At 44.7% G+C, this 57,671-nt stretch carries 54 protein-coding genes and 1 pseudogene (2 of these 55 cut by a window edge); 24 read left to right on the plus strand and 31 right to left on the minus strand.

What is annotated here, in order from left to right:
- From pilM to N4A56_RS10440, 8 genes are all read left to right on the plus strand, one after another.
- Positions 1-467, plus strand: partial view of a pilus assembly protein PilM gene (gene pilM, locus N4A56_RS10405; protein ID WP_295547092.1) — the end only. 1,093 nt of this gene lie to the left of the window's left edge; the window shows 467 of its 1,560 coding nt (coding positions 1,094-1,560); its start codon lies off the left edge, out of view; the stop codon is at positions 465-467.
- Between the two features lies 1 nt (position 468).
- The gene (locus N4A56_RS10410) at positions 469-975 is read left to right on the plus strand and encodes a type II secretion system protein GspM (protein ID WP_293670912.1); all 507 of its coding nucleotides are present in this window, start codon (positions 469-471) and stop codon (positions 973-975) included.
- A gap of 6 nt (positions 976-981) precedes the next feature.
- On the plus strand, positions 982-2,988 hold the full coding sequence (locus tag N4A56_RS10415; protein WP_295547095.1) for an AAA family ATPase: 2,007 nt from the start codon (positions 982-984) through the stop codon (positions 2,986-2,988).
- 45 nt (positions 2,989-3,033) lie between these two features.
- Entirely contained in the window at positions 3,034-3,486 is a 453-nt protein-coding gene (gspG, locus tag N4A56_RS10420) for a type II secretion system major pseudopilin GspG (RefSeq protein ID WP_293670915.1), read from the plus strand.
- Positions 3,455-3,961 (plus strand): prepilin-type N-terminal cleavage/methylation domain-containing protein, encoded by a 507-nt coding sequence (locus N4A56_RS10425; RefSeq protein WP_295547099.1) that lies wholly within the window; start codon positions 3,455-3,457, stop codon positions 3,959-3,961. Before gspG ends, N4A56_RS10425 begins: the two co-directional genes overlap by 32 nt.
- Before the next feature lie 10 nt (positions 3,962-3,971).
- Complete coding sequence (locus tag N4A56_RS10430) at positions 3,972-4,925, plus strand: tetratricopeptide repeat protein (RefSeq protein WP_293670919.1); 954 nt, start codon at positions 3,972-3,974, stop codon at positions 4,923-4,925.
- A 323-nt stretch (positions 4,926-5,248) separates the two neighbouring features.
- Complete coding sequence (locus tag N4A56_RS10435; RefSeq protein WP_295547101.1) at positions 5,249-7,447, plus strand: hypothetical protein; 2,199 nt, start codon at positions 5,249-5,251, stop codon at positions 7,445-7,447.
- A gap of 145 nt (positions 7,448-7,592) precedes the next feature.
- Entirely contained in the window at positions 7,593-8,840 is a 1,248-nt protein-coding gene (locus tag N4A56_RS10440; RefSeq protein WP_295547103.1) for a type II secretion system F family protein, read from the plus strand.
- Between the two features lie 208 nt (positions 8,841-9,048).
- Here the strand turns inward: N4A56_RS10440 and gspN are convergent, their stop codons facing one another.
- The 4 genes from gspN to N4A56_RS10460 are packed head-to-tail and all read right to left on the minus strand — an operon-like array spanning position 9,049 to position 14,484.
- A complete protein-coding gene (gspN, locus tag N4A56_RS10445) occupies positions 9,049-9,984 on the minus strand; it encodes a type II secretion system protein GspN (RefSeq protein WP_295547105.1) in 936 nt (311 codons plus the stop codon).
- A gap of 16 nt (positions 9,985-10,000) precedes the next feature.
- Positions 10,001-11,692 carry a type II secretion system ATPase GspE gene (gene gspE, locus N4A56_RS10450; protein ID WP_295547107.1) on the minus strand — a complete coding sequence of 564 codons (1,692 nt, stop codon included), beginning with the start codon at positions 11,690-11,692 and terminating at the stop codon, positions 10,001-10,003.
- Positions 11,693-11,698: 6 nt separating this feature from the next.
- Positions 11,699-13,657, minus strand: coding sequence for a type II secretion system secretin GspD (gspD, locus tag N4A56_RS10455; RefSeq protein ID WP_295547109.1), 1,959 nt, complete (start codon positions 13,655-13,657; stop codon positions 11,699-11,701).
- 2 nt (positions 13,658-13,659) lie between these two features.
- Positions 13,660-14,484: a type II secretion system protein N gene (locus tag N4A56_RS10460; RefSeq protein WP_295547112.1), complete on the minus strand. Its 825-nt coding sequence runs from the start codon at positions 14,482-14,484 to the stop codon at positions 13,660-13,662.
- 547 nt (positions 14,485-15,031) lie between these two features.
- Between N4A56_RS10460 and N4A56_RS10465 the strand changes: the two genes are divergently transcribed.
- From N4A56_RS10465 to N4A56_RS10525, 13 genes are all read left to right on the plus strand, one after another.
- The gene (locus N4A56_RS10465) at positions 15,032-15,943 is read left to right on the plus strand and encodes an alpha/beta hydrolase (protein ID WP_295547114.1); all 912 of its coding nucleotides are present in this window, start codon (positions 15,032-15,034) and stop codon (positions 15,941-15,943) included.
- Positions 15,940-16,323, plus strand: coding sequence for a prepilin-type N-terminal cleavage/methylation domain-containing protein (locus N4A56_RS10470; RefSeq protein WP_293670929.1), 384 nt, complete (start codon positions 15,940-15,942; stop codon positions 16,321-16,323). The genes N4A56_RS10465 and N4A56_RS10470 overlap by 4 nt, the downstream gene beginning before the upstream one ends.
- A 6-nt stretch (positions 16,324-16,329) precedes the next feature.
- Positions 16,330-16,977: a prepilin-type N-terminal cleavage/methylation domain-containing protein gene (locus N4A56_RS10475; protein ID WP_293670930.1), complete on the plus strand. Its 648-nt coding sequence runs from the start codon at positions 16,330-16,332 to the stop codon at positions 16,975-16,977.
- Complete coding sequence (locus N4A56_RS10480; protein ID WP_295547118.1) at positions 16,977-18,014, plus strand: type II secretion system protein GspK; 1,038 nt, start codon at positions 16,977-16,979, stop codon at positions 18,012-18,014. The genes N4A56_RS10475 and N4A56_RS10480 overlap by 1 nt, the downstream gene beginning before the upstream one ends.
- Before the next feature lie 168 nt (positions 18,015-18,182).
- Positions 18,183-20,102, plus strand: a complete 1,920-nt coding sequence (locus tag N4A56_RS10485; protein ID WP_295547121.1) for a cache domain-containing protein — start codon at positions 18,183-18,185, stop codon at positions 20,100-20,102.
- Positions 20,074-21,498, plus strand: a complete 1,425-nt coding sequence (locus tag N4A56_RS10490) for a sigma-54 dependent transcriptional regulator (protein ID WP_295547123.1) — start codon at positions 20,074-20,076, stop codon at positions 21,496-21,498. Before N4A56_RS10485 ends, N4A56_RS10490 begins: the two co-directional genes overlap by 29 nt.
- Positions 21,499-22,763: 1,265 nt before the next feature.
- Positions 22,764-23,417 (plus strand): succinate dehydrogenase/fumarate reductase cytochrome b subunit, encoded by a 654-nt coding sequence (locus tag N4A56_RS10495; RefSeq protein ID WP_293669868.1) that lies wholly within the window; start codon positions 22,764-22,766, stop codon positions 23,415-23,417.
- A gap of 28 nt (positions 23,418-23,445) precedes the next feature.
- Positions 23,446-25,341 carry a fumarate reductase flavoprotein subunit gene (locus N4A56_RS10500; protein ID WP_293669870.1) on the plus strand — a complete coding sequence of 632 codons (1,896 nt, stop codon included), beginning with the start codon at positions 23,446-23,448 and terminating at the stop codon, positions 25,339-25,341.
- Between the two features lie 11 nt (positions 25,342-25,352).
- Positions 25,353-26,141, plus strand: a complete 789-nt coding sequence (locus N4A56_RS10505; RefSeq protein ID WP_295547125.1) for a fumarate reductase iron-sulfur subunit — start codon at positions 25,353-25,355, stop codon at positions 26,139-26,141.
- Positions 26,128-26,964, plus strand: a complete 837-nt coding sequence (locus tag N4A56_RS10510) for a fumarate hydratase (RefSeq protein ID WP_295547127.1) — start codon at positions 26,128-26,130, stop codon at positions 26,962-26,964. Before N4A56_RS10505 ends, N4A56_RS10510 begins: the two co-directional genes overlap by 14 nt.
- Entirely contained in the window at positions 26,964-27,509 is a 546-nt protein-coding gene (locus N4A56_RS10515) for a Fe-S-containing hydro-lyase (RefSeq protein WP_295547128.1), read from the plus strand. The genes N4A56_RS10510 and N4A56_RS10515 overlap by 1 nt, the downstream gene beginning before the upstream one ends.
- 24 nt (positions 27,510-27,533) lie before the next feature.
- Positions 27,534-28,850, plus strand: a complete 1,317-nt coding sequence (locus N4A56_RS10520) for a malic enzyme-like NAD(P)-binding protein (RefSeq protein ID WP_293669878.1) — start codon at positions 27,534-27,536, stop codon at positions 28,848-28,850.
- A gap of 109 nt (positions 28,851-28,959) precedes the next feature.
- Positions 28,960-30,312: an SLC13 family permease gene (locus N4A56_RS10525; protein WP_293669880.1), complete on the plus strand. Its 1,353-nt coding sequence runs from the start codon at positions 28,960-28,962 to the stop codon at positions 30,310-30,312.
- Positions 30,313-30,473: 161 nt separating this feature from the next.
- Here N4A56_RS10525 and N4A56_RS10530 read toward each other — a convergent pair whose 3' ends face one another.
- On the minus strand, positions 30,474-31,151 hold the full coding sequence (locus tag N4A56_RS10530; protein WP_295547132.1) for a hypothetical protein: 678 nt from the start codon (positions 31,149-31,151) through the stop codon (positions 30,474-30,476).
- Between the two features lie 355 nt (positions 31,152-31,506).
- Between N4A56_RS10530 and N4A56_RS10535 the strand changes: the two genes are divergently transcribed.
- The 3 genes from N4A56_RS10535 (at position 31,507) to N4A56_RS10545 (ending at position 34,945) form a co-directional block, all read left to right on the plus strand.
- Complete coding sequence (locus N4A56_RS10535) at positions 31,507-33,561, plus strand: GAF domain-containing sensor histidine kinase (protein ID WP_295547135.1); 2,055 nt, start codon at positions 31,507-31,509, stop codon at positions 33,559-33,561.
- Between the two features lie 10 nt (positions 33,562-33,571).
- The gene (locus tag N4A56_RS10540; RefSeq protein ID WP_295547138.1) at positions 33,572-34,234 is read left to right on the plus strand and encodes a response regulator transcription factor; all 663 of its coding nucleotides are present in this window, start codon (positions 33,572-33,574) and stop codon (positions 34,232-34,234) included.
- 147 nt (positions 34,235-34,381) lie between these two features.
- Complete coding sequence (locus tag N4A56_RS10545; RefSeq protein ID WP_295547140.1) at positions 34,382-34,945, plus strand: flavin reductase family protein; 564 nt, start codon at positions 34,382-34,384, stop codon at positions 34,943-34,945.
- Positions 34,946-35,035: 90 nt separating this feature from the next.
- Here N4A56_RS10545 and N4A56_RS10550 read toward each other — a convergent pair whose 3' ends face one another.
- The 26 genes and pseudogenes from N4A56_RS10550 to N4A56_RS10675 all read right to left on the minus strand — a co-directional run.
- On the minus strand, positions 35,036-35,440 hold the full coding sequence (locus tag N4A56_RS10550) for a putative quinol monooxygenase (RefSeq protein WP_295547142.1): 405 nt from the start codon (positions 35,438-35,440) through the stop codon (positions 35,036-35,038).
- A gap of 260 nt (positions 35,441-35,700) precedes the next feature.
- Positions 35,701-36,933, minus strand: a complete 1,233-nt coding sequence (gene sstT / locus N4A56_RS10555; protein WP_295547144.1) for a serine/threonine transporter SstT — start codon at positions 36,931-36,933, stop codon at positions 35,701-35,703.
- 342 nt (positions 36,934-37,275) lie between these two features.
- A complete protein-coding gene (locus tag N4A56_RS10560) occupies positions 37,276-38,109 on the minus strand; it encodes a MerR family transcriptional regulator (protein WP_295547146.1) in 834 nt (277 codons plus the stop codon).
- A 467-nt stretch (positions 38,110-38,576) separates the two neighbouring features.
- Positions 38,577-38,843 (minus strand): hypothetical protein, encoded by a 267-nt coding sequence (locus tag N4A56_RS10565; protein WP_293669897.1) that lies wholly within the window; start codon positions 38,841-38,843, stop codon positions 38,577-38,579.
- Between the two features lies 1 nt (position 38,844).
- A complete protein-coding gene (locus N4A56_RS10570; protein WP_293669898.1) occupies positions 38,845-39,927 on the minus strand; it encodes a hypothetical protein in 1,083 nt (360 codons plus the stop codon).
- A gap of 342 nt (positions 39,928-40,269) precedes the next feature.
- Positions 40,270-40,557, minus strand: coding sequence for an ethanolamine utilization microcompartment protein EutM (gene eutM, locus N4A56_RS10575; RefSeq protein WP_293669900.1), 288 nt, complete (start codon positions 40,555-40,557; stop codon positions 40,270-40,272).
- A gap of 20 nt (positions 40,558-40,577) precedes the next feature.
- Positions 40,578-41,225 carry a phosphate propanoyltransferase gene (locus N4A56_RS10580; protein WP_293669902.1) on the minus strand — a complete coding sequence of 216 codons (648 nt, stop codon included), beginning with the start codon at positions 41,223-41,225 and terminating at the stop codon, positions 40,578-40,580.
- A complete protein-coding gene (locus tag N4A56_RS10585; RefSeq protein ID WP_293669903.1) occupies positions 41,226-42,752 on the minus strand; it encodes an acetaldehyde dehydrogenase (acetylating) in 1,527 nt (508 codons plus the stop codon). It abuts the gene before it with no gap.
- Between the two features lie 644 nt (positions 42,753-43,396).
- A pseudogene (locus N4A56_RS10590) lies at positions 43,397-43,651 on the minus strand (BMC domain-containing protein); the annotation flags it as partial.
- Positions 43,652-43,654: 3 nt separating this feature from the next.
- Entirely contained in the window at positions 43,655-44,296 is a 642-nt protein-coding gene (locus tag N4A56_RS10595; protein ID WP_295547151.1) for a cupin domain-containing protein, read from the minus strand.
- A 59-nt stretch (positions 44,297-44,355) separates the two neighbouring features.
- Positions 44,356-44,904 (minus strand): BMC domain-containing protein, encoded by a 549-nt coding sequence (locus N4A56_RS10600; protein WP_293669907.1) that lies wholly within the window; start codon positions 44,902-44,904, stop codon positions 44,356-44,358.
- A 1-nt stretch (position 44,905) separates the two neighbouring features.
- Positions 44,906-46,234 carry a 4Fe-4S dicluster domain-containing protein gene (locus N4A56_RS10605; protein ID WP_293669909.1) on the minus strand — a complete coding sequence of 443 codons (1,329 nt, stop codon included), beginning with the start codon at positions 46,232-46,234 and terminating at the stop codon, positions 44,906-44,908.
- The gene (locus tag N4A56_RS10610; protein WP_293669910.1) at positions 46,221-46,511 is read right to left on the minus strand and encodes a EutN/CcmL family microcompartment protein; all 291 of its coding nucleotides are present in this window, start codon (positions 46,509-46,511) and stop codon (positions 46,221-46,223) included. Before N4A56_RS10610 ends, N4A56_RS10605 begins: the two co-directional genes overlap by 14 nt.
- Positions 46,505-46,810 carry a BMC domain-containing protein gene (locus N4A56_RS10615; RefSeq protein ID WP_293669911.1) on the minus strand — a complete coding sequence of 102 codons (306 nt, stop codon included), beginning with the start codon at positions 46,808-46,810 and terminating at the stop codon, positions 46,505-46,507. The genes N4A56_RS10610 and N4A56_RS10615 overlap by 7 nt, the downstream gene beginning before the upstream one ends.
- A gap of 15 nt (positions 46,811-46,825) precedes the next feature.
- Positions 46,826-47,665, minus strand: a complete 840-nt coding sequence (eutJ, locus tag N4A56_RS10620; protein WP_293669912.1) for an ethanolamine utilization protein EutJ — start codon at positions 47,663-47,665, stop codon at positions 46,826-46,828.
- The gene (locus tag N4A56_RS10625) at positions 47,647-48,336 is read right to left on the minus strand and encodes a hypothetical protein (protein ID WP_293669914.1); all 690 of its coding nucleotides are present in this window, start codon (positions 48,334-48,336) and stop codon (positions 47,647-47,649) included. The genes eutJ and N4A56_RS10625 overlap by 19 nt, the downstream gene beginning before the upstream one ends.
- A gap of 12 nt (positions 48,337-48,348) precedes the next feature.
- Positions 48,349-48,813, minus strand: a complete 465-nt coding sequence (locus N4A56_RS10630; RefSeq protein WP_295547154.1) for a EutP/PduV family microcompartment system protein — start codon at positions 48,811-48,813, stop codon at positions 48,349-48,351.
- Positions 48,814-48,822: 9 nt separating this feature from the next.
- On the minus strand, positions 48,823-49,176 hold the full coding sequence (locus tag N4A56_RS10635) for a BMC domain-containing protein (RefSeq protein WP_293669916.1): 354 nt from the start codon (positions 49,174-49,176) through the stop codon (positions 48,823-48,825).
- Between the two features lie 159 nt (positions 49,177-49,335).
- Positions 49,336-50,286 (minus strand): choline TMA-lyase-activating enzyme, encoded by a 951-nt coding sequence (gene cutD / locus N4A56_RS10640; RefSeq protein WP_295547155.1) that lies wholly within the window; start codon positions 50,284-50,286, stop codon positions 49,336-49,338.
- 21 nt (positions 50,287-50,307) lie between these two features.
- Complete coding sequence (gene cutC / locus N4A56_RS10645) at positions 50,308-52,860, minus strand: choline trimethylamine-lyase (RefSeq protein ID WP_295547156.1); 2,553 nt, start codon at positions 52,858-52,860, stop codon at positions 50,308-50,310.
- Positions 52,861-52,906: 46 nt separating this feature from the next.
- On the minus strand, positions 52,907-54,400 hold the full coding sequence (locus N4A56_RS10650) for an aldehyde dehydrogenase family protein (RefSeq protein WP_295547158.1): 1,494 nt from the start codon (positions 54,398-54,400) through the stop codon (positions 52,907-52,909).
- A 51-nt stretch (positions 54,401-54,451) separates the two neighbouring features.
- Entirely contained in the window at positions 54,452-54,757 is a 306-nt protein-coding gene (locus N4A56_RS10655) for a BMC domain-containing protein (RefSeq protein ID WP_293669921.1), read from the minus strand.
- A 5-nt stretch (positions 54,758-54,762) separates the two neighbouring features.
- Positions 54,763-55,062 (minus strand): BMC domain-containing protein, encoded by a 300-nt coding sequence (locus N4A56_RS10660; RefSeq protein ID WP_293669923.1) that lies wholly within the window; start codon positions 55,060-55,062, stop codon positions 54,763-54,765.
- A gap of 184 nt (positions 55,063-55,246) precedes the next feature.
- Positions 55,247-55,534, minus strand: a complete 288-nt coding sequence (eutM, locus tag N4A56_RS10665; protein ID WP_293669924.1) for an ethanolamine utilization microcompartment protein EutM — start codon at positions 55,532-55,534, stop codon at positions 55,247-55,249.
- A gap of 873 nt (positions 55,535-56,407) precedes the next feature.
- The gene (locus tag N4A56_RS10670) at positions 56,408-57,094 is read right to left on the minus strand and encodes a hypothetical protein (protein ID WP_295547162.1); all 687 of its coding nucleotides are present in this window, start codon (positions 57,092-57,094) and stop codon (positions 56,408-56,410) included.
- A gap of 479 nt (positions 57,095-57,573) precedes the next feature.
- Positions 57,574-57,671, minus strand: the 3' end of a protein-coding gene (locus N4A56_RS10675; protein WP_295547165.1) for a hypothetical protein. 370 nt of this gene lie beyond the right edge of the window; 98 of the gene's 468 nt are visible here — the last part of the coding sequence; its start codon lies off the right edge, out of view; the stop codon is at positions 57,574-57,576.

Here is a 57,671-nt window from a genome sequence, read left to right on the forward strand (position 1 = left end):
CAATAATCATCATGCTTGCATGGACAGGCTCACTGTATGCCGAGGGGCAGCAGAAAGAAAAAGAAGTCAAAATGCTTTCTTCTAACATTAAGAAGGCATTCCGTACCGCTTTGCCGGATGTCCGCGGTAATTTCGGTACTATTCAGTTCACCAGCATCTTGCAGAGCAGATTGCAGCAACTGAAAGGTGAAGCTTCTTCCAGCGACCAGAAACAAGCTGGTGTTATTGAGCTTATCCATGCACTGAGTAAGCATACGCCGGAAGGGCTGGACATATCCCTTGAAGATATCTCCATTGACGAAAAGCGCATCGGACTTCGCGGCAATACTGACAGTTTGAATACACTAGAAAAATTCCGTGCCGGACTTTCTCAAAGTCCTTTGCTGAAAGACATTGAAATTCGTGGTGCTAACAGCCAGAAAAAACAGCGGGTACGTTTTGAACTCAGCATCATGAGGGCTGGTTAATATGGGACAAAATCGACGCACTATAACTCTTGCCATCTGCGGCGCTCTTTTGCTTGGCACACTTCAATTTATTGCTTTGCCAGCAATGGATTTCAAAAACGACATGGCTGTGCAAGTAAAGCGCAACTACAAAGCGTTGGGCAAATTGCAGGTTCTCACCCAAGAATACTCGCAATTACAGGCGAAGCGCAAAGCGCTTACATCCGGAGCCAACGCCAATAAAGGAACGCTCTTTGCGATTGTTGAAAAAGTTACTCGCGAACAACAGATTAACGAATTAATCGAATCTGTCAGACCGCAGCGTCAAGAGCTGGAAAACAACCTTGTAGAAGAAAAAGTACAAGTACGTTTTGATAACCTGTACCAGCAGGATCTTATGCGCTTTCTTTACACCGTTGAAAAAAGCCTTCAGGGCATCACTGTTCAGAATATTGAAATTAGACGCACAAAAGATGAACTTCTTAGAGCGGATATTTCTCTTATTATGACAACCTCAAAGCAGATGTAGGACTCTATGGAAACTCCGACCCAAAGGACAGTACCTGCGAACCCGTTCGGTGAGCAATTTCGCACATTCCATTTTTACCCGTCAGAAAGCCATAAGCAAGTTGTCCACCGCATCACACGCGGACTGGAAGGAAACTGCGGTCTTATTCTGCTCACGGGTGAAATAGGCATTGGGAAAACGTCTGTTTGCCGTCACCTTATGCAATCCTTCGGGGAATCCTATGTCTTTGCAGAAAGCGGTAACCCGTTTTTAAAACCAGCGGAGCAGTTGTATCATTTCTGCAAGCAATTCGGTGTTGATACAACTGGGCGCAACTCCATACATGACCTGACAGAAGCGCTGCACGTATTCTTCATTGAACAGGCAGAAGCAGGAACTAAACCTGTTATCATTATGGATGAAAGCCACCTTCTGGCTACAGAACATTTTTCTTTGTTGCTTGTGCTGTACAACATGCGCCAAGGCTCCATGCCACTGGTGCAGATCATACTTATTGGTCAAGTTGAGATCATGGACAGACTTCGCGAACCGGGCTTTGAAGCGCTTAACCAGCGAATCGGTGTCCGCTGTGAACTTTCCCCTCTCAATGTACAAGAAACAATGAACTACATCCGGTTCAAACTGGAACACGCGGAATTTCCAAACCAGAATGTTTTTGAGCAAAAAACGCTCAAGAAAATCTGGCAGGTAACTGGTGGTCTACCACGCCTGATTAACCACGCATGTTCACATGCTCTTGACCAAATTTCTTTTACAGGTGCACAGACTGTTTCTGAAAAGCTCATCGATGAAGTTTCTTCAGACCCGATGTATCAAGACCTGTTTACAATCCGTACCAAAAAAGACACGCAAAAATACCGCGTTGCTGCTGGTGTTGTAACAGTTCTTTTCCTTGGTGTTCTTGCTGCAAGCCAACTTTCACTCTTCTCTGATACGAAGAATATGCTTACGGAAAACACCGACGCTATAGTGGCAACACATCAGGAGACACCACCTGCCATTGTTCAACAACAAGTCCAGCAGCAAGCAGCAAAGCCTCAACCAGCTATCGCTCAAGTTGCACCTGTTAATACACCTAGTTCAACTCCGCCCACTTCCAATCTATCTGGGGCAGGCGCACCAGCGCAATCTACACCGATTCAGCAGGTAGCTCAGGTGGAACAACAAGACAATGTACAGCTTAAATCAGTTCGTGTAACGCGCCCTGCTGTGAAGAAAACCGCACAGAAAGCGCAAGTAACACCGATTAATGTTACACCTGTCCAAAACAAACCTGTTCAGGTTGAACCTGTAAAAACAGCCCCTGTTCAAGTTGCCACTGCGCCACAACCTCAGCAGCAACGCCAGCAAGCAGCTGCTCAGCCTAAACCGCAAGTAGCACAGCCTGCAAGCACTCCTGTGCAAAGTGAATCAATTCAGCAAACACAACAGGTCGCTCCACAAAATTCACCTGTCCAGCAACCTGTACACCATGTTGTGGCATCAACTGAACCAACAAAGCCAGTTGCGCCAACTGTTAGCCAAGCACCTGAACCTCCTGTTACCCAAGTACCGGTACAGCCAGTTCAGCAAGCTGTAGCAGCTGCACCTACGACTTCGCTTCAAAGCAATCAAGCAGTAGCACAGCAACCGCAGGCTACCGAGCCAGCATACACATCTCAAAACAATTTGCCGATTGTGAATGAAGCTCCTGTAGTTTCGTTACCGCCATTGAGCACGGAGGAACAAACTCCTGCACCGGCATACTCTATTGCAAAACGTGAACCTGTATCGAAACCAGTTATCCATGAACCGGAAACAGTTATTCTCGATGAAGATACACACCCTGCAATCAAAGACTTACAAGTTTCAGCGGTAGCGTGGTCAGCAAATCCTGAGGCACGCATGGCTGTTGTGAACGATAGAATTTTCCACGAGGGTGACAAGGTTGGCGCTCTCACCCTTGAACAAATCAATAAAAGCTATCTCATATTCTCTCTTGACGGCATTCGTTATAGAAAGAATGCGTCATAACTATGCGATAGACTTTTGTTTTACAGAACCAATAAGGAGAGAATAATGGATATACAATCTACAAAACCAAAACACTCTAAAGAGTCTGGCTTCACACTGATGGAGCTTATGGTTGTTATTGTAATTTTGGGCATTTTAGCATCGATTGTTGTGCCACGTTTTCTTGATGAACCACACAAGGCGCGTGTTATTAAAGTAAAAATGCAAATTCAGGGTTTATCCACAGCGGCTAAAAAATACTACCTTGATAACGGCTTCTACCCAAGCACCGAGCAAGGTCTGCAAGCTCTTGTTGAAAAACCTACCGTAGGTCGTATTCCTAAACATTACCCGACTGGTGGCTACATTGCTAAAATCCCTAATGATCCATGGGAAAACGAATATGTCTACCTCTCTCCGGGTGAGCATGAAGCTTTTGACATAATATCCTTTGGTGCTGATGGCGAAGAAGGCGGAGAAAACGACGGTGAAGATATCCAAAGCTGGAACCTTGAATAACAAGCATTCCGCAGGGTTCACCCTATTTGAACTACTGATTGTAATGGCGATTATGGGCATGATGTTCGGAATGCTCGTTCTCAACATTAATATCGGTTCTCCTTCCGGTGATATGAAAACTGCAATCCGAAGAATTTCGGGAGCAGTATCAGAAGCACGGTCACGCGCCTTATTAAAGCGAACTCCCTTGGAGTTGCACTTTAAGCGCGAAGGCTTGGAACTGTTTCAAACAATAGACAGTAAGAAGCTTAAAATTGGCAGTGCCCCGTTACCGGCTGATGTGTTCATTGAAGATGTTGAAATTGATGGAGAACACGGAAAACGTGTGCTCATATTTCAATCAAAAGGCATCACTCAGCCAGCAACCATCAGTTTATCGACAGACGATGAGTGGCAGATTGTTTTAATCCGTCCCATTCAAGGTATTGAACTTCGCGATGGAAAACGTCCTCGCAAAAACAGATTGACCGAGTGAGACTATACTTATGATGCGTCACATCTTTTATTCATTGCTGGTTGCCAGTGTTCTGCTTAGCGGTTGTGCGGCTAAGAACGCTAAGAACACCCAAACCTCAGCGCCAGTAGCAGGAAGTGAGGCGGCTATTGCTGCCAGCCTTCATAAAGAAGGTAACTTATCAGAAGCATTAGAGCACTATGCAAAAGCAATTGAAGAAAAAGAAACTCCGCAATTGCGTAACGGCGCAGGTGCTGCTTTGCTGGAAGGCGGAAATCCTCAGGATGCCCTTCAAGAATTTAACAGGGCACTGGTATTCTACCCTGCTTCTCCAGAGTTACTTACCAACAAAGGTACTGCTGAAATTTTACTCGGTAATGACGATTCTGCCGAAGAGTCATTCGATAAAGCATTAAGCTACGCCCCGAACAACCCTGCTGCGTTGAACGGCAAGGCTCTTATTCTGCTCCGCAAAAAAGAGTATGAATCAGCGCTTATTCTTCTCATTAAAGCAGCAAAAGAAGCGCCAGAAGACAAAGCGATCATTTTTAACAAAGCACTTTCCTTCGAAGCAACTGGCTTGCTTGAAGATGCAGATAAAACTCTGACAAAAGTTCTGGAAAATGATCCTGAGGATGCAGAGGCACGCAACGCACGCGGTATTGTTCGCATGAAACGCAAAAAATACGAACTTGCTCGCGATGACTTTACGTTTGCCATTGCTCTTTCTCCAACCACTGGCATTTTCTACTACAACAAAGCGATTCTGGAACAACGTTTGATGGAATACGAAAAAGCTGTAACAAACTACACTCGCTCCATTGCATACGATCCAGATAACCCAGCAGCATACGTAAACCGAGGAGAAAGCTACTTCCTTCTCGGCAAAAAAGAAAAAGGCTGCAAAGATTTAGAAAAAGCCTGTGATGCAGGACTTTGCGAAAAGTTAGAAAGCTACCATACTGCTCGTCTCTGCATGGATTAATAGTACACCGTTGTTTTTAGAATTGCGTTACGCGCGTTCCGAAACAAATTGGGTACAAAAAAATCCTATTCATAACTAAGTTGTAATAAACCAAAAAAGCCTCCTGTATTGTCACACAGGAGGCTTTCTTGGTTTATTCCTTCCATACTGCTGTCCGCGCAATCGAAAAATACGCATATTATATGCCTATACGTTTTATAAAACATTTTATAAATATTAAATAGACAATCCTATTCAAATATCAATTGCATATTTCCTCTACTACATCATAAGACAACCTACGTTTAATTATTTTTTATTTTTCAGAATTAGTCGGGGGTCTTATGAAAACTTTAACATACAAACTTAGCTTAGTACTGCTCTTATTCTCCATTTTAACGGGGTGCGGGGGTACTAAAGAAATATCTCAAGAAACCACTACAAGTATCAAACAACCTACTACAATATCAGGGGCTGTTGTTGCAGCGCCAATTAACAACGCAACAGTCGAAGCCTACTGTAATGACACATGGATACCTGTCGGTGTAACAGAGAATGGATACATTTCTTTCACTAAGTTAGATAAAATAACCACGTTCCCTGTATTACTCCGCGCCAATGCAAACGGGCAGGGCGTAAATGCCAGAACAGGCTCTACCTTCAAAGCAGAACTGCGCGGGATAATGATGTCCCGCGAGGAAAAAGTATATTTAACACCAGTAACAACCCTTGGGGCGTTTTTCTTTGAAGCAGGCGGGAGCACGACCAAAGCCGCTGAAAGTGCCAAAGCTAAAATCAAAAATTTAGTGCAGTACACACTCGGTTTTGCCGATGTTGATCCATATGCAAACCCTCTTGGTGATGCGTTATTTAAACATGAAGTTGTGCAGCAAGCTTTTATGGTGACATTGGGCATTAAAGAAGAAACCGACCATACCTCTATGGAGCAATTTACCACTGTCATTGCTAATGTCGCTGAAAACATGAAGCATGATACATTTCTCGGAGCTGCAAAAAAAGTAAATACCAAACTTGGTTCAACTGTCCGAGAATATATAAAACAGCAACAAGGAACTATCGTTCGACGCGCAGCAGCATTACTCTACGACCATACTCGCGATCCAATTGACCAAGAAAAAGAGCAAGAAGAACTCGCTGACAGTATGAGTGCTATCATTGAAACGTTGCTGCTTGATGAGGAATCTTCCGAATCATTTATTTGCGAGAAAATTACTGACAAAAGCGATATTGGCATACCTCTACAGCCAGCAATGTATTCTCCTAAAAAAGCAAACCCTACTCCACTACGATTCCGAGTAGTTCTGTTAAGCAACAAAAACTCTGTTACAGAACTGACTAATAATGGAACCAAGAAACTGGTGTCACCCTTCAATGGCGGCTTTACCATAACGGAAGTCCCCGCAGTAGGCATTCTTAATGCAGGACAACCCCTTGCTGTTTTGGAGGAACAAAAGATATCAGCAGATAGCACTGAATATACGAATGATTCAGAGTTCAGTTTTTTCTTTGATTTCGCTTCTGCACCAATTGACTCCCAACATCATATAACGTTTGCAGCTGTAGACAACCCAACCATCACGTATACAATAACCTTCATTGTGAAAGGAGAAGGCGAGGTCATCATTGAGTCTGTCTCCAGCACTGGCTCTTCGAAGCTATTTGCATTTGATGAAGGTGATACGAAAACTATTCCGCAAGGGGCAGTTGCATCACTAACTGATGGACAAATTGCCGCACGCCTGACTCCAGCCTTCGGTTCACTCACACCTGAAAAAGTTTTTGATGCAGTCATGGTGCAATTCACCGCTCCAGAAGGCTTCATTTTCCGTGGCGAAGAGCATCCTTCCAAAGATATTTTCATGTCAATTTTACCTTCTGCTGCAAACAACACATTCACTTTTGCCCTGCCAAGCCTGATCGATATTGTTGCGACACATTCAACAGCCGTTGGCAAAAAAAATATTGAAATCAAAGTGCTCGATAAAAAATCGCGAGAAGTGCTGGCGCAAACCAAAAGCGAAGTGTTCTTTGTTCCCCAAAGCAAGCTAGGGTGCATCGTAGAAGCAACCATCAGCAATCAATCAAAAGACACTTTCTATTTCGCTAAGTCCAATGCCAATGACGACAATACCCTTGATAGTTTTACGTTCAACTGCGAGCTTAAAACATGGTACGACCTCGCAGAGATTCCAAAAGAAAAACAGCCTGAAGATGCGCTCAGCGCCTTCCCAAACACTTGGAAATTACGCTTCGATAATGCCCCTACAGGGCAGAGCGGTTTCAAAGAAAATGACGGTAGTTATTCAGCAGAGGTAAATTTGCAGCCATATCTAACTTCAGGCGTGAATAACCCTGCCAAATTCGAAATTATGGACTACCGAGAGCAAGGTGGGCGTGACCATCGACTGACCATTAAGCCCTACACATTTTCCAACACAATCCGACTTTATTATAAAATGGATGCAGAGTCCTCCGAAGAGCATATGGTGGATGGTACTTTTATTGTAAAACAAGAACCATAACCTGATTTAAGTGCTCTATAGCTTGCTTCACCTTTTTACTTATTGCTAAAAACGTACTATATACTCGCTACACTACACACAGGTGCAGCTTGCCTTTACTAGGCGGCACTGCATATTCCGCTTACACGTTAAGGGTTTTATATATATGTCATCATACAGGTACAAAGCAGTCGATAAAGCCGGTAAGAATACTAAGGGCGTCATTGACGCGGACAATGCCACTCAAGCAGCAAAACTGCTGCGGGATAAGGGTATGTACCCGCTCAACGTCGAAGCCCTTGGCTCTAGCCCTACATCAAAAAGCAAAGAAAAAAAGTCCAAGTTCTCAATTGATTTTTCTTCGCTATTCCAGCAGCGCATTCCTAAGAGTACTGTTGCCAGCACCATTCGGCAGCTTTCAACGTTATTGAATGCGGGGCTTGAACTTGATGAATCGTTGAGCACAATGATCGATCAGGGAGGCAAATCCCCGATGCGAAGCGTGCTGTCACAAATTCGTGACCGCATCCGCGAAGGCTCTGACCTTGCTGCTGCTTTTGCTGAATACCCACATGTATTCAACCCGACATTCATCACGATGATTAAAGCTGCTGAATCATCCGGTACACTTGGCATTGTTATGGAGCGCCTTGCAGAGCACGCAGAACAACAGCTTGCACTTACACGTAAGGTTCAGGGAACGCTTGCATACCCTATTCTTATGTTTATTGTGGGCATTGCAGTTGTAGTATTCCTCCTTGCGTTTGTTATCCCGAAAGTTACTCAGATCTTTATTGATCTGGATAGAGCTTTGCCAACTCCAACCCAGCTGCTACTGAATGTTAGTGCCGCATTACGATACAACTGGATGTACATTGTCGGTGGAATCACCATCTTTATGATTTCCATCAAGCAATTCATTAAGACACCACGCGGTAAAATAATGCATCATACACATATCCTGCGTGTGCCTATTCTCGGCTCGTTGCTGCAAATGCTGGTTATTGCACGAGTATGCCGTACACTGGGCATGCTGCTTAAGAACGGGGTATCATTAGTAAAAGCGCTCGATATTGTAAAAAACGTTGCGGGTAATGTTGTACTGGAAAAAAACATTTCTGACATGAACAAAGGCGTGCAGGAAGGGAAAAGCTTGGCAGAGTTCATGCGCAACTCACCAATCTTTCCAACTTCTGCGGTGCAGATGGTTGCAGCAGGTGAAAAAAGTGGGCAGCTCTCCCGTATGCTACTTGTAGTTGCTGACGACTGCGACAACCAAGTAAACGCCAAGTTACAAATTATTACCTCCTTAATGGAACCTGTCATGATTCTGTTACTGGGTGGCATGGTTGGCTTTGTAGTTATGGCAATCATTCTCCCTATCTTCGAAATGAGTAGCCTCGTAGGCGGCTAATTCTTTTTCCTTTGTCCCGTCCTTAAACAAGTAAAGGGTGGAACCGTATGGTTCCACCCTTTTTTTATCTAACTGTAATCTAGCGTTACCACAAAAGAACATACATAAAAAAAGCAGGACATCCGTAGATGTCCTGCTGCTTATTCTTTTACGTTGTTGTCGTAAACCTTGCTTACTGACTACTGAAAGCTACCTAACTTTCTACAACTTATTTCATGATAATTGTAGGTGCTGCAATACGTCCATTAATAGACACTGTAATGTCTTCGCCAGCTTCGAGCCGTTTTACAGCATTAGGATCAAGCAACTCAACAACTAAATCTTTCGGTGGAATAAATAGATTACTTTTAAATGAAACCTTTGAATCCACAATGTTGTTCATATTTACTTTCATAGAGCCTTTGACGTTTCCACGCAGAGTTTTATCCCGCACGCTAAAATCGTCTACAGTAAGGGACGAACCATCAAAGGAAGCAGAAGCAGTGACTACCATATTTTCAAAATTTTCTTTCTGAATAACTGGCACAGGGTTTCTAAAATGAAGTCCGCTTCCAGCTAGAGTAAGCTTACCTTCACCTTTAGTAATGTCCTGAGTAGAACCTGAGTATGCAAGGTGCACCGTTCCAGTACCCTTCATATCCGGGTCCATGGCCTTCAAATATGGAATTTGCCCAAACGACTGATTTTTAATTTCTAACACGGCGCTGACAGTGGAAATATCAAAAAATGAACCTGTCATTCCGTGAGCTTTAATCTTTCCGCCATATCCAGTTGCAGAAAAATTAGCGCCAAGCTTTCCGCTCAGAAGACTCCCATAATCAAGCGTGATGATTACGTCTTTCAACTCAGCCAAAGCATTACGAGATCTCTTCTTAGCAAAGTAAACCGAATCGATTTCAAGACGCGGTGGGAAAAATGAAAGATCAATCTTTCCTGGCTGAATATTAACGGCAGGTACAGAGGTAATTGCTTTGCGCAGCATAGGAGCAGCATCCTGCTCTGCCATACGCAACCCAAGGAACGCGCTGAACATTATGCCGCCGAAAAGCAAGTATACAAAAACTTTCACTGCAAGCCCTTTGGAAAAACCAAAGGAAATTGAAGGTAAAGAAACTTTATTTCTAAATGAAGCAAGCAAAGACATAGTACCTTTTTTGCCGTTATAAATTAGATACGCGCATAATTTCAGTTACTGAAGTAAGCCCCTGAAGAACTTTGGCGCAACCGTCTGCCCGCAGTGTTCGCATACCATCTGACACAGCCTGACGGCGAATTTCACCCGAATCAGAGTTAGCCATGACCTGCCGTTTAACGGGATCAGTAACCTGCATAATTTCGTAAACAGCCTGTCGCCCTTTGTAGCCGGTGTCCATACATTCAGGACAACCAACAGCCTGCCAAATCGGCTTACCGACCATGACATCTGCCATTGAACCACATTCAGCCACAATTTCCGGCGTTGCAGTAATCTCCCGCTTACAGTGAGGACACAAAACACGTACAAGACGCTGGGCAACCACCACGCGCAAAACAGACGAGAGGAGAAACGGCTCAACGCCCATATCGATAAGACGCGTCACAGCACTCGGGGCATCGTTTGTATGCAATGTAGAAAGAACCAAGTGACCAGTAAGCGCCGACTGAATCGCAATTTCAGCGGTTTCTTTATCACGAATCTCACCGATAAGAATTACATCAGGGTCCTGTCGAACAATAGAACGCAGCCCTTCTGCAAAGGTAAGCCCAGTTTTTGGGTTTACCTGAATCTGACCAATTCCTTCCAGCTGGTATTCAACTGGATCTTCAATGGTCATAATATTTTTATCAGGGGAGTTGATATCACTCAGAGCAGCATACAAGGTAGTAGTTTTACCACTACCAGTAGGACCAGTAACCAGAATGATGCCATGAGGAATGCGAGTCATACGACTGAGCATATCCAAGTCATCACCCTGCAATCCAAGCTCTTTCATACTGAGAATACGTGAACTTTTTTCCAAAAGACGCATTACAACACGTTCACCGTAGGACGTTGGCAAGGTAGATACACGCAAATCAACCTGACGACCACCAAGGGTGAGCGCAATACGCCCATCCTGCGGTAAACGTTTTTCTGCAATGTTCAGCTTTGCCATAACCTTAATACGAGAAACGATGGCAGCATGGAATTTCTTTGTGAATGTGTGCTTGTTATACAGCACACCATCAAGGCGGAATCGCACGCGTAGCGTATCTTTGAACGGCTCAATATGCACATCACTTGCACCGGCACGGACAGCCTGTGTCAGAACCATATTTACAAGCTTGATAAATGGCGCATCGCTTGAGTCGTCAAGCAAGTCGTTAATCTTGTCGTCATCTAGGCTTTCAAAATTAAAGTCTTCTACACCTTCAAGAACATCTGTAACGTCTGCATCTTCCTGAGAATCACCAAATGCTCTGTCGATAAGCAGGGTAACAGTTTGCTCAGTCAAAAGAATCGCCTGAGTGACAGGAACATCAAAGAAAATAGAAAAGTCGTTCATCACAGCGTGTGACGACGGTGATGTCATGCCGACAAAGACTTCACCGTCTTCGTCTTTCAACGGTACAGCCAAATGCTTTTTCAAATATGAAATAGAGAACTGACAAATAAGTTCTGTATCAACATATTCTTCTGGCACTTCCTCAAGAAAGTCCATGCCGTAAAATGCTGCCTGAACCTGCCGGAAACTCAATTCATCGAGCATGTCCCCGCTAAGCAACACTTCTTCTATGGTTTGCCCATGTTCAGCAGCACTTGCTTTGGCTTGCTCCATGCTTTCAACAGAGAGCAACCCGTTGTTCACTAACGTTTGTTCAAGAGTTAACATGACGTCCTACTGAATAATAATGGGTTCCATTAAGCGTGGCTGACTCATTACAGGCACACCCTGACCGGACTCACCAGTACGCTGTGAGAAATACTTTCTTCTTTTTTCACGAGTCAAACGTTCGTTTTCTTCAACGGTATTAATGATACGTGCAGAAATGAAAATGTATAAGTTTGTTTTAGCGCTGGTTTTTTTCTTCTGTTTAAAGAGCCATCCCAGAATAGGAACATCACCAAGCAGAGGAGTTTGGGAAACGCTGTTAGTGTCATCACTACTGAGCAAGCCAGCAATAACAGCAGTTTTACCATCAACCATGCGGATTGTAGTTGTAACCTGACGCTTACGAGTTGTTGGTGCAACAAGCTGCTGCCCCTTACCAACGTTCAACAGGGAGTTAACAACGCGGCTTACTTCCTGATTAACATTAAGAAGCAAGGTTTTGTTCGGTCCGATTCTTGGAGTAATTTTCAGTTTCACACCAACGTCTTTGTAATCAACGCTCTGTGTGCTGATGTCATAATCGTTCTTAACAACGGACTGTTTTACAAACGGGATGTTATCAACAATATCAACGTTTGCTTCTTCGTTGTTCAATGTAAGCAGCTGCGGTGTTGAAAGAATGGTAAATTCGTTGTTACCCTTAACCGCATTCAAAATTGACTGAATACTGAAAGACGTACCACCAATGCTGAACGCATCAGTAATAACAGCACCAATGGATGAACCGGAAGGGAAGCCTACAAAGCCGGAACCACTTTGAATTGGCAATGAGAGGCTACTGCCTCCATGGTTAGTACCACCAATTAAGCGAGTGTCACCGCCGCCAAGTGCGCCACCCCAGTTTACACCGAAGTTAAAGTTGGAATCGCTTGAAGCTTCCATTATAGCAGCTTCGATAAACACCTGACTACGAGGTTTATCGAGCTTTTTAATAACGCCTACAAGAATATCAAAATCGTCTGGACGAGCGGTAATTACGAGACTGTTTGTTGCTTTGTCAGCAACAATTTTTACTTCGCGGGAAAGGATTTTTTGATCCTTACTTTTCCCCTGACGCTCAACCAGTGTGTTTACAACTTTAGCTACGTCTTCTGCTTTGGCGTTTTCAAGAGCCAACGTATGGATATCACCCTTTCCTTTCGGAGTTTGAATATCCATGGTTTTAACCAGCTTTTCAATAATGAGCATTGTTTCAGCATCAGCAAGAGCAAGTACCGCGTTTGTACGCTCATCTGCCTGGACAATAGCTATAGATTTTTTCCCAAGCTTGATTTGCTCTTTAACCTGCGCTGCCAAAATTTTTGTCAGGCTGGCTGTTACGCTTTTTGAATCGCCATATTGCAAACCAAAGTTTCGCATTTGCGGTTCAAATTGTGCTTTATCAACAGTTTGAACAACTTTAAGAGCCTGTTGAATGGCATGGTACGGTGCTGTAACAATAAGAGAATTGCTTGGTGCGTACACCATAACAACACCGTTGGAGCCCATCATTTTGGGCAAAATTTTTGAAAGCTCAATGGCACTGGAATGCTTGAGCGGAATAATCTGTGTGACTAACTCGTCACCCTCAGGTCTTTCAAAACCTAACGCATTAGGGGAAGTAAGAGTTTTGAGAGCTTCTGTTTTGCCAAGTGCCATAGGCAAAATTTTGTATGCACGCCCGCTTGGCACAATCGCAAAATTGTTTACCTTAAGAACTGATTCAAACACTCGGTAGGCTTCATTAACACTCACCTTGGTAGGAGAATAGATGGTAACTCTGCCACCGACACGGTTGTCGACAATAAAGTTTTTGCCCGTAAGTTCACTAATGAACTTAATCAACACATGAATGTCTACTTTTTTGAAATCCATACTAATGTATCGACCTTCAGCAGCAACACTCACACCCATATTTCCGAAGGAAAGCAGGCAGGCAACCAGGACTACACTAAGACAACGTACTATTTTTTTTGCTATCATCATTCTTAATTCACTAGCCTATACGTCAAAGTTTGGCGTTTTCCTTTACGGATAATATCCAAGGAGATCATTTTTTCATCTAGCATTGAGAGTAAGGACGTTGCGTCAGTAATCGACGCAAACGTTTTTCCATTCGCTTCAACAAGCAAGTCATTCTTGCGCAAGCCCATGTTATAGAAGAAACTGTTCATACGTAAAAAACGCACCTGCAAACCATTTGTTCCATCAACGCTACGAGGAGCAAGTTGAATGCTTCGTGCAACTTTTGCCAAGTTTCCTAACTCTTTTTTAACAGCGCTTCGTGCAAGAACATGTTTCACTCCGCCTGCACCTGCTGCATCTTTCACATCAGGGTCAATAAGTAAACGCTCTTTTACACCGTTCTGTTCCAAAAGAACTTCTCTACGCATCACGGTCAGAATCTTCCAACCTTCTACAGCCTGTCCGACCTTATATAATGTTTGCTGATTATTAAGTAAAATAATAGCGAAACTGTGCGCCGGATTAACACCAAGGATAGTACCAAGCAGACTGAAGCCACGCTGACTGATGTTCGGCTTGGTTGAGGTTGAACCATCAAGAGCTATCAGCGGCTTAGGAGCCTCATTTTTTACTTTCAGCAAGTTTCGCTGTGCAATTACATCAAATGAGGTAAACGCCATTTTCTGTTGTGTTGTCGCAGAGTTGGCTGACAACATTACGTTTTTCGGAGCAACTACCTGTTCCGAAAAGAAAAAAGCATAGCAAGCACTTGCAAGAAAGTATGACACTACTGTTATTGCAAGTAACTCTATGAAAATTTTTACTTTACCTGTCAAAATGCCTGTCATTGAACTCTCATTACTAGAAAACTTAGGCTACAGCCGACAACTGTAAAACTACAAACATCATTGCGGCTAAAAACGTGGAAATATCCATTGAGAACTAGTGGGATTTACAAGATATAAACGAGAGACCATGAGTACAACCTTTTTAAACATAATTCAATAAGCTCCTTGTGCTTCCCAAAAAAATCTCTTTCTATATTCTCTGCAAAAATAAGGGGTAAGCTTTACAGGCTAAATCCCCCCAAAGCCACGAGTAGCAAGGGTTTCGTAAATCTATTGCAAAATAAATTGCAACCATTTACATTCGCCCGCAACATACCTCTTTTTTTGTCAATTGCTTTTAATATAAATGCAGTTGGGATAAAGAAAAATGGTGTTGTATAATTTTTTACTCAATTCCTACAATATATTAGAAAAACAATCGAACTATAAAATTACACTTGTAAAGTGCTAATTGACGCTTTTTGCATAAAAAAATTCAATTTATTACAAATTAAAATAAAAATATGCGCGTTTCATTCCGTGTAGTAACGATAATAGCAGGTATTTTATGCGTCGAACCATACTCTTTGCCTTTATTTCCATATTGTTAGTCTCTACTATCGCTGTTTTTGCTGTAGGACCGGAGAACGCGCTCCACAAAATACTGAAAGCGTACCTCTCCTCTCAAGGAATTGAACGACGTTTTACAAGCACCCCCAGATACAACATTGCGTATTTTGAAGGTGGAGAAAACAACAAAGAAACCGTTATCTTACTGCATGGTGCTGGAGGAAACGCCATTACAAGCTGGTTCCGTCTTCTTCCTACACTTGTTAAAAAATATCACGTAATTGCACCAGACCTTATTTTTGCCAACCTTGCAGATTATTTAAAAAATAATACGTATTCGATCTCACTCGATACGTTTCTTGTAGATGATCTGGTGCGAGCAAAGCGTATTTCCCAATATCACATTGCAGGGCTTTCGGTGGGTGGTCTTATTGCCATGCATGTGGCACAAAACAATCCAGATGCAGTGCAGAGTGTTATGCTCATTACTCCCGCAGGGCACAATCTGGAACAGCTTACAGCTGTGCTCACCAGCAAAGGTGACAAGGCTGGCGAATGGTTCTACAAGAACTTATTTCAACACCCTTTTCCCGTACCGGATTTCATTCTTGCCGGACAATTCAAGCGTATCAATGCCATTGTTCAGAGCATTCCGAACATGTTGAAATCAAGCGGACATGAGTTGACACCGCGCTATGCTGACATACGGCAGCCGACGCTGATTCTTTGGGGGGAAGATGACAAAATTCTTCCAATCAGCTTTGCAACACCGCTTGTTCAGGCTCTTCCACAGGCAAGCCTACAGACGCTTACCGATTGTGGGCATGGTGTTGTGTGGGATCAACCAGCGCTTTTAGAACAGGCTTTACTTACTTTTCTTAACGATCAAACAACGACAACCGCACAATGAAACATATAGATTCTCATTCAGGCTCTTCCAACCAACAAGGCTTCACTATTATTGAAGTGCTTGTTGCTCTGGTGCTCTTAAGCATAGCCGTGCTGATGACTATAGAGCTTACCACTCAGAATCAGGAAGCACTGTCAAAAACGCATATGCAAGACACTGCTACATTGCTTGCGAGAGAAAAGCTTTTTGAGCTGGAGCAGGACGGACTTTCTGCATCAACAGGAAAATCCGGAAACTTCGGCGCTGACAACCGTAATTTTAAATGGGAAGCCAGAGCGCACTCAACAAACAGACTCTCCAGTTACCGGCTGGAAGTGACCGTTACATGGGGAAAAGAGAAAAAACGCCATGTGACTATTGAGAAAATTTTTACAGAATAATATCTCATGCAGCATATAAAACATAACGCACAGGCAGGATTTACCCTGCTTGAAATTCTTATTGCTATGATGCTTATGGCAACGATCATCACAGCACTTTTCGGTTTATTTACAAACGTCATTGATGCCTCGCAGCATGCACGTAATCGAATGGATATCGATAAAATCGGCAGAGCTGTTTTATCTGTTGTTGAAGAAGATTTCCGCTACATGTCTGCCGACGCAGCAAACAGTGCTCTCAAATTCGACACAACCATTGATGCGGACGAAACATACGCACCGGAAGAAGAAGCTGTTATGGGGTTTCCCACAACCTCTTCACTCAAGCTAAAAAAAGTCGAGAATGAATTTTCATTACAGTATGTGACGTACACCCTTTTAAAGGATGATGACGACCGCTACACGCTGTACAGAATTGAAAAGCCGTATCCGACTATTTCTGATGACTTTACTGAACTCAAATATGAAATTGTAAGCGACATGCTAAACTGTAAATTCTTCTATTATGATAAAGAATATAATGAATTCAAAGAAGAATGGGGTGTTGAACGCACCAGCCCCCCTGCTGCGATCAAATTTGAATTTTCTCTTGGTGAAAAAGATAACCCACATGAATACTCACTAGTTATTCCACTGCCGGAGGATACAATTTAATGAAAGCCTCCTCATCACAGTCTGTAAAATCTGCTTCTAATGAGCGCGGTGCTATCATTATTATCATCCTGCTTGTTCTGGCGGTATTATCGTTCCTTGCAATGGAGTTATCCAAAGAGACGCTGGTAGATCATGCTAGTTCTACGGTTTTAAAATCAACACTTTCCGGTAACGCACTGTGTGATTCCGGTAACGTATTAGCAAAGAAAATTCTTCTGGCTGATTACGAATATAGTAAAGCTGACCACAAATTCGAAGACTGGGGTAAATTCAACGAGCCACTCGAAGATATCTCGGAAGAACTTGTAAGCGGCAGCATCACAGGAACTATTACGGATGAAAACGGGCTGTTCCCGATAAACAAACTCACATCTACCGCTGCCGCAGATGCAAACAAAACTACTGCGTATCGCGGTATCATGCTGCGTTTACTGACCCAGTTGTGCGACGATCTGGACATTGAAGACGCCAAACCTGAAGACTTTCTTACTGCAATCCGCATATGGCAGGGTGAAAATCTACCTGATACATTTAAGCATGATATCTGGTATCAGAGCAGGCAGGAGCCATACAAAAGTCCGAAAAAAGCTATGGTCTCCCCAGAAGAACTTCTACTGTTATATTGGCCGAACGCACTTCCAGGAGATGTCGAACGCCTTTATTACGGCACAAAAGACGTCAAAGGCTTGCGTGATCTTGTTTCCATATGGGCAACCGGTCCAATCAACATGAATACAGCGCCTAAAGAGATTCTCTGGGCACTGCCGACAGATAAAACAAAACGGTATGAATTTCTCGATGTTGTTAATGAATACCGCAGCAACGAAGCCAACAGCTTTGAAGATACATGGTACATAACGGTTGCCGGATATGTTGGCATTCCGCAAAGCAACTTGCCGACACTCACGTTAGGGGTAACCAGCAATATCTTTAGAATAAATATAACAGCTACCGTCGGCGGTGGTGAAAAACGAGAAAGCACCGTGGTTAAACGTAACAGCGAGGACCTTAACGTGCTTCAAAGATTTGCAAACTAGCAAATAACCACCTGTAAATTCAACAAATACAAGGCTGCATTTTTCTTTTTGAAAAATGCAGCCTTTACTGTTTGTGTTAAAATATAAACTAGCCCCTTCTGCTTTCCCTTTTTTCAAGGTTGTCCTACAGTCGCTCTAAGTTCTTTCCTTCAGTATGGAGTAAGTACAGTGTCAGACCAACCGACAATCACAAATAAGATTACGTTATTGCTGGTCTTTATGTTCTTTTTTTCTGCGACTATCGGCATTACGTATATCTATTATATGAATAAGGTAAAAGAAGATGCCGTAAACGAATCGCAAACAGCCATGCTTACAGGATACAAACGGAGCCTTGCCTATTCTATCCGCACCATTGCAGACTTATTAGGAAATCAACTTAAAGATGTTCCTCAAAAAGAAAAACAGGCACACGTGCAGCGAGCTATTCAAGAATTACGCTACGACACCGATGGCTATTATTTTGTGTATAATACAAAAGGCGTAAACATAGCTCACCCACTCCACCCTGAATTTATTAATACCAACCGCCTTACGCATAAAGATCAGAACGGGCATAGATATATTGCAGATCTCGCAAACGCTGCACAAAACGGTGGCGGCTACACCACGTACTGGTTCTCAAAACCCGATAAAAAAATTCCTCTTCCAAAACTCGCCTACGCTCAAATGATTCCTGATACGGATTTTTGGATTGCTACAGGAATTTACATCGACACGATTGATGCCGAGCAACAAGCACTCGTCAAAAAACTGGAAACTCACGTACAAAAATCGATTATCATCGTATCAGTCGGAACAACTTTTGTTCTGTTCTTCCTTGTAGTTCCGGCAAGTTTTTACATGATTAACACCATTATCCAACCGTGGAAACAAATGGAGAGAGAACTCCGCCACGCGCAAAAAATGGAAGCAATCGGAATCTTTGCTGGAGGAATTGCACATGATTTCAACAATATTCTTGGTGCGATAATATCGTGCAGTGAACTTGCGCTGATTGATTTAAAGAAACACATGTCAGCGCATGAAGATTTACGACGAATACTACAAGCCGCTAACCGTGGTAAGGCACTCGTGCGTAAAATCAAAGCATTCAGCACCCGTAACAGCACGCATGTTCAACTCATGCGTCCAGCCACTGTTCTACAAGAATGTATGCGTCTGCTTGAGTCATTCATACCTGCAACAATTGACGTCTCGGTGCGCAACAGATGCGATGCGGCGCTTATTTATGCAGACCCCGATCAGTATCTGCAAATTCTTATGAATCTGTGTACAAACGCAGTTCAGGCAATGGATGGAACAAAGGGCAGCCTACATATAGAACTGTATGTGCGGGAAGTCAGCCTTTCTGAAGCAAAAGAAATGAAGATTTCACCTTACCATTATGTTGCGCTGACTGTTCGAGATACCGGAACCGGAATTCCACAGCATTTGATAGATCAGATTTTTGATCCATTTTACACAACGCGCAAAAAAGTAGGCGGAACCGGCTTAGGGCTTTCCGTCATATCTTCTATCATCAAGCAAAACAAAGGACACATCAGTGTCCAAAGCACTACAGGTGTGGGAACATCCTTTACTGTTCTTCTGCCGTATGCTGGAAAATCTACGGAAGAAGCTCCGCAACAACTGAACGCGGTACAGGTTCAAGGGGGAACAGAATCGATTCTTTTTGTCGATGATGATAAAGACCTCGCCTACCCCGTAGAAAAATTATTTTCGCACTATGGGTACAACGTGTCACTGTTCACAAACAGTCAGGAAGCACTCGACGCCTTCAAAGAAAATCCGCAGAGTTATGACCTGTTGTTAACTGACCAGATGATGCCGCATTTAACTGGAACAGAGCTCATTAAAGAAATCCATTCTGTTAAGCCTGATATGCCAACAATTTTATATAGTGGCTTAGAAGGAAGCGACTTATGCGCTGAAACCCCGTCGGAATGGGAAGACCTTGGAGTAACGAGATTTTTCTCTAAGCCGTTTGAGCCTGCGATGCTCTGCGAAGCAGTTCGCCAATTGCTCAATGAATCCTGCTCAACAGATAAGGAGCCTCATGAATACACCAGCAATACTCATAATTGATGATGATCCTGACGTAACATATGCGCTCAGTCGCGCTGCACGCCATCTTGGTTATGCTGCGGACTCTGCTGCTACGATTCATGATGCTCTACAAAAAACGACGGCTAAAGAATTTGATGCCGTATTCCTTGATGTTCAACTTCCTGATGGCAGCGGCATGGATATTATCAGTGATATTATGAATCAACCGGCGCATCCGGAGCTTATTATCATCACCGGAAACGGAGATCCGGAAGCCGCTGAGCTGGCAATTTCCAGCGGAGCATGGGACTACGTTGAAAAAGGCGATTCTATTCATGTCATAATGGATACTCTTTCCAATGCACTGGAATACCGTTCAGATAAGCTCTCATCCCGTAAGGTTCGCCAAATACAAGCGCTACGAAGAGAAAATATTATTGGCGAAAGCAACTCTATCACTCGATGCCTTGAGCAAGTCGGCAAGCTAGCAGAAAGTGATATGAACGTGTTGCTCACAGGCGAAACAGGCACAGGCAAAGAACTCTTTGCTCGTGCTTTGCACAACAACAGCCCAAGACACAAAGGTCCTTTTATTGTTGTGGACTGTGCCGCATTGCCGGAAAATCTTGTGGAAACCCTGCTCTTCGGGCACGAAAAAGGAACGTTTACCGGAGCATTACACGATAAAGAAGGGCTTATCCTCCAAGCGAATAACGGAACCTTATTCCTTGATGAAGTGGGCGAACTTCCTCTTTCTACGCAAAAAGCATTTTTACGAGTTTTGCAAGAACGCACCGTGCGCCCGCTCGGTAGTAAAAAAGAAATACCGTGCAACTTCCGCCTTGTCTCCGCGACCAACAGAGACCTTGATGCCATGCAACAAGAGCACACTTTCAGGACAGATTTAGCATTCAGGCTCTGTTCTGCAAAGATTACACTTCCGCCCCTACGAGAACGACGCGAAGACATAGCGTTGCTTATCGACCACTACATGACGCTTTTTTTCAAAAAAAACGCACTGGCTTCAAAGGCGTTCAACCCAAGTGTTCTCACCACACTGGAAGATTACGACTGGCCGGGAAACGTGCGGGAACTGGTCAACGCTGTAGAATTTATTGTGTCGACGTCTCGCAACGAATCCAGAATCTTCATCAAGCATCTTCCCCCAGCGCTCCGTGCACGCCTTGCTAAAAACAGAATTACTCCAAGCAGTTCCTCAGACAGCAAATTGTCTTCTAATTTTTCGTACGAAGTAAGCAACGAAGAATTGCCCACCATGCAAGAACACAGAAATGCTGTTATCGAAAAAGCAGAGCACAGCTATCTAACGCAGCTGCTCAATTCTACCAAAGGCTCAATCAAACAGGCTGTCGAGCTTTCCGGACTATCACAGTCACGTCTGTATGCATTGCTCAAAAAGCATCGTATTAAATAGCCGCTGGATCGAGTAGAAATCAGCGGGCTGTGTCCATTTTTTATGTGACACTTCAGTCTCCGACAGCGCTGCCGCGAGCTTTAAGAACCTTTCTCGAAGAAAGGTTCTTAAAAATCTCCAAAGACTTTTACCCGCGAGATCAGCACGTTTTTTACAACACCTCGCGGCTTACGCACCACTACCTTGCTCAATAAAAAACAAATAACTGGCGTAATACACTCCCAAAAAAAATTCCCCTAATAGGGGTCAAGGGGACGTGTCCCCTTGCGGGGGTGCAGGGGGCAGCGCCCGCCTGTTCGCCGAAGGCAACAAAAATATATTATCGAATCTCTTCCGGCTATTCCTACTGACGCCTCCGGCGGCTGGGCTGAAAACTTTGAAAAGTTTTCCCCCAGACCCCCTTTCAAACTTTTTACTTGCGAGTTCTTTCGTTTTTTAATTTCTTGCATGACTTGAACGTACGTAGCGGCATCACAAAGGGTGGAGTTAACTAACTCCACCCTTTCTTTATTGCCCAAAAGCATTCCCCCTAAATGGGGTTAAGGGGACGTGTCCCCTTGCGGGGGTGCAGGGGGCAGCGCCCACCTGCCCGTCGGAGACTTGCCGAAGGCATCACGGCAAATATCAAAACACATCTACCTATAATACTTGAAAAAGTCTTCGACGACGCTGCCGCGGGCTTTAAGAACCTTTCTCGAAGAAAGGTTCTTAAAAATCTCCAAAGACTTTTACCCGCGAGATCAGCACGTTTCTTACAACAACTCGCGGCTTACGCACCACTACCTACTCAATAAAAAACAAATCACTGGCGTAATACGCTCCCCAAAAAACATTCCCCTAAATGGGGTCAAGGGGACGTGTCCCCTTGCGGGGGTGCAGGGGGCAGCGCCCGCCTGCCCGTCGGAGACTCGCCGAAGGCATCACTACATTGCTTTAAACATAACACTACGAGATATTACACTTTATTCTTTGATAAGAATTATTCTTTGGTTCTTGTTGTTTTCCTGTCTCGCAAGAAAATTTTACTATTCTGTAAGAAAAACCCTGCTTCAATTCATCGCTCAAACAGCATTAACATACTGTTTTTAAATCATATTTCATTATTTTTATTTTGGCATACTCCATGCTTTTACCAGTACACAACGACCCATCTTAACGGGTTATCGTTCAACACTAACGGTACAGAAATAAGCAGAGCAAATTGAACACATTGAGAAAAACTTCTGTTGCACTTCTGCACCACAAGTAACTGCTAAGGAGAGACCATGGATGCTAGTACACTTACGCTACACGTAAGAAAAAACGGAGCCGGAGTCGGGCGTTTAGACGTCATGCAAATGTTATCAGGGGTGCTTCTCATTCTTTTCCTCTGGGCACATTTAATGCTTGTATCGAGTGTTCTTATCAGCCCTAAGCTGATGGATGCCATCGCATGGTTCTTCGAAACCACGTACATGGCTCAGGTCGGTGGACCACTAATCGGGCTGCTTATTTTTGCTCATTTCCTTCTTGCAGCCCGTAAAATGCCTTGGCGCTCACAGGAAGCAAACGCTTTCGTCAAGCACAGCGTCATGATGCACCACAAAGATACTTGGCTTTGGCTTGCACAAGTTGGAACTGCTCTTCTTATCCTTATTATGGCTGCCACACACATGTGGGTAGTCCTTACAGATCTCCCTATCACCGCAGCCAAAAGTGCTGCCCGCGTCCAAAGCGGTATCTGGCTTCCATTCTACCTTGTTCTACTCCCACTTGCCGAAATTCACGTTGGCATCGGGTTCTATCGTATTGGCGTCAAATACGGATACATCACTAAGGCAAACCGTAAATGGTATCAGCGGCTTGAAAATTACATGATGGGCGGCTTTATCACCATCGGTCTGCTTACACTTATCCGCTTTTTATTCCTTACGGTTTAACTGCCAACCAGATTAACAGGATTATATCATGCAAATTATTTATAGTGATTTACTCTGTATAGGCGCAGGGCTTGCCGGGGAACGCGTTGCTGTAGAAGCTGCTAAAGCCGGTTTTGATGTCACATGTCTTTCTATTGTTCCACCGCGTCGCTCTCATTCATCGGCTGCTCAGGGGGGAATGCAGGCGGCACTGGGTAACGCGATTATGGGTGACGGCGACAACCCTGATATTCACTTTGCAGATACAGTAAAAGGTTCTGACTGGGGATGCGATCAGGAAGTAGCACGCATTTTTGCGGATACCGCTCCAATTGTTATGCGAGAAGTTGCCCATTGGGGTGTTCCATGGAACCGCGTAGAAGCTGGCGTGCATACCTACTATAAAGGGGGTAAGCCGTTTGAAGCTGAAGAAAAGCGCGAAAAACATGGTCTGATTCACGCCAGAGCATTTGGCGGTACTGCTAAATGGCGTACGTGCTACACAGCAGATGGAACCGGACGCTCTGTTCTTAACACTCTTGATTCGATGTGTTTACGATATGAAGTCGGCATTCACGACCGCACTCAGGCAGAAGCTCTTATTCATGACGGCGAAAACTGCCTCGGCGCAATTGTACGCTGCCTAAAAACAGGTGAACTCAAAGCGTATCTTGCCACAGCAACACTTATCGCAACTGGCGGATATGGTCGAATCTACCGAGCAACAACTAACGCTGTTATCTGTGATGGCGGCGGTCAGATTGCTGCCCTTGATACAGGTCTTGTTCCGCTGGGTAACATGGAAGCTATCCAGTTCCATCCAACCGGAACCGTTCCTACCGATATTCTTGTAACAGAAGGTTGTCGCGGTGATGGCGGTACACTTCTTGATGTTAACGAATACCGCTTCATGCCGGATTACGAACCGGAGAAAGCTGAACTGGCTTCCCGCGATGTTGTATCCCGTCGCATGCAGGAACACATCCGTAAAGGACTCGGCGTAAAGTCTCCATATGGCGACCACCTCTGGCTTGATATTCGTCATCTGGGTGAAAAACACATCACTACAAAACTCCGCGAAGTATACGATATTTGTACGAACTTCCTCGGTGTTAACCCTATTCACGATCTTATTCCTGTTCGCCCTACGCAGCATTACTCCATGGGTGGCATCCGCACCAACAAAGACGGTGCAGCGTACGGCTTGAAAGGTCTGTTCTCAGCAGGCGAGTCTGCATGTTGGGACATGCACGGCTTCAACCGTCTAGGCGGAAACTCTCTTGCCGAAACTGTTGTAGCAGGTCGCTACGTGGGTAAAAAAATCGTCGAATTCTTGAAAGGTCACACTGTTGATTTCAAACAGTCTGCCATTAACGACGCTCACACTCAGGTCGCTGCACGTATCATGGAAATGACCAAGAGCAGCAGCAAGCAAGAAAGTGCTATTCAGCTGCGTGATGAAATGCACAGCACCATGATGGATAACGTAGGTATTTTCCGTAACGGTAAAGATCTGCAAAAAGCTGTGGATACACTTGATGAGCTTATTGAGCGCTCCAAAAACATCAAACTGCAAGGCACAGCAATCGGGTTCAACCCTGAAATCTCCCTTGCCCTCAGAATGCCGGGCATGCTCAAGCTTGCACAGTGCACAGCGTACGGCGCACTTCAGCGTACAGAATCCCGCGGCGCACATACTCGCGAAGATTTCCCAGAACGTAACGATAAAGAATGGCTTAACCGCACTCTTGCGTACTGGAAAGAAGGCGAAACACGTCCTGAACTTACATATGAAGATGCTTCTCCATACTTTGAAATACCTCCAGGCGAGCGCGGATATGGCGGCGGTAAAATTATTACTGCTGACATTCCTGAAGAAAAGCTTCGTCTGCCGAAAAACGGTGCAGACGAAAAAAAAGCAAAACAGACAAAAAAAGCTAGCTAAGGAGAGTACGTATGAGCCGTCGTCTACATATCGAAGTATTCAGATACAACCCGCTTGATCCAAATTCCGAACCACATATGCAGTCATTTTATGTAAATGAATATGACTCCATGACTCTGTTCATCGCACTTAACATTATCCGCGACGAACAAGACCCCACCTTGCAATTCGACTTCTGCTGTCGTGCAGGAATCTGCGGTTCCTGCGGCATGGTAATTAACGGCAGACCGGGTCTTGCGTGCCATACGCAAACCCGCGATCTGCCCGATCACATTGTCCTGCATCCACTGCCTGTATTTAAACTCATCGGTGACCTTTCTGTTGATACAGGAACGTGGTTCCGCGATGCAGGTGCTCGTATTGAAGCGTGGGTTCACAACGACCACGACAAGTTTGATGCAGAAGCAGAAGAAGTACGCATGGAAAACGATTTAGCAAACGAAATTTTCGAGCTTGATCGTTGCATAGAATGTGGCTGTTGCGTTTCTGCCTGCGGTACTGCCCGCATGCGTGAAGACTTCCTCGGTGCTACTTCCATCGCCCGCGTTGCCCGCTTCTACCTTGATCCGCGTGATGAACGAAACGAAGAAAATTACTATCAAGTCATCGGCAACGATCAGGGCGTATTCGGCTGCATGGGATTGCTGGGCTGTGAGGATGTTTGTCCTAAGCATATCCCGCTCCAAGATCAGCTTGGCATCATGCGCCGTATGCTTGCCATCCATTCTGTAAAGGGAATCCTTCCAAAACGTGTTCTTGAAAAACTTCAACACAAAGGATGCTGCCATGAAAGTCATTAAGGCTGAACAGATTCATAATGCTGTTGTCGATTTGGTTTTACAGGCTGCACGCTATCTGCCGGAAGACGTAAAAACTGCCATCCGTGTTGCGCGCAACAATGAGACTTCCGAATCTGCAAAGGAAATTCTCGGTCAACTGCTGGAAAATGCTGATCTTGCAAAAGAATCCGGTCTCCCCCTTTGTCAGGACACAGGCTTAGGTGTCTTCTATGTAGAAATCGGCAGCGACGTTCAGATAGAGGGCAATATTACAGACATCATTAATGATGCGATGATCGAAGGATACAACAAAGGTTTGCTCCGTAAATCATCTTGCCATCCGCTCACCCGTAAAAACACCATGGACAACAGCCCTGCCGTTATCCACTACACACATGTTGCAGGCGACAAGCTGAATATCAAACACATGGCAAAAGGTGGCGGTTCTGAAAACATGTCCCGCTGCACCATGCTTACTCCGGCTCAAGGCTGGGAAGGCATTAAAGAATTTGTTGTGCGCCGTATGGCTGAAGCCGGTCCTAACCCTTGCCCGCCGACAATTGTCGGAGTCGGCATCGGCGGAACCTTTGACTTAGCGCCTGCACTTGCAAAAGAAGCGCTCTTCCGTCCTCTTTCTGCTGAAAACCCTGATCCTGAACTGGCAGCTATGGAAAAAGAATTGCTCGCTGAGATTAACCAGCTTGGCATCGGCCCTATGGGACTTGGCGGAAAAACAACTTGCCTTGGCGTAAAAATAGCCATGCACCCTTGCCACATCGCAAGCCTGCCGCTGGCAGTCAACGTTCAGTGTCATTCTTCCAGAATTAAGGAGGTTACACTCTAATGGCTACCTACAATATGACAGCCCCGCTGAAAGATGAAGATGTCGCCAAACTGCATGCAGGTGATGTGGTTAAACTCTCAGGTACTATCTACACAGCGCGCGATGCAGCCCATAAACGCCTTTGCGACATGCTGGATAACAATGAAGAGCTGCCTTTTGAACTACAGGGCGCAGTAATCTACTACGTAGGTCCTAGCCCTGCCCCTGAAGGCAGACCTATCGGCTCGGCTGGTCCTACCACCAGCTACCGTATGGACACCTATGCTCCGCGGCTACATAGCCTTGGCGTTAAAGCAAGCGTTGGCAAAGGGAAACGCAGTCCGGAAGTGCGCAAAGCGTTGCAAGAACATACAGGTGTTTATTTTGGCGCAACAGGCGGTGCCGGGGCGCTCCTCTCCCAGTGCATTACCAGCGCCAAAATAATCGCATTTGAAGATTTAGGTCCCGAGGCAATTCGAGAACTGACTGTCGATAACTTCCCGCTGCTTGTGGTGAACGACAGCTATGGTGAAGAGCAATACGCAAAACCGAACTTCGAATTTTAACTCAACAAAAAAAGGAAAAAGATAATGGCATTGTTCACTAAAGAAGAAGCCCTTGAGTATCATAAGCTTCCACGTAGAGGTAAAGTTGAAGTTATCCCTGTAAAGCCTTGCGGATCACAAAAAGACCTCTCCATGGCGTACTCACCGGGTGTTGCAGAAGCATGTAAAGCTATTCACTCTGACCCTGCTGCTGCTGCACTATATACAGGTAAATCCAACCTTGTTGCAGTTGTTTCCAACGGCACAGCGGTTCTTGGTCTCGGCAATATCGGTCCTCTTGCAGGTAAGCCGGTTATGGAAGGAAAAGGTGTTCTCTTCAAAACATTTGCAGATATCGACGTGTTTGACATCAACCTTGATGTCACCGACGCCGACGAACTCATCCGCATTGTAAAAGCTATGGAACCGACCTTCGGCGGCATCAACCTTGAAGACATCAAGGCTCCTGAATGCTTCTACATTGAAGATGAACTTAAAAAAATGATGAATATTCCTGTGTTCCATGATGACCAGCACGGAACAGCCGTTATCTCCGGTGCGGGTCTCATCAACGCATGTGAGATAACAAACCGTAAAATTGAAGATTTGAAAGTTGTTGTCGTAGGCGCAGGTGCTGCGGGTATCGCGTGTACAAAGTTCTACGTACAAATGGGTATCGACCCTCAAAACATCTTCATGTTTGATTCACGCGGCTTGATTCATAAGGGTCGTAATGATCTCAATCCATTCAAAGCTGAATTTGCTCAGGAAAAAGATTTAGGTTCTCTTGAGGAAGTTATTAAAGGAGCAGACTGCTTCCTTGGTCTTTCCACTAAAGGACTTCTTTCTAAAGATATGGTTCGTTCCATGGCAAAAGACCCTGTTATCTTTGCAATGGCAAATCCTGACCCTGAAATCACCTATGACGACGCCAAAGAAGCCAGTCCTAACTGCATTATGGGCACGGGTCGCTCTGACTATCCTAATCAGGTGAACAATGTCTCCGGCTTCCCGTATATCTTCCGCGGTGCTCTTGATGTAGGCGCAACCATCATTAACGAAGAAATGAAAGTTGCCGCCGCACAATCACTTGCAGACTTAGCTAAGGAACCGGTTCCTAGCGAAATCTGCGATGCATACGGTGTAAAATCCCTTTCCTTCGGCATTGATTACATTATTCCTAAGCCTCTCGACCCACGCGTTCTTGAATGGGAAGTTCCTGCCGTTGCCCAGGCAGCAATGGACACTGGCGTTGCAACAATGCCTATCCAAGACATGGAAGCGTATAAGCAAAGTCTCAAGCAACGTATATCCGCTTCTCACGAACGAATCGCCCCATTCGTAGCTAGTTACTACGACTAATCAGTGCCACAGAAAACCGCCTGCAGCGGCAACTGCAGGCGGTTCCTGAAAGCGCGATGTCTGTTAAACAAACCGCGCAATATCGTTCCCCCGTAACAGAGGATACGACATGAAAAAAATTATCACTATTCTAGCACTTATTGGAATCATCATCATTGCAGGCAGCTCATTTGCATTAGCTGCTGCTCCACCGGAAGCAGGACTGCTTGATGCCTATCTAACCCTCGGCATTCTGGTTATTGCCGCAATTCTGTTTTTCTCTGATATTATTCCGCTTCCTGTAACAGCAATGCTTGTTCCTGTTTCGCTGAGCATGCTGAACATTATTCCTGCAAAAGCTGCTTTTGCAAACTTCGGTAACAAATGGGTAGTTATTTTTATGGCAATGTTTATTGTCGGTGAATCTACCTTTATCACCGGATTTGCAGATAAAATTGGTAAAGCTACGGTAAAGCTCTCCAAGGGCAGCGAAATTAGACTGCTCGTACTTGCCATGTGCTCCGTAGGCGTACTCTCCGCATTTCTGTCTAACACAGGGACAACTGTTGTAGCTATTCCAATGATTATGGGCATGTGTGTTTCAGCAAACATACGCCCGAGTAAAATTCTTATGCCAGTTGCATTTGCAGCCTCTCTTGGCGGTACAATGACATTGGTCGGCACACCACCAAACGGTCTTGTTAACTCCGTTCTCGAAAAAATGGGACCTGCGGGTATCCAGCCGTTCGGCTTCTTTGAGTTCGCAAAGATCGGCAGTATCCTCTTTGTTGTCGGCATCTTATACTATACTTTCATCGGACACAAATTCCTTCCAGACAACACTGCCGAATGTGAACAGACAGAGATTGCAAAGCCTTCCCGTCCTGAAAAAATGTGGTGGTCGCTGCTTATATTCTTCTTTGTCGTCGTTGCCATGGCAACTAAAATTATGCCGCTGGTTACCGCTGCCATGCTTGGTGCATGTCTGGTAATTATCACTGGCTGTATTACAATGGAAGAGGCATACAAATCTGTAGACTGGACAACTATTTTCCTATTCGCAGGTATGCTCTCCATGTCCTCAGCAATGAAATCATCCGGCGCTGCACAGCTTATTGCCGACACAGTAGTTCATTATGTAACAAGTCCATATGCCCTGCTTGCCGTTGTCTGTGCAGTTACCGCGCTGGTTACAAACTTTATGTCTAACACTGCAACTGCGGCTCTTATGGCTCCGCTTGCTATTCCTATTGCAGTAAACAGCGGACTTTCCCCACTGCCATTGGTTATGGGTATTGCAATGTCAGCCTCAGCTTGTTTCCTTACTCCGGTGGCAACCCCACCGAACACGATTGTACTCGGTCCGGGTAAATACACATTCAGCCAGTACGTTAAAGCTGGTTGGCCACTTCAGGTCATCAGTTTTGTAATAATTGTTGCCGTTGTTCCTCTGATCTGGCCATTCTATCCAGCAGGACAATAATGTTTAGAATGACCAGTGCAACGCAGCACCATCCTACAACCATAAAGAGTCTGAAGCCTCCGTAACACTTCAAACAAAAAAAGCTCATCTTGCAGCAAGGGTGAGCTTTTTATTTTTTCCAAACAGGAAATTGCACCGTAGAATCAGGTTTGCGACTTATATTACAACTCGAATATGCGCTTTTTAACAGGCACGGAAGCTACAGCAACAGAGACTGAAGCTGGCATAGGGGTAACTTTTACGGAGTCAGTAGCTGGAATCGAGACAGAAATATCTGCTGGTACTTCTACAGGAATACTTTCGCCATTAGCTTGAGCTTCAGCAACACGGCGTTCATAGGCTGCCTGCCGGTCTGCATTATGAACCATTTTGCTTTCATTCTGGCGCATGATTTCGCTGATATCACGAACACCTGCTTTATCTGCCATTGCTTTCACCGCTGCTGCACGCTCTTCACGGCTGGCTTTAACACTATCCTGACTCACATTTGCAGCTAACAAGCTTGCCATTCCTGCAAGCTTACTTGCCTGGATACTTTTATTTGCTTTGTGCTTCGCCAGCATAGCCTTTGCGCCTCTGGATAACACAACGTCTTCCTTGGCAAACAAGTTAGAAATAGAGCCAGCATTTTTTTCCTCCATTTCAGCACGTCTGGCAGAAACGGATCGTGAAGAAGCCGGAGATACATTGTGATCCAGCATGGCAACCGAACCATGTAATAGATCTTGCTGGTTCTCCAATAACGCTTTTTGAGACTTCTCAGCAAGCTGTTCCATCTGTTCTTTAAGTACTTCTGAAAAGACTTTTGCGTTACTTTCTAGCATTCCGATCAGCTGCATAATACCCTCACATAGATAGTCATTCTTCTATCTATATATCGGACAACGCTACAAACACTTTAAGTAACTATCTAATTTTTATAAAAAAACACTTTGAACTTTAAACAAAACACAATTCATCACAGTACGACTTGGTTAGGTAAATCAGCTGCGCTCCGCTAACAATGGCAGCTTGCAGGGAAAGTATCAGCAGCAGAAGCACCTTCAAACAGCAACGAGCCTATTCATACATTTTCTCATCAGACAAACTCAACATTTTGTCTGATGCCGTTCTGGACCAAAAGGCATAGAGACATCCTATACGGTGGCATGCAATCGCTATTGCATATGCCCAAGCACTAAACCGGACAACACAATGAATAACAAACAACTGTTACAAAAAGCAGCAGCAGCGATTCGGGCTGAGCATGATGTGTGTGTTGAAGAGCTGGCAAGCTTGCTCAGAAAACACCAGCCACAGCATTATGCTGATGAGAAGCCTTTTGAAACTGCGCAACATCTTTCAAGTTTCTTTACGCACCTTACAAAATCCATGGATGAACATTCACTGGAACCGCTGAGTATTTTTTTTGCATCCACTGCACAAAAAAAAATTTCACGCGGCATTCAGCTTTCAGATATGCTTGAAGGAATTATGCTGGGGAAATATTGTATCTCACAGGCTATTTTACGACACACCCCAAGCTCTGAAGAACGTAACAATATATTAGCTGCCATTGACCTGCTGTACGTAGATCTCAATAAAATCACAGGTGAAAAATATGCCAATTTGCTCACCGCAGAACGCAATGCAGAACATGAACGTATAAAGCTGCTTCTTGAAGCAACAAAAGCTATCACCAGCTTTACAAATCCTCAAAAAACGTTGGAGCACCTAGCGCAAGTTCTCAGTGAAACCCTCGATCAAGGTTTTTGCATAATTTTTTTGCAAAACAGCGAAACACAAGGGCTAGCTCCTCATGCAAGCTGGGGGCACTCTTCTCCTGAATATAAACGATGCTTCGAAGGAGTGCGACTGTGTACCTCCGGTGATTCTATTACAGCTATCGGCGGCGAAAGTTTTGGAATCTGCGCCCTTAATTCTGAAAGCAGTGTGATTGCAGAACACATTCCAGATAAAATCCGGTCTGAGCACATGGCATTGTTCCCTATCAAAAGCAGCGCAGCCAGTTTACACGGTATCGCTATGATAGGCTCCAATACACCGCATTACACAATCCAACCTGAACAAAAAGAGCTTATTGAAGGCATCTTGCATACTGTTTCTGCCGCAGTAGAGCTTGCAGCAAGCATTAAAGATAAAGAACGCCAGCTTAAAGAAAGCGAAAGCCTACGCCGTGTGGCTAATTTGCTTCTCCAACACCCTGAGGCAAAGACAGAATACGTCCTGACGGTTATTTGCGATGAGGCACGCAATATTGTTCAAAGTACCGGCAGCCAGATTCTTTTAAAAGACGGTAACGATCTCAAGCTGTGCTGCGGGTCGGGAACACCTCAGCTACCTGTTTCAATATTTCCTATTGCCACCACAAAGTATGGAGAAATTCTTCAAAAAGGCGAAGCTGCGATTATTACTGACGCGCAAAAAGAAATTCCAGAAGCAGAACGCAGTGTTGCCGCGAATACTATGCTCATAGTTCCCCTTATCCAGTGCGGCACAGCCATTGGATTGCTTCTTCTTTCTAATAAAGAAACCGGATTTGATCTGATTGATAAAAATATTATCGAATTATTTGCCGGACAAGCTTCCATGGCGTTACGCAACGCCACTCTTTCGGAGCAAAGTGACAAACTGGTTGTGGCAGAAGAACGCCAAAGATTAGGGCGCGAACTCCATGATTCCGTAACGCAGGCATTATATGCTGTTACGCTCTGTGCAGATGCTGCAAACCGCTCCATGTCACGAGGTATGCAGGAAACTGCTGCTGAACAGCTCCATGCACTGCGTGAAATGGCACAGCAAGCCATGCGCGACATGCGCTCACTTATCTTTGATTTACACCCGCCCGAACTGGAAAATGAAGGTCTGGGTGGCGCTATACAGTCACGCATGAACTCGGTAGAAATCCGCTCCGGTTTAAACGCAAAGCTTTATGTACAGGGCGAAGAACGCCGTCTTACCCATTCGACCGAAGACGAACTCTTTCGCATTGCTCTGGAAGCACTGAGTAACACAACAAAACATTCCCGTGCGCAGGATGTTTCAGTCACCCTTACATACGCCCCTGAGTCTGTTACCATGGTAATAACTGACAACGGAAACGGATTTGAAATTGACCAGCTCCCTACTGGCGGTATGGGGTTACGAAATATCCGCGAGCGGGCTCAAAAAATACACGCGGAACTCACTATAAACAGTACAAAAGGTGTCGGAACTACAATTACACTTATAGTACCGGCAACTCGCTAGGAGCACGGTTATGGCAGCACCTATTCGTGTTTTACTTGTTGATGACCATGACATTGTCCGCATGGGGTTACGAGGCTTTCTTTCTGGATATGATGATATTGAAATAGCAGGCGAAGCAGCAAATGGACAACAGGCGGTTAAACTGGCAGCAGAACTTGCTCCGGACATTATCCTTATGGATATGGTCATGCCCGTTATGGACGGGATTCAGGCTATTCAAGCAATCCGCGATCGCAAATTACGCGGAAATATTATCGTTCTCACCAGTTTTGCGACAGATGATAAAGTGTTTCCAGCCATTAAATCCGGTGCAATGGGATATTTATTAAAAGATTCTGCACCAGAAGATCTGCTTAAAGCAATCCGTAAAGTGCACAAGGGAGAGCCTTCACTCGCACCGGATATTGCCCGCAAACTTTTGGCTGAAATATCACTGCCGGATAAACCGGAAACCCCAACGCCTGAACCGCTTACTCCTCGCGAAGTTGATATTCTGCGCCTTGTAGCTCAAGGAAAAAGCAATAAGATCATTGCGGAAGAAGTTTTTGTCAGTGAAGCTACAGTACGCACCCATATGACAAACATTCTTTCCAAGCTTCACCTTGCCAACCGCGTACAAGCTACGCTGTACGCCCTGCGGGAAGGTCTGGCATCATTATCCTTAGAAAAATAGTTAGTTAAACAAGACTGCGACTTTTATCGTAGTGACCATTCCGACAATTAACACAGATGATTGCTGTTATGTTCCGCCTTCCCTCTGATGCATTCAATGCTTGTGCACAGTATTCTGCATACGAAATACATCACAAGGAGCGTTTAGATGGAAAAAGTCAATATAGGCCCACAAGGATTCACTCTTCCTATGCCTCAAGCCATTTTAGGGACACACATAGAAGGGCGTCCAAACTACATGGCTTTAGGCTGGGTTACCCGCGTGAACTACTCACCGCCCCTTATTGGTATCGGTGTACATAAAGGACACGCAACGCATCAGGCTATCACAGAAACCGGTCAGTTCAGCATCAATTTTCCATCTACAGAAATGGTGAACATTACAGATTATGTTGGACTTGTTTCCAATAAACGCGTCGATAAATCAGAGCTTTTTGATCGATTTTACGGAGAGCTGAAAGATGCACCGCTTATCAAGGAATGTCCCCTTTCTTTAGAGTGCAAGCTATACGAAACAGTCTCTCTGCCAACGAATACTCTGTTCATTGGTGAAATTGTGGGCACATGGTGCGAAGAAAGATATATGACCGACGGCGTGCCGGACATTTCTAAAATTAAACCGTTTGTGCTGACCATGCCGGACAACCGTTACTGGGAAGTTGGTCGGTGTGTGGGGCATGCATGGAAAGCTGGTAAAGCGCTTAAAAAATAACTGGCTATCCTTTCCTTTCAACACAAAAAAGCTCTCGCAACTAGTTGCGAGAGCTTTTTCTTTACCGCTTGCACAGAAATTTCTAGAAAATCACTCGCCAAAACAGCCCATCTGTTTCGACATAGACCACGTTTGAATTTCCGGTTTGCCGTTGAGAAATTCACTCAACTCACTTTGAACATTTTTAAACGCGTCGCTGTTAAGATGCTCCTGAAACGCCTTTTCTGAAGCAAAATGCTCATACACAAAAAACACTGTCGGGTTTAGTTGATCCTGATGCATAGTATGCAGCAAAAGCCCTTCATGATGCCTGCAATTTTCTGCAAGCTGCTGAGTATACTGTCGCAAATCCATTACCTTGTCTTGCTTAGCCCGCAGCAAAACAGTCACAATAAACCTGTCTTCCACTTTCATGCTCACCCCATTTGAAAGATAATTCTTCACACAGGTTCGAACTAAGTGCCAGCCGTTGGCAACGATTTGCATCTTCGCCATCAAACAGCAACACCCGCCCGTTATTCCCGACCTACTCCAACACACACGATCCAGCAGAAATACAACAGAGATAACAACATAAAAATAACGATATGCAATGCAACTTTTTCACTATTGTCAAATACGACTTTTTTCGTAGAAATTGCATGCAAGGCACAAAAAAGACCGCACAATACTGTGCGGCCTTACAAACAAAATAGCTATTCTTACGTATTCAAATTACCACAAAATAGACTGCGGGGTCATTTGAACACTCAGAATTACGATACTGTTGCGGTAGCTTTCACTGCTTTTTCAGGAGAAGCTGCAATATCAGCAGCAGCGGTAAACAGAACATCTGTAGAGCTGTTAAGAGCGGTTTCTGCGGAGTCCTGAATTACGCCGATAATAAAGCCAGCAGCTACAACCTGCATGGAGATATCATTCGGTACACCAAAGAGGCTACATGCCAGAGGAATAAGGAGCAAAGAGCCACCAGCTACACCGGAAGCACCACATGCAGAAATGGAAGCGATAAGGCTCAGCAACAATGCTGTCGCAATATCAACCTGAATACCGAGGGTATGAACAGCTGCAAGTGTCATTACGGTAATCGTAATCGCAGCACCGCCCATGTTTACTGTCGCGCCAAGCGGGATAGACACAGAGTATGTATCTTCGTGAAGATTCAGACGCTTACAGAGTTCCATGTTTACAGGAATGTTAGCAGCGGAACTACGGGTGAAGAATGCGGTGATACCACTGCCTTTCAGGCAAGTGAACACAAGCGGGTACGGGTTCTGCTTTGTTTTGAACCAAACAATTGCAGGGTTTACAACAAGAGCAATAATACCCATGGATGTAAGCAGAACTAAAATCAAATGGCTGTATCCGGCAAGAGCTTCAAAACCGGTAGTTGCTACGGTATTAGCAACAAGACCGAAAATACCGAGTGGTGCAAAACGGATAACAAGCTTAACGATCATGGAAACGCCGTCAGCAACATCGCTCAGTACGGACTTGGTGCTTTCGCCCGCATGCTGGAAGAAGAAGCCCAGAGCGATAGCCCATGCGAGGATGCCAATAAAGTTACCACTGGCAAGAGCATCAATTGGGTTATCAACAATTTTGAAGAGCAGAGTATTGATAACTTCGCCAATGCCGCTTGGAGGAGTTGCACCAGTATCTGTTGCAACAAGGGTGAGAGTGGTTGGAGCGACAAAGCTCATTACAACAGCAACTAATGCTGCCATAAAGGTACCCACAAGGTACAGAGTAACAATAGCACGCATGTTTGTGTGCGCACCTTTTTTCTGGTTTGCAATAGACGATGCAACAATGACAAACACAAGAATTGGTGCCACCGCCTTAAGTGCTTTAACAAACAAGTTACCCAGTACGCTTACTGATTTAGCGGCATCCGGAGCAATCATTGCTACGATAACGCCGAAACAAATGCCCATCACAATCTGTAGTACTAAACTACCAGATGCGATTCTTTTTACGATATCCATCAGTTCTCAATCCTTCCAAAAAATTATAAAACGCTATACACCTAAAGTATGGCTCTTAGAAGATATATCACAATTCTGTCAATATATTATTCATATAATAAGATGCAGCTACGTCATAGACACAAAAAAAGCTCTTACTTTTCTTGTAAAAGCTTTTCTTATCTAACGGTATTCCCAACTCATTACCATAGTATTACTTTCAATAATCGCTGACATACTATCATCTATTCGCCATGCCTTTTCCCACAATAGACATTTTTTGCAAAACTACAGTCAGCTACTACCCTAGTAACATCATCGGCACATAATACTACTGGGTACACATTCAGGTCGAAGTCACTTCTACTTTTTCGGTTCAGAAATATTCATAAGAATTTCAGTTACAAATTTTTCACGTTCCTGAATACTCCAATAGTCCACAACATACCGTTCATAGACTTCAGGACCTAAGGTATGATTATGCTCTTCAGCCCATTGAGCAATCCTTTCATAGGTCTGATTAATGTTCTCATGGTCGCCTATGTGGTACGCAGAGACCATCATTCTCCCACCAAAGTGCGCCTCTTTTTCAGGGTCACACTTTTTGAGAGTTTTCTGAAGCACAGTTGCGTGTTGGCAATTTCCCTTCATTTTTTCTTCATAATCAGGGAATCGGATAATGACAGGCCCGGTAATCTCGTTGTCGATGGATTCAATATAATTGGTGAACTCTATATTAATGATGGAGGCACGGTAATCATACTCAAAGTCCTGATCGTAAAAACAATACGATCCATCCTCAACAAACTTCACTGAAACATTCTGTACTTTGTAAAGCAAAACAGATTCTGCTTCCAACACCAGATCGTACCAGTCTTTCACTGAGGTGTAGTTTCGAAAAACAGCCTCTTCTACTTCACGCAACTCTTTAAGCTTAGATTTGAAAGATTCTCTTAAGGTTCGGTAGTCCCCTCTCTCGATAACATCTTTCATTTCTGAGAGCTTAAAGCCCATCTGCTTATAATATTTGATAACAGGAACAGCCAACAATGACGCTCTGGAATAGTATCTATAATTATTGCCGCAGGATCTGTCTGGTTTAATTATGCCAATTTTATCGTAATGGCGCAGAGCCTTTTTTGACAAGCCGCAAATCTTACTGACTTCTCCTATTGAATAACTACTTTTGGATTTCACAACCACCCTCCGCTTACACACAGCGCAAATAAAACAAAGTATCTTAACGGGACATAGCTCAAATCTTGTATGTCGGGTTGTTAATCTTGAAACCAGCCATCAGACAGATACATCCACCATGCCAAACAGCAAAAGCAACGAAAATATCTTCAAGGTCGTTGCGACGCGCCTGCACAATACACAAATAGAAAACTATACCTATCGGATACTCGCTTTCATCGTTACTGCCTCCGGTGGGCAACGACGAATCAACAATCCACACACAAAAACACTTTTTGATGATATATAATTACCACAAAAGTTCAAGACCCACACATGTTGCAGTCTTATCTACACTTTTGCATTACCAAAACAAAGCTGTTGCTTTAAGCACCCGCACAAAAAAATCCCCCTGATGAGACGCTCATCTCAGCAGGGGGAAAGAAGCATTAGTTACAAATACATGCTACCAATGCCGAAGAACGGCACTAGTCTTTGATGTAGTAATTAATGGTAGCAGCACCTTCTTCGTGCGCACGGTAGTATACTTTAAGCTCATTGTCAGAACCCATTTCAAAACGAGTTTCTTCTAAGAGACCGTTTGCTTCTGCTGTCATAATAGCGGAAAGCATAGAAGGTCTTTTAAATGCTTTGAAATGACCGTATTCGCTTTTGAGTGCGTCCATAACATCATCAACGCAAGCATCTTCAACTTTAGTAAAGTACTTCAACATTGCATAGTTAAGTGGCTTCATCTTACACCTCTTCTTTCTTTTTGAACAACTCAAGCGGGTTCATTGCTACAGTGAAGATACCCACGATCATAAGAACAGCAGCTGCCCATGCGATTGGAGGCATGGACCAACCGTCGATACCGAAGATGATACCGAGGATAATCCAACAACCGAATGGTCCCCAGAAAGAGAATGTGCCGTTACAAGACATACCGAGTGCTGCACCGCACATACCGTTGCCCTGGTACCAGAACATAAAGGTGAGGTAAGCACAAAGACCACTAACTGCGAACCAGATGATAGAGTCGCTGCAGAAGAGTGCTTCAGTTACGAGGTGAAGGGAATCGAAGCTACCAGACATTACCGCCATTACTGGGATAAAGATGAAAAGTGTAGAAAGAGCAGAGGTAGTCTGACGAATTGTGATAGCAATTTCAGAGTCGATCATGGATGTGCCGTAACCACAAACACAACCTTCAAAGCCCCAACCGAGAGCCGCGATAAATGCGATACAAATACCGAGGAACTGACCATCAGGAGCTTCGCCACCAAGGCTTGTGCTTGCAATCATGAAGCTAGCGAGGAAACAAATTGCGATACCGAGCATCATGCGAGCGTTCAGTTCCTGTTTGAACAGAACTCGACCAAGAATAGCGCCGATAGCAGGACAAAGAGCAGCAATAGGTACAACAATAGAACCAGCAAGCTGGAGACCTACAACATACGCAGTAGTAGCGATAGGACCACCGATAAGAGCAGCGGTAACCATAACTAAACCAGGTTTAGTTTTAAGGCAGCGGAAGAAGTCACCAAGACGACCGCGTGTTGCAGCAAGGGAAAGTGCCCACACAGCACTAAAACTGTCGTTCAATGCAGAACCAACAGCACCAAGGAAATATGTAATTACAAATGCAGTTAATCCTGCGGTGTTTGCACCATACCAGTCAGCCCAAACCCCTTTAGACATACCAAGGGTAAGAAATGCTGTGTAAAGACCATAAACAACAGCTGAAAGCAGCGCGATGCAAATACCTTTTGTACGAAAGCTCGCATCAAGCTTTTTCTTTGCTATAATAGCTTCTCTGCCTAAAACTACTTGACTCATAAATAAGAACCTTTTCTCAGTTAAGTTTCTTAATTTAGTTGCCCCCCAAAGGCAACACACATCATGACCACGACCACATCGCGAGCATTCCCGCACACTCCGTCAGTATGCGGAATCGTCGTAGCAGGTGAGCAGCGTGTAAATCATACAAGGCCCTCTCTCAGATTTACAGAATGTTCAAACTCGTTATGGCAGCCTAACTTCAAAATTTTGAGGTTTGTGCGCTTATTCTGCCGTTAGCAAACGTACGTTGAACAATTCAAACACCAAACGCTACGAGCATGTGGTTAAACAAAACGTGCAAACCAGTTTTGTTTGCACGTTTTGTTATTTACTTATTAATTAAGCTTCCTTGTTTTCAGGAAGGATGCACTCAACGTCTGCATGCGGACGAGGGATAACGTGTACGGAAATAACTTCACCAACACGCTGTGCAGCAGCAGCACCAGCATCAGTTGCAGCTTTAACAGCACCAACGTCGCCGCGAACCATTACAGTTACGAGACCGCTACCGATGTGCTCTTTACCAAGAAGAGTAACGTTAGCAGCTTTAACCATTGCGTCACTTGCTTCGATAGCGCCAACGAGGCCTTTAGTTTCGATCATTCCTAATGCATCATGCTTAGACATCTTATTCTCCTATTCCAATATTAATTTGCTATTTCAACGACGGACGCTGATGTAAGACTCATTGCGTTTGCTTCTTCCATGTCTACGTGAAGTTCCAGTGCGGAATCATCGGTGACACGGATTGCTACGTTGCGAAAAACACCGCCACGAACCCCGTCGAGTTCAATGCCGACCATCTGCCCATCTTTTACGCCATGTACCAATGCATCGCTTGTGTGCATGTGGATATGACGCTGAGCAACAATCAGCCCCTCTTTTAACTGAACAGATCCTTTCGGACCGATAAGTGTAGCACCCGGAGTTCCATCCAGATCTCCAGATAATCTTGCAGGAGCTTTAACACCAAGTTTAAAGCAGTCACCAGCAAGAATTTCAACCTGTGTTTTGCTACGCACAGGTCCAAGCACACGAACTTTTTCAATTGCCCCTTTAGGACCGCAGATAGTTACAGTTTCTTTGCAACCAAACTGTCCTGGCTGGGAGAGTTCTTTAAGTACAGTCAGCTGGTATCCTTCGCCAAACAATGCATTCACATCTTCCTGTGAAAGGTGCAGGTGGCGGTTAGAAATACCTACAGAAATACCATTTTTTTGTGCCTGGGGCTTTTCAACTGTTTTTTCAACAGCTTCAAGCAACAATTTCAACACTGCATCGTAACTACTACTCATCTACGCACCCTTCTGAAGAGCAGAAACCAGCGATGTAACTAAATCTACAAGGTGATCGTGTTCAATTGTGCTGCCTGTGTCAGAGCAACCGCCTGCGGAAGGAGTGCTGCATGCAACCTGTGGTTTACCAGTGTACTGAGCCAGTTCCGGGTAATTGAAGGTCAAATCATTTTCTGCAATTGTGCTGCAATCCTGCAACCCGTAAGCAATGCTCTTTTTGTTGATAAGGTGCATTGGAGTTACGTTTTCAGAAGTAGAGCTACCGCCCCATGTACCGCAACCGAGAGTAAATGCAGGTGCAAGACCGGTGCTGATACCAGTACCGCCCTGAGTACCACCTGTGTTTACAAGGATACGGGAAGATGGCTTGATGCTGAATTCTTTAACAACATTTTCATCTTCAGTGTGCAGGCTCATGGTGTGACCAATGCCGTTCTGAAGAAGCTTGATGCTAAGCTTACATGCTTCGTGCCAGTCTTTTACTGTGTAGAATGCAAGAACAGTGGTGAGCTTTTCGAAAGACAATGGGTATTCAAGACCAACGCCCTGCTGTTCGCCGATGAGTACGCGAGTGCCTTCTGGAATAGAGATACCAGCAGCAGAAGCGATCACCTGTGGTGCGCGACCAACAAATTTAGCATTCATTACGTGACCGTTCTTGAACAGAAGTGCGCAAACTTTCTTTGTCTCATCAGCAGACATGAAGTATGCACCCTGTTTTTTGAACTCAGCAATAACAGCTTCTCTGTTGCATTCTTCAACAATGATAGACTGTTCTGAAGCGCAGATTGTACCGTAATCGAAGGTTTTACTTGCAAGGATGTTGGTAACAGCCTTTTCGATTTTAGCAGTACGCTCGATGTATGCAGGGGAGTTACCGGCACCAACACCCAGAGCAGGTTTACCTGCGCTGTATGCGGCTTTAACCATGCCAGGACCACCTGTAGCAATAATCATTTTTACTTCAGAGGAGTGCATCAATTCGTTTGTTGCAGGCATAGAAGGCTTGGACACACAAGAGATAATTCCCTGTGGAGCGCCTGCGCTAACTGCTGCGTCGCACATGAGACGAACTGCTTCCATTGTACACTTGCATGCAGCTGGGTGCGGTGCAAAAACAATAGCGTTGCGAGATTTAATAGCAATCATCGCTTTGTAAATAGCAGTAGAGGTAGGGTTAGTTGAAGGTGTGATACCCATAACCAAACCTACAGGCTCAGCAATTTCGATAACCTTGCGGCTTCTATCTTCATTGATTACGCCAACAGTTTTGAGTGACTTGATAGAATCATACAGCACCTGCGATGCCATGTGGTTTTTGTATGTTTTATCAGGCACGTTACCGAAGCCGGTTTCTTCAACTGCCATGCGTGCAAGTCTTACTGCATTTTCTTTTGCAACCTGTACCATGGAGCAAAGAATAGCATTAATAGACTCTTCTGTGTAACTTGCAATTTTCTCAGCAGCGATGTTGCCCTGCTGGGCAAGATCTCGTGCTTCCTGAACGGACTGTAAATCGTAGTCCATAATTATGCTCCTCTAGCATCTCATCATTTATTCAACGAAGCGTAGTAACGCTTAAATACTTCCACCAGTGTGCGCTTTTTCACTTTGGAAAGTTTCTTCGATTCAATAGGAAGGTCAGCATATTCACGAGCCAGAACCTTAAGCTTTGCCAAGGTCAGTTTCGTTAATGCGCCAATTACTCCCTCTGCACCCTGTTCTTCCCACAATGCATCCACATTACTTTTGCTCATGGTTGCATTTTTGGTTTTAACCGGTACGACTTTCTTTTCGGGTTCAGAGACAAGCGGCATCTGCTCAACAGGAGCTACAACAGGTTCTGATACAGTGGGTTCAAGTTCCTGTTTTTCAGAAACTTTTGAAGAATTGGTAGGTTCTTCTTTTGTCTCAGGCTCTGTTATTTCCTGTGTTGCTTCTACAGTTGAATCTACTTCTGCTTCTTCCTGCTCCACCACATCAGCAGTGTCGCTTTCAGATTTATCAGCATCGGATTCAACAATTTCACTTTCCTCTGTTTTTTCCCTGCTTACAGTCTCTGCAATAGGTTGCTGAACTACTTCCGATTCCGGAACATCAGAACCAATGGGGTCAACAGGCGGTTCAGGCTCTTCATTACCGCCGGTAGGCGGTGGAGTGAACAGATTGTCGATTACTTCCACATCCGGTCTCGGAATCACATGGCTGGAACGCAGAGCACTGCTATCCAACCGTTCTAATGCAGCTTTTGCTGCATCAACAGCAGTTTGTACTGCAGAAACATCACCGGCAACAGTGACAGTGACAAGCCCTCCGCCTACATACGTTCTATCTAAAAGATGAACTTCAGCAGACTTGAGCATTACATCTGCACATTCAATGGCAGGAAGAAGTCCTTTTGTTTCTATTAACCCAAGAGACTTCATTGATTATCCTTTTGACTGCGGAAATCTGGAGTAGAACAAACGAGCGTAGTTTGTAGCTTCCCAGATAACTTTAGCTCCTGCAGGAACGCAGAATACATCACCAGCTTCTGCTGATACAGTCTGTCCGTTGATGGTAATGTTCAATGCACCTTCAAGCAGGTGGAAATTGGCTTCACAAGCAAAATCCTGTTCAAAACGGGACTGATCAATTTCGAAAAAACCGGAATGGATCTGACCATCGTTTTTGCCAATTACTTCCTGAGAACATGCAGTTGCACCGGGGGTACCGGTTTCAAACGGTTCCATCTTTACGGAGTTTCCCCGAACGATTTTTCCGCCACCGACAGCCTGAGAAACATATCCCTTGCTCACGATGTCTTTTAAAAATTCGTCCAGCATTCCGCGTTCATATAGTGCTTTTAATGCCGCGTAGATAAGATCGCTGCTGATAGCTCCATCGCATGATGGTGCAGCAGGTGCTGCACACGGTGCTTGCGGTGGTGCACCTTCAACAATTTCTATCTCAGCAAGTTTTGCAGCATCTTTCGCAGAGGGGGTCAAAATAGTATTCGCATCGATATACAGTGTTGATTTACCTTGTTCGATGAGGGTCTCAACGTCCTTTGCACAAATAACTTTTTTCATTTCTTCACACCTCCTTCTCTGTTTCTGCGCTTATAACAACCTAGATCACTAACGTTCGCTTAAAGCAGTGCAGGTATCAGCTTTGTAGAAGGCGAAGGAATGACCTCTGCATTAACCAGTAATCCTTTAGACTTCATAACTTTCTTTGCCTGATCGACACCTGCGCTTACCGCAGCAACGTCGCCTGTAAAGGTAAAGAATGCTTTGCCGCCCAAGCCATTTCCGAGGCGCAGCTCAATAGCCTCTACGTCCACAGATTTGAGTATTGCATCAGCAGCAATAACCATTGTGGAGATAGAGAAGGACTCTACAATACCAATCGCACCCATGTGCTCAGGCATTGTTGCGCCTGAAATAGCAGGGAAAATATCCTGAGATACGTTTGGAATCATAATAAAATCAACCAAGTATTCTTTGGCGTGCTCTTCACCGACCTGTACGGAGTTTTCTACAGAAGCTACGTCACCGGTGATGATGACGAAGTACTTACCCGGACAAGTTGAAACTGCGGCCACAACTTCGACCTCAGCTACTTTGACCATCTGATCGACGGTGAAAATGCCCTTCGCAATACTTGTAAATTCAACCATTCCGATTGCGTTACCCATCTCAGCCCCTTCTTATCGCGATATGATCTTTCTCAATTCCCACAACAGTGCCTGCAATGCTTGAGTGAGCCGGAGCGCCCAGCTTGCCATCCGCGATGGCGGCAACACACTGTCCAGCAAAGACGGTATCGCCTACTGCAACAGTCGGCACAGCAGGTGCACCCACGTGAGAATTAATTGAAATACGAACAGTCTCCGGTGTGCATTCAACTTCCTGCATTGGAGCAGGCTTGTCATAAGCACTTAGTCCCAGCCGTGCTGTCAGTCGTTTACTTGGTACCTGACGGTACTCACGGTTCTGACGGGCTGTAGGTTCTTCGCCGGTTGCTTCGTAACGAATATTCAACTCAGCAAGATCACGCTTAAGCGCATCGTTTGCGAGCTTAGGATGCAAGCCAGCAGGACAAGAGAACAATTCACAAAGGTTACACATGCAGCAAAGCTGAGCATGTTTCTTCCCTTCGACGCCTTCGAGTCCGTAGTTTTGAATACGCATAGATTTATGCGGTTCAACATTATGCCCGATAAGATAACGGGGACATAAATCTGTACACATGCGACACTGGGCACATGCAGAAATATTCACGCGGCGAGCCTGCTCAACAGTCGTGGTCTTTTTGGTGATAAGAGAATGATCCTTTTTAAGGATGACAAAGCCCTTATGCTTTTTACCGACAAACCCGCTAAGATCAGTCATCACAGGTCCCATCATCGGACCACCGTCGATAACTGCGTAGTCGTCAAATGAATCAAGACCGCTCTGCTTAAGCACGTCCATAATTGGAGTGCCAACAGGAACTTTAACAGTCACTCGGTTAGGGATATCCCCTGCAACTGTGATGAATTTTTCAGTTACCGGCAGACCTTTTTCTGCGTTGTAGATGTTTAACGCCGTCTCGGAGTTAACAACAACACAACCAACATTAAGAGGGATACCAGCTTCAGGCACGGAGCGTCCGGTCACGGTGTACACCAAAATCTGTTCGTCACCTGCCGGGTACACATCAGGAAGCAATGCTATTTCAACGAACGGTGCAGCGTTAAGCGCTTCAATACGTTCCTGCAAAATTGAAATAACTTTTTTATGCTTATCCTTGATGCACAAATACGCTTTCTTAGCGCCGACAGCCTTGCCAGCACTTTGGAAACCCAGAATAATTTCATCAGGATATATTTCCATCAACTGCTGATCCACACGCAGCAGCGGTTCACACTCTGCACCGTTAAGCAGAATAAACTCTGCGGTAGCAGAAAGTTTTACGTGCGTTGGAAATCCTGCACCGCCAGCGCCAATAACGCCGGCTTCTTTAACTTGCTCAATCAGATTCACTTGTATCTCCAGATATTGGCAGTTCACAGTCTTCATCAATGATGCCGACGATCACCGCGTCTACAGGAACATTTACATCATCAAGCATTCGACTAGCCGGTGTGCCAGTACACACAATAACTCTGTCGCCGATTCCGGCACCGACGGTATCTACAACCGTCATGCTTTCTCCGGCGCGGCTTCCCCCCAAAAGTTCCACAAGCATAAGCTTGAGTCCTCTCATAGATTCAGCCTTACGGGTCGACCAGACACTACCGACAAGTTTTGCAACTAACATGCGTTGTATCCTTCCTTTAGCTTACGTTTAATCTCTGCCATAGCAGACTCAACAGAAGCCGTATCTCCCATAATGGCGAGCAAGATCATATTCTGCGGGCAGTTGCCTTTAATATCTTCAACTTCAACGCCAACAGCTTTTTCAGCGATATCAGCGGCAACAACCATATCGATCATTTTGCCCTGAAGAAGCCCTATCGCATCAACCGTGTCAGGCACGGAAGATTTGCCGGACCCTTTGCGTCGAAGCAAAATATCCAATGCTCCAGAAGAAGGGGATTTGATTATGCGAAATTCCATAATGAAATCTCCCAATTACTCTTCTGGTTTACAGCTAAGTGCTATCCCTAAAGGAGTAACGAACATCGGGTTCTTTGGTTTGTGTGTGTAAATGCCGGTGCGTTTTTCAATGACTTTTTCAATTCCAGCCAGACAGCAGGTACCACCGACCAATGAAATTTCCTGAACATCATGCCCTTCAATGTGGGTATTGATGATGGTAGCTATCTTTTCGATAACAGGTCGTAATACTGGAAGAAGCTCTTTGTGGTTTTTCGCATTACGCTTAAACTTGTCAGCTTCATCAAAAGGCAACTTGTACGCGCCAGAAACAACGAGAGTAAAATGAGTACCGCCTGTTGCGTCATCTGCAACATAGATAACTTTTCCATCTTTAAGGATTGAAATACCGGTAGTACCACCACCGATGTCTACAACCGCTCCGTTGGAAATATTAAGTACTTCGTTAGCTGCTGTCGGTTCATCAAGAAGCTCTGTCAGTTCAAAACCGGCACCTTCGACAACGTTTTTAATTGCACCGGAATCGAGTGCGTTTGTGCCCGGAGGAATAGCAGAAGCAGCATAGATAAGCTCTGTGCCAAGCTTTTCTTCAACCTCTTGTTTAAGCTCACGGACAATCTGAACAGCGCCAATGTAGTCTACAACCATACCGTCACGAACAACGTCAGCGTAGCGGTAGGCACCAGCAACAGGCTTGTGGTTTTCATCCAGTACGGACACAACAACACATGCTGTACCAAGGTCTACGCCTGTATAGTAAACTGGAGACTTTTTCTTAATTGGCTTTTTTACTGCCTTTTCAAACTGCTGAACCAGTTTGTCGCAGTATTCAAAATTTATGCGTTTCTTTGACATTCGTTCCCTCCTAATGCTGTGCAAATCATTTGCGACAGAACATTGCGAATTTGATTGACGCGAACACCGAAGTTGTTCTCATCGTGGCTCGTTCCGCAAAAATCCATCACGGAGACTTCAAGCTTATGCATGGCACAGCGTAACTTGTTAAGAAGCAAAATCTCTTTTCCGTTGGGAAGGTGCATATGTTCCGCTGTAATTTCAAAACAGTCATCCAACGGACTGGAAAAATTCTCTTTGGTGATGCCGTAGCACTCTTCAAATTCGAGATCCTGCAATGGTGTATTTTCACCGAGTGATTCGTGCATTGCCGCAATGTCCTGTCCCACAGCAACAACACGCTGCGAAAGCGCAATATCACGACCTTGCAGTTCGCAAGCTACAAGTAAAAAAGTATTGGCGATTGATTTAAGCTCAGAGCTTAAGCGCTGCTTTTTCCAGTCGATGGCGTTGGAATCAGCTGCCTGCTCGCCAGCAGTGTTATCAGAATGTTTCGGAGCTGATGAGGTTGCGGAACCAGCAGGGCTATCTTCCGTTACAACCTTAATGCGTTTATCGCTCAGGAACTGACGCGCACCGGGGGTAAGCCGTACGTCCTTCGTTAAATTGAAGGTCGTAAGTGCTTCTTTTCTGTGCAAGAGACGAAGGTCTTCTTCAGTAATAAATCTCATCTACTGTTCCTTTCACGTACGAGCATCAAATAGATGCTGTAATAACTCCGAAACCCCGATTCCCTCTGTCACACTGACGTCGAAAAACGGTTTCTGCACGCCATAATGCTCGAGTTGCCTGTAGCAAAATTTCTTATTTTCCGGCTTAACACTGCAACGTGTTACTATTCCGGAAACTGGACATCCGAATACTTTAGCGAAACCGGGAGCACCCACAGCAGAAGGTTGCGATTGGTTGACAATAAACAGCACATGAAAGGCATGGTTCTGTGCTATCGCAATGAGATGATGATATCTCCCGGGACTTTCAAAATATCCTCCCGGCACTTCTATTGTGTGCTTTCCGTAAACAACTTCCTGTCGGCTGCGATGTGGTTGAACAAGAAGGTCAGATTGACCGTAGCTATCCAGCACATTGGCAAGAGTTGTTTTACCGCTAGCGGTTGCCCCAATGAGCATTATTCTGCGTTTTACCATTCCAATAAACTATGAGCGGGTTACTGCTCCAGCTGTAAAGCCCAAGGTACGTGCCAAGGTTTCCACCACTGCGCTCAGCGCTGTTTCCACACTTTCCACATTACCGGTGAGTACAACAGAACCTGTAAAACGATCTAAAAAGCCTATTTCTACGTCTGCTGCTTTGGTAGCAATATCGGCGGCAATAATTGAGGTTTCGTACGGGGTAAGAGTTAAAATCCCCAATGCACCTTTTTCTTCCACCCCAAGCCGCTCATAAATATCGGACATAGGAGCCGCAATAACGTGGGCGATTGTTACTTGTTTACCTGGAACGTTTTCTTGAATTCTTCGTTCCAATTCATGGGGTTGAGTTTTGTGCATTCTGCCACCCTTGCATTTACAGCATTATATTTTGCGCAATAACCACCACATTTAATTGAGCATTACCAGTGAGTAAGAAAAAGGTCTTATGCACTGAAAGCAGCGTGCTCATGTGGATTACTATCCCCTGCCTGCCGCAGACAGGCAGGGAAAATACGATTAATGCCTTACAGTCGTAACTGGGAAATCGTGTGCTTTGAACTGGTTCTCAACTCGTTCCAGCTCTTCGTCACTCATGGCAAAGTCACCCTTCATTGGGTACTCCCTGCCAAGCTGTGCGTATTTGCCGACGCCCAGTTTGTGATATGGAAGCAAATCCACACCCTTAAAATTCTTGCGTCCAAGGAAAGGTTTCAAGAAGGCGATAAGCCCTTCAATATCTTCCGGCGCATCGTTCACATCTTTCATCAACGGCAATCTAATTCGCACATTGTGACGCTTTTCAATAAGTGCAGTCACGTTCTGCAAAATAGTTTCGTTACGCACTCCGGTAAATTCGTAGTGCTTTTCAGAATCGATGTGTTTCAAGTCAAAGAGGAACAGATCAACAAATTCCGCTACCTTCAAAACATCATCAAGCTTTGCATAGCCGCATGTCTCAATAGCTGTGTTGATGCCCCGTTGTTTGCATGCCATCAAAACGCTGGTTGCAAACTCTGGTTGCATCAGCACTTCACCGCCGCCAAGAGTCAAACCACCACCGGACAGTTCGTAAAAAGATCTATCCTCTTCTACGATATCCATCACTTCAGAAATGGTTCTTTTCTCACCGACAACGGAAAGTGCTGATGCCTCACAGACTTTTTCGCATTCTCTGCATCCGATACACTTAACGGTATCGGACAGTTTGTGCGTGCCATCTGCTTCCATGGTATGAAGTCCCACGGGGCACACAGATGCGCACTTGCCACAATTTACGCAGAGTTCTGCTTTATACAGAAGCTCGTACATTCGCTTCTGGCTCTCAGGGTTTGAGCACCATTTACAACGTAACGGACATCCTTTGAAAAATACGAGAGTTCTTACTCCAGGACCATCGTACATATTGTATTTCTGGACATTGAAAATCATTCCCTTTCTTTCAATCATGTCTGAATTAGATGTAGTCATGTGTACTCAAACCCCGTGGCATTATATTTCTTTCAGCATGGTTCTGCTGATAATTTCATCCTGAACGTCTTTGCAAAGCTCAACGAAGAACGCTGAGTAACCTGCAACGCGAACTACGAGATCACGGTAGTCTTCTGGGCGCTGCTGAGCGTCGAGAAGAACGTCGTTATCAAGGTAGTTAAACTGCATTTCACCGTTGCCAAGCATGCTTGCGGTACGGATAAGGGTAATGATGCCCTCTTCACCCTGAGGTGTATCCAACAAGCCGGACATGATCTTGAAGTTATGAACCATGCCGATGTTCATGCTGTCGTTAGGCATTTTTGATACAGACTTAATGATAGCTGTAGGGCCTTTGAAGTCTGCACCGTGGCTTGGGCTGATACCGTCGGAAAGCGGCTGCCATGCAGCACGACCACCAGCGGATGCGCCAGTAAGCTGACCAAACGGTGTGTTGTTGGAGATAGAGAGAGTACCGTGGCTCAATACAGAGTAGAGAGTTTTGAACTTGCGGTGCTCTGCTTCGGTGAACTGAACGAGGTCAGCAGCAATGAGGTCTGCGTAATCGTCGTCGTTACCGAACTTAGGTGCAGCAAGACAATCTGCTTTAATCTGGTCGTAACCAACGAAGTCAGCTTTCAGAGCTTCGTTAAGCTGCTGCAAGGTGTATTTCTTTTCGTCGAATACGAGTTTTTTGATTGCAGCCATGGAGTCTGCGTATGTTGCAAGACCGCTCCAGATAACACCTGGACCGAAGTTGTACATTGCACCACCAGCAGCTACGTCACGACCGCTTTCCATACAACCTTCGTACATGATGGACATGAGAGGTTTTGGAGCAAGTTCTTTGTGAACACGCTGGGAAATAACAGTAGCAATGCTGCTCTTCTCAGTAACGTACTTGATCTGAGCTTTAACTGCTTCTTCGAACTGTTCGAAAGTCTGGAAGCTGCTGAGGTCGCCGCTATCAGGGGTAACCTGTTTGCCGTACCAGAGTGGAACACCGTGGTTCAGAACAAGTTCGATACAAATTGGCCACTGAGTGTATGCAGTGGAAGTCCACTGGTACAGACGACCGGATTTCTGAGGCTCTACACAACCCATGAGGCAGTAGTCGCGTGCGTCTTCAATGGAAACGCCTTTAGCGAGCATCATTTTGATGTGAGTGTCATCAAAGTGAATTGCAGGGAAGCCCATACCAGCGCGGATTACGTCGATAATTTTACGCAGGTATTTGTGTGGAGATTTGTTATGTACACGAGTAGCCAAAGAAGGCTGGTATACTTTAACGTGACGAACAGCGTCCATCAGCAAGTAAGTAAGGTCGTTTGTTGCATCAAGACCTTCACGAGTTACACCACCAACGCACATGTTTACGAATGGCTGGTAACCAGCAAAGAACTTGGAGCCGCCTTCACTTGTGATCCACATCATTTCAGACATTTTAATCAGCATACAACCAGCAAGGTCAAATGCTTCATATTCTGTCATGCGACCAGCTTCGAGGTCAGCTTTGAAGTATGGGTACATGTACTGGTCAACACGACCAATGGACATACCAGTCTGGTTTTCTTCAACAACAAGCAGGGACTCGATAGTCCAAACAGCCTGAATTGCTTCCCAGAAAGTGCTTGGCTTGTGGGCAGGAACACGAGCGTTGATTTCAGAAATCTTCATCAGTTCAGCTTTACGCTGAGGGTTTGTTTCTTTCTGAGCAAGCTCTGCTGCGTATTCGGAAAGTCTACGTGCGTAAATCATGATACCTTCAGCGGTATCAATTAATGATTTGTAGAAGTAGATTTTTTCGATGTCTTCTGGGTTTGCGTAGTCAAGCTTTTCGAGATGTTCACGAGCTTCGCGCTGAACATCAAGCATGCCTTTGTTCATCAGAATTACATCGTAACCCGGGTTGGAGTCGCCACCACCGTTTACTGCGTGGTAAGAACAATCGGATACGTATGATTCGCCGGAGATTTCCCAAAGATCTGCTTCGCGGTACTGATCTTCACAATATTCATCAACGGATTTGCCAGCCCAGAATGGGAACAGCTCTTCACGCATGATTTTTTTGTCTTCTTCAGAAATGAAGAATGGATCCTGGCTACGAGTACCGATAGTATCGATTTCGTCTACCATCCAACGCCATGCGATATCTGGAGAGAAAGCACCGGCACGTGGAGCACCACAAGGTGCACCTACGATAAGCTCGTCATCCTGAATAACAAGCGGAGCTGTTTCGCAGCAATGCTTGAAGCATTTACCACGAAGCAGAATTTTAGGCATACCAGGGTTTTCTTTTGCAATTTTAGTAATTGCGCGAGCACGGTGTGTGGTGATGGTAGGAACCTGCTTGAGGAAGTTTTCTCTCAAGCGAACCTGACGATCTGTAGGACCCTCAGGAATACCAGTACCGTGTGAAGCCGGTGTAAACGGAGCAGCGCTGCCGGTTGCACCTTTACGGTTGATAATCTCTTCTGTAACTTCTTCGAACATTTTTTTCAAAGAAGCACGTTCTTCAGGGGACATGTTTTTAGTAGCTTCTGCAAGCTGATTTGATAAATCCCGAATATCCACTACAACCTCACTTATATTTCAAATCTTTCAGAGTTAATTGTCGGCATTACAGCTCTCCAATAGCCTCTTTCAAAATGCGATGTACTGCCTGCAATGAACTGGTACTGAAATTACCGCTAACTGCTGGCTGCTCTACTTGTGCAGCCTGTGCTCGTTTTGGGAAAATTTCTGCACCGATTGATTCTATATTCCGCACGCCGTATCCAACTTTGCGAATATAAATCAGGTTCATCGGCGATACGTTATCTGAAGTGAATCCCTTGCCTGCTGATCCACTGCCCAACATCATTGATGGGAACAGATTTGTTGTTGCGCCCATGCTACCGAATGCCGCAGGGGTGTTAACAAGAACCCTGCCGACCGGCTTTTTCAGCGCAAACTGATTGATCACATTTTCATCTTTGGAATGGATAACCAGAGTGTGCCCGCAGCGATCGCTAAGCAGCAACTCTATGCATTTTTCGCATGCATGCATCCAGTCCGGCTCAATATAAAAACCAAGAACAGGGCACAGCTTTTCGCGGGAGTAAGGGTCAAATTCAGACACATACTTTCGCTCTGCGATTAAAACGGTAGTGTTATCCGGCACTATAAAACCGACTTTTTGTGCAATTTTTACAGCCGGTATTCCAATTAGATCATGATTCGGTTTTCCATCGGAATAAAAAAGTAAAGAGCCTAATTTTTCCGCCTCTTGCTCAGACATGAAATATGCACCATTGCTTTGCAGTGCACTTTTCACTTCTGCTGCAACACAGCCATCGACAACAACAGACTGTCCGGCGGCTGAAACAACGCCATGATCGAACGTTTTACTGGCAATAATATCTTTAGCTGCTTGCTGAATATCCGCAGTGCGTTCGACAAATGCCGGACCATTACCAGCGCCACCGTAAATAAACGGTTTACCGGATGTACTTGCAGCCTCAAGCATACCGGGAACGCCGGTATTCAGAACAAGCGAAACTAATTTATGCTTCATAAGCTCGATAGTTCCGATAGCGGCAACTGTTTTCATGTAGGTCAGTGCGCCTTCTGGAAGCCCGTGCTTATGAGCAACCTCAATCATAATATCGAGGGTTTTACTGATTGTTTTTTGCGCCCTCGGGTGAGGAGAAAAGACAATTGCATTACCCGACTTGATTGCAATCAGTGCATTATAAATTGTCGTTGAAACCGGACTTGTAGCCGGACACAACGCAGCAATAACACCTACAGGAACCCCGACGTCCTTTGTTTGTTTTTCACGGTCTTCACCAATGATACCCACACAGCGCAGCCCTCTTAAATTCCTGCGGGCAAAACCACAGACAAATTCATTTTTAATAAGCTTATGCTGCCAATCGCCGAAGTCCGTCTCTTCATGAGACAAAATGGCAAGAGCCTGCGTGTGCTTTTCAAGTTCATTGGCCATACTCTCAACAATAACATCGAGGTTTTCCTGCGAAAATGTCGCAAGTTGCTTTTGAGCTTCGTACGCATTTTCTGCCAGAATTCTGGCTTCCTGTATCGAGAGCAGATCATTGTCGATAATTGTCATTAATGGCACTCCCACCAAGCTACAATCGTTCCTGAAAAACCGAGCCAACTATTACGCTGGAAGTAATTTATCCAAAGAGTAACGATCTGTAATTTTGAACAAGTCTTTGTGTGGTGACGGAATAACAACGGAGCTGTAAACTTCGCCGCCAAGTCTTTCCACAGCAGCCACGCCTGCTTCTACAGCAGAGTTACATGCAGAAACATCACCCTGAACCAAAACAGAGATGTAACCAGAAGCGGTGTTCTCGTAGCCAACCAACTCAACGTTAGCTGCTTTGAGCATTGCGTCCGCCGCTTCTACTACTAAAACAAGACCAAAAGCTTCCACTAAACCCAGTGCGCCTGCTCTACTCATAGTTATTACTCCACATCAATGTCGTGCACGGATACGATGTCGCCAACGCGTGGCTCAGGACGTGCAATCACGTTTTTAGCAGTCAGTTTTCCGATCTCTTCAGCGGCAACTGCACCAGCATCTACAGCAGCCTGAACAGCCGCAACATCACCCTTTACCATGATGGTAACGAGGGTAGAGCCAATATTTTCGTATGAAATCAATTCAACATTAGCCGCTTTCAACATTGTGTCTGCTGCATATAACGCCGGAACCATGCCCAGAGTTTCAATGAGACCCAATGCATTTTCGCCTTGGAAACGCATGAAATGTTCTCCTAATATTGTGGTTAATTCTGCACCAAAAGGGGTGAGGTGTTTAAAACCTGCCCTTAGGGCAGACTTTGAATCAAAAAAGAAATAGAATTACAGCATATAAAGCCAAGGTTTACGTCTTGCACTATGTGCAAATGCAATACGCCCCCCATCTTACGCTGCTCTTACTCGTTTCTTATTTTTTAGCGTTAGCAGGGAGAACGGTTTCAACATCGGTATGAGGACGTGGGATAACATGGATAGAAACCACTTCCCCTACACGCTGAGCTGCTGCAGCACCTGCATCTGTCGCAGCTTTAACCGCACCAACGTCGCCTCTGACCATTACAGTCACTAAGCCTGCTCCAATGTATTCTTTACCCACCAGAGTAACGTTTGCTGCTTTCACCATAGCGTCAGCTGCTTCAATAGAACCAACCAAACCCCTTGTTTCAACCATACCTAACGCATCATTTTTACTCATTCGATACTCTCCTCTACTTTCAAGTTACAATGTTGACCGTGCGCAGCCGCACCGTGCACCTGCCTCTCTAAAAAAGCACAACCACTCAAAATGATTGAGCTTTACGGAAGCCCTCTTATTTTACGTATTTACATCTGGACAGTGCAGCTCGTGTATTAAAAAGGCGTTAAGAGCAATGCCGTTTGGCGTTTTGAATACAGCGGCATGTTTCTCTTGGAAGTACGAAAAAAAAGAAAATGTTTTTTAAATGAAATATGCACGAATGAGCTTGTCTTCTGCTCAAAAAAACCTTCGATTCATGCATAAACCGTTAGGCTCTAACGGCATCATCACTCAAAACACAAAGTAACTATCCAAAATAGTAAAGTTTTTTTCGTAAAGTAATTATGAACCCTTTTTTAGATTGCCTACCGTAGCCCTGCCCCCTAGGGGGAAGGTCAAGATTTTTCTTTAAAATTCCCTTTTAATAGCTTTTATTGTTTTAAATCAGATATTTATAATAAATGTAACCGAATACGTTTTGGGATAGATGAAAATTACAAGTATCCTCAGAGTAAAATCCACACCTTCGGGCTAACATTCTGAAATACTACAATAAAAAAACGCTCTTACATTTTCATGCAAGAGCGTTTTTTTATGCGCAGTACGTTGACGCTAAGGTCAACACCTGATTTTAATATAATAATTTTAGACAAATAGGTTAATATAACCTTTTTTACGCTATGAAAACAACCTAAAACTATCTGTGAAGATTTTCACATACCGTTTCGACACTTCATCCCTATTGCAAGGGAAAACTTCATAACAGTATTGTCACAATTTTATCACAAGTGCAGCATACTTTGATAGTTGCGGGCAAATTATCTGCACAAGCTAACGTGCCCGCTGCAAATTAGCGAATGCTAAAATCACTCCCAACACAATGCCTAATGCTGCTGCAAACAGTATTCTAAAATCATGTGGCAATAAAAAAGTTACTGTATGAGCCGGAATCCAAAAAAGCGGAATTGTTTTTTTGAAAACAAAGCCCCACTGAATATCCCAGTTAATAGCGTTAAATTGCTTCTTCATATCAATTGGAATGAGGAGAGAGCTTAACCGTCCGGCATTGTCGCTAATGTGCCCGTCAGTAATTTTATGCATCGTCATAAACACTGGAGCAAAAATTGTATTCAAGCAAACACTTATGCTGCATGCAATAACAGCCTTAGCTGCAAAAGAACCAGAATGAGTAAGTTCTGCTAACCCCAACGAGACAAAAAGCGTAGGAACACCTGCGATAAAAATTCCAAACGCAGCTTTAATGACTACCCCAAGCAATCCCCATACGATCATTTTAGGCAGTACACCGAATCCTTTTTTCCAATACTTCCCGGATACAATCCGCAGGGCAAGACATTCACCAAATGTAGCAAGCACGGCGAACTTGGCAAAGCTCATAAGATATCCATGCCTCTGAGTCGCCTGCATAAACATGTCACCCAAGGCAGGCACACCGACCAGTAGCAGAAGAATCCCTGCAACACTTAATAGCACAAACTTATCCGCTCGAGTCATCATCAACCTTCACCTTCCAACTGCTCATTTTTACGGTACGTTCCAGCAATATTCCATATAGTCCCTGTAGGAGTCTGTTTCTAACTTGCCTGCGCGAGGCTTCAAGACTGCTTATTCTTACAAGGCAGAAGCCAATATCTGTTGAAGCCTAGCAGCGCTCCATCGTTTTTTTACAGATACCGAATAAAAAAAAGAGAACAGCAGCAAAGCCTTACCATTGAAACACACACTCTAAAAAACCGACTATGAACCTGTTACGTAGTAATTGACGCAACGGTCAAGCTGAATGAGCTGCTATTCGAAAAAAGCTCTTGTAAAATGTTGCGCAGTTATGGGCGAGCTTTTTCGCAATAGTGCCTAAAGCCCCCCCCTCCACGCAGGCACTAGTCAGAACACTAAATACAGTAACTACATATCCACTTCTTCCCGCACAGTGACATATTGAAAAGTTATGTTTTTTTTTAATCTTACGAAAAACTCCCCTACACCCCTTCCAACAGTCTCACTCGGGCTTTAAATTTGAGAGATACCGGAAGATCAGAATACTTGTTCCAGAACAACAGATAATAGTTTCCTCCCT

The sequence above is a fragment of the Halodesulfovibrio sp. genome (assembly GCF_025210605.1).
In the GTDB taxonomy this organism is placed as follows: Bacteria; Desulfobacterota; Desulfovibrionia; order Desulfovibrionales; family Desulfovibrionaceae; genus Halodesulfovibrio.

Excerpts from the sequence above, each read along its gene's own strand:
- N4A56_RS10535 (WP_295547135.1), top strand. The coding sequence starts at position 31,507 with ATGAATAACAAACAACTGTTACAAAAAGCAGCAGCAGCGATTCGGGCT.
- N4A56_RS10595 (WP_295547151.1), bottom strand. The coding sequence starts at position 44,296 with ATGAAAAAAGTTATTTGTGCAAAGGACGTTGAGACCCTCATCGAACAA.
- N4A56_RS10410 (WP_293670912.1), top strand. The coding sequence starts at position 469 with ATGGGACAAAATCGACGCACTATAACTCTTGCCATCTGCGGCGCTCTT.
- N4A56_RS10440 (WP_295547103.1), top strand. The coding sequence starts at position 7,593 with ATGTCATCATACAGGTACAAAGCAGTCGATAAAGCCGGTAAGAATACT.
- eutJ (WP_293669912.1), bottom strand. The coding sequence starts at position 47,665 with ATGTCAAAGAAACGCATAAATTTTGAATACTGCGACAAACTGGTTCAG.
- N4A56_RS10580 (WP_293669902.1), bottom strand. The coding sequence starts at position 41,225 with ATGAGTAGTAGTTACGATGCAGTGTTGAAATTGTTGCTTGAAGCTGTT.
- gspN (WP_295547105.1), bottom strand. The coding sequence starts at position 9,984 with ATGTCTTTGCTTGCTTCATTTAGAAATAAAGTTTCTTTACCTTCAATT.
- N4A56_RS10470 (WP_293670929.1), top strand. The coding sequence starts at position 15,940 with ATGAAACATATAGATTCTCATTCAGGCTCTTCCAACCAACAAGGCTTC.
- N4A56_RS10670 (WP_295547162.1), bottom strand. The coding sequence starts at position 57,094 with ATGATGACTCGAGCGGATAAGTTTGTGCTATTAAGTGTTGCAGGGATT.
- N4A56_RS10540 (WP_295547138.1), top strand. The coding sequence starts at position 33,572 with ATGGCAGCACCTATTCGTGTTTTACTTGTTGATGACCATGACATTGTC.
- N4A56_RS10475 (WP_293670930.1), top strand. The coding sequence starts at position 16,330 with ATGCAGCATATAAAACATAACGCACAGGCAGGATTTACCCTGCTTGAA.
- N4A56_RS10610 (WP_293669910.1), bottom strand. The coding sequence starts at position 46,511 with ATGTTAGTTGCAAAACTTGTCGGTAGTGTCTGGTCGACCCGTAAGGCT.
- N4A56_RS10520 (WP_293669878.1), top strand. The coding sequence starts at position 27,534 with ATGGCATTGTTCACTAAAGAAGAAGCCCTTGAGTATCATAAGCTTCCA.
- N4A56_RS10465 (WP_295547114.1), top strand. The coding sequence starts at position 15,032 with ATGCGTCGAACCATACTCTTTGCCTTTATTTCCATATTGTTAGTCTCT.
- N4A56_RS10570 (WP_293669898.1), bottom strand. The coding sequence starts at position 39,927 with ATGAGTCAAGTAGTTTTAGGCAGAGAAGCTATTATAGCAAAGAAAAAG.
- N4A56_RS10660 (WP_293669923.1), bottom strand. The coding sequence starts at position 55,062 with ATGCGTTTCCAAGGCGAAAATGCATTGGGTCTCATTGAAACTCTGGGC.
- N4A56_RS10630 (WP_295547154.1), bottom strand. The coding sequence starts at position 48,813 with ATGGTAAAACGCAGAATAATGCTCATTGGGGCAACCGCTAGCGGTAAA.
- N4A56_RS10635 (WP_293669916.1), bottom strand. The coding sequence starts at position 49,176 with ATGCACAAAACTCAACCCCATGAATTGGAACGAAGAATTCAAGAAAAC.
- cutD (WP_295547155.1), bottom strand. The coding sequence starts at position 50,286 with ATGACTACATCTAATTCAGACATGATTGAAAGAAAGGGAATGATTTTC.
- N4A56_RS10655 (WP_293669921.1), bottom strand. The coding sequence starts at position 54,757 with ATGAGTAGAGCAGGCGCACTGGGTTTAGTGGAAGCTTTTGGTCTTGTT.
- N4A56_RS10430 (WP_293670919.1), top strand. The coding sequence starts at position 3,972 with ATGATGCGTCACATCTTTTATTCATTGCTGGTTGCCAGTGTTCTGCTT.
- N4A56_RS10525 (WP_293669880.1), top strand. The coding sequence starts at position 28,960 with ATGAAAAAAATTATCACTATTCTAGCACTTATTGGAATCATCATCATT.
- N4A56_RS10435 (WP_295547101.1), top strand. The coding sequence starts at position 5,249 with ATGAAAACTTTAACATACAAACTTAGCTTAGTACTGCTCTTATTCTCC.
- N4A56_RS10460 (WP_295547112.1), bottom strand. The coding sequence starts at position 14,484 with ATGACAGGCATTTTGACAGGTAAAGTAAAAATTTTCATAGAGTTACTT.
- eutM (WP_293669924.1), bottom strand. The coding sequence starts at position 55,534 with ATGAGTAAAAATGATGCGTTAGGTATGGTTGAAACAAGGGGTTTGGTT.
- N4A56_RS10490 (WP_295547123.1), top strand. The coding sequence starts at position 20,074 with ATGAATACACCAGCAATACTCATAATTGATGATGATCCTGACGTAACA.
- N4A56_RS10500 (WP_293669870.1), top strand. The coding sequence starts at position 23,446 with ATGCAAATTATTTATAGTGATTTACTCTGTATAGGCGCAGGGCTTGCC.
- N4A56_RS10650 (WP_295547158.1), bottom strand. The coding sequence starts at position 54,400 with ATGACAATTATCGACAATGATCTGCTCTCGATACAGGAAGCCAGAATT.
- N4A56_RS10585 (WP_293669903.1), bottom strand. The coding sequence starts at position 42,752 with ATGGACTACGATTTACAGTCCGTTCAGGAAGCACGAGATCTTGCCCAG.
- sstT (WP_295547144.1), bottom strand. The coding sequence starts at position 36,933 with ATGGATATCGTAAAAAGAATCGCATCTGGTAGTTTAGTACTACAGATT.
- N4A56_RS10510 (WP_295547127.1), top strand. The coding sequence starts at position 26,128 with ATGAAAGTCATTAAGGCTGAACAGATTCATAATGCTGTTGTCGATTTG.
- N4A56_RS10515 (WP_295547128.1), top strand. The coding sequence starts at position 26,964 with ATGGCTACCTACAATATGACAGCCCCGCTGAAAGATGAAGATGTCGCC.
- N4A56_RS10615 (WP_293669911.1), bottom strand. The coding sequence starts at position 46,810 with ATGGAATTTCGCATAATCAAATCCCCTTCTTCTGGAGCATTGGATATT.
- N4A56_RS10415 (WP_295547095.1), top strand. The coding sequence starts at position 982 with ATGGAAACTCCGACCCAAAGGACAGTACCTGCGAACCCGTTCGGTGAG.
- gspE (WP_295547107.1), bottom strand. The coding sequence starts at position 11,692 with ATGTTAACTCTTGAACAAACGTTAGTGAACAACGGGTTGCTCTCTGTT.
- N4A56_RS10600 (WP_293669907.1), bottom strand. The coding sequence starts at position 44,904 with ATGGGTAACGCAATCGGAATGGTTGAATTTACAAGTATTGCGAAGGGC.
- N4A56_RS10505 (WP_295547125.1), top strand. The coding sequence starts at position 25,353 with ATGAGCCGTCGTCTACATATCGAAGTATTCAGATACAACCCGCTTGAT.
- gspD (WP_295547109.1), bottom strand. The coding sequence starts at position 13,657 with ATGATGATAGCAAAAAAAATAGTACGTTGTCTTAGTGTAGTCCTGGTT.
- N4A56_RS10480 (WP_295547118.1), top strand. The coding sequence starts at position 16,977 with ATGAAAGCCTCCTCATCACAGTCTGTAAAATCTGCTTCTAATGAGCGC.
- N4A56_RS10495 (WP_293669868.1), top strand. The coding sequence starts at position 22,764 with ATGGATGCTAGTACACTTACGCTACACGTAAGAAAAAACGGAGCCGGA.
- eutM (WP_293669900.1), bottom strand. The coding sequence starts at position 40,557 with ATGTCTAAGCATGATGCATTAGGAATGATCGAAACTAAAGGCCTCGTT.
- N4A56_RS10565 (WP_293669897.1), bottom strand. The coding sequence starts at position 38,843 with ATGAAGCCACTTAACTATGCAATGTTGAAGTACTTTACTAAAGTTGAA.
- N4A56_RS10530 (WP_295547132.1), bottom strand. The coding sequence starts at position 31,151 with ATGCAGCTGATCGGAATGCTAGAAAGTAACGCAAAAGTCTTTTCAGAA.
- N4A56_RS10625 (WP_293669914.1), bottom strand. The coding sequence starts at position 48,336 with ATGAGATTTATTACTGAAGAAGACCTTCGTCTCTTGCACAGAAAAGAA.
- N4A56_RS10545 (WP_295547140.1), top strand. The coding sequence starts at position 34,382 with ATGGAAAAAGTCAATATAGGCCCACAAGGATTCACTCTTCCTATGCCT.
- gspG (WP_293670915.1), top strand. The coding sequence starts at position 3,034 with ATGGATATACAATCTACAAAACCAAAACACTCTAAAGAGTCTGGCTTC.
- N4A56_RS10550 (WP_295547142.1), bottom strand. The coding sequence starts at position 35,440 with ATGGCGAAGATGCAAATCGTTGCCAACGGCTGGCACTTAGTTCGAACC.